Genomic DNA, 57,339 nt, shown 5'->3' on the forward strand with positions numbered 1-57,339 from the left:
CTGATGCTGCTCATCGTGGCGTTCGGAGCCTGGCTGATTGCACGGACGAGCTTGGCACCGCTTAGGCGATTCCAGCGCATGGCTGCCTTGATAGGCACGCAGTCGCTTGGGCAACGAATATCTTCTTCCGCCCTGCCTCCAGAGCTTTTCGAGCTGGCGGAAGAATTCAACAGCATGTTGAAACGCATCGACGACGGTTATCGAAGGCTCCAGGATTTTTCCGGCGAACTCGCGCATGAAATGCGTACCCCCGTGGCCACCTTGATGGGAAGAACGCAGGTGGCGCTTTCCCGCACGCGCAGCTCACCTGAGTTCCGGGAAGTCCTGGAAGGCAATGTAGAAGAACTCGAGCGCCTGTCCCGTCTGATTTCCGACATGCTTTTCATTGCCCGCGCCGACCACGATGAGGACCCTCTAAATCGGGAATCTGTAGAACTTTCCCAAGTGGCACAGCGGGTGGCCGACTACATGTCTGTGGTCGCTGAGGAACGCGGTTTGACCATAGATGTTACCGGTACTGCGGCTGTCATGGCTGATCCTCTGCTTGTGGAACGCGCCATCACAAACATCTTGACCAATGCGATACGTCATGCTGCGACCGACTCGACGATAAGTGTGGCAATTGAACAAGGGGACGGTGCCACGCTGGCGGTGACTAACTCCGGCGAGCCCATTGCACCTCAACACATTGAGCGGATCTTTGACCGCTTCTACCGTATTGATACTGGTCGCGCTCGCATGGACGGCGGTTCAGGGCTGGGACTGGCCATTGTGCGTTCCATCATGTTGGCCCACGGGGGACAGGTGAAAGCGCGCAGTTCAGCAGGCGGTGATACGACATTCACTCTGATGTTTTTGAGCCATCCACCTTAGTCCTTTCGAGCTGCAGTGGTACCCATGGCTATACCAATCCGGCCATGTCGATTTCCAAGATGTTGGGGTTTGACCTGTGTCCGCGCTTACGTGATCTGGCCGAGCGTAAACTATTCCTGCCGCGCATCCTGGAGGCACCGGAAGGGCTGGATCAGGTGCTTGTTCGCGACGTGTTTTAGGCGCAATCCGTAAAGGCTGGGATGAGTTGCTACGCTGGCAGCGTCTATTCGTAGCGGTCGTGTCAGTGCCAATTGCCCTGCAGCGCTTCGGCAGCGCAGCTCATTGCGACCCTGTTCACCGGGCTGCAGACCAGCTGGGACGGTTGTTGCGCACGCTCAAAATGGCATATGGCCAAAGCGTAGCTCCGGCGCGTGTTGTCGCGCTCGGCGGCCTCAATATACTGGGCAAGATGGCTCATATCCCTCGCAAGTATGTGGTTCAAACAGGTTGTTCATCCGCAAGAATCTGGGGACTTTACTTTTGACCCCGCACAATGATGACGGCGTCGCCGTCAGGCGCATTTGGTCAGCGTGGCAGATGTCGTCTATATATCAAATTTTTGCTTTATTACCCACCCGCTGATGCGTGCCGTGAATATGCCCAGCATGGCCCCCAGCGCCGCCGGGCCGCTTTTTTTCAGCTTGGGCCGCTATCTCTAGCCCACTGAGGATGCCGCAACTCGCGGCATCCTGCCCACTTGTGCATTCCTCGCGCAACGCCTTGAGCTCCTTCTCCAGAGCCTTAAGCTCGCGAATGCGTGTCGCTACATGCCCGATGTGTTCGTCTAGCAGCCCATTAACTTCGGTGCAGTTTTCAGTTGGCGCGTCCTTAAAATGCAGCAAAGCACGAATTTCACCCAGTGACATGTCGAGTGACCGGCAGTGACGAATAAAGGCCAATCGATTGATGTGCGTGCTGTCGTAAACCCGATAGTTCGCTTCACTGCGCGATGCTTCCGGCAAAAGTCCTTCGCGTTCGTAATATCGAATGGTCTCCGTCTGCGTGGAGGCAGCTTTGGCCAATTCTCCGATTTTCATTGACATCCTTTTGCTGACGACCTAGTTAGAACCGCGCGTAGCCGCAGATCCAACCTAGCCCTTGACTTTAATGCCGCTATAAGGTTTCTAATTAAGCCATGAAACCAGAAACCATGCCTCAATCAGCTGAAGATTCTTGCGGCTCCGCCGCATGCAGCGCTCCTTCTGCCATTGCAACTGGCGCAACGCTACCCGCTGGAGGCAAGCTGTTTCGCATTTCCACCATGGACTGCAGCGCGGAAGAATCCGAGATCCGCAGAGCATTGGAGCCTTTGCCGGGAATTCGCTCGCTGGGCTTTCAATTGGGCGCTCGCACACTCAAGATTGACGCTTCTGATGAGGCTCTGCCGTTAGCCCTTGAAGCCATCCGTAAGGCCGGCTTTGACCCAAAGCCGGTACAAGCGACCGAGGCAGAATTAGCTGATGGCAAAGGCGCTCCCGCTGACGGTCATACCCATGACGGCGGCTTCAGTGGCGGCATATCTCGTCTGGTTGCAGCCCTCGCATTGGCTATAAGTGCCGAAGCTATTTCCTATTTCGCTCCAGAGACGTTTACCTGGAAGGTAGCGGGGATGGCCGTGGCCGCCGTGGCCATCTGGTTGGCGGGCATTGATACCTATAAAAAAGGCATGGCGGCCTTGTTCAGGGGTAAGTTGAACATCAATGCACTGATGGCCGTGGCCGTAACCGGCGCTTTCCTGATCGGCCAGTGGCCAGAGGCAGCCATGGTCATGGCTTTGTATGCCATCGCCGAACTGATCGAGGCCAAAGCGGTCGACCGAGCCCGGAATTCGATCAAGGGTCTGCTGGACATGGCCCCAGAAGTGGCGCTTATGCTGACGGCGGATGGCGCCTGGACCACCACGCCCGTCGCCCAGGTTCCGCTTGAAGCGGTGGTCCGCATAAAACCCGGGGAACGGGTGCCACTTGATGGTGTAGTAACAAAGGGCAACGGTGCCATCAATCAGGCCCCCATTACAGGCGAAAGTATCCCAGTCGACAAAGCGCCTGGCGATCCAGTCTTTGCCGGCACCATCAATGAAACGGGTGAGCTGGAAATTCGAGTCACCGCAGCGGCAAACAACACAACGTTGGCTCGGATCATCCACGCCGTTGAGGAGGCGCAGGGCACCCGTGCACCGACACAGCGTTTTGTTGACAAATTTGCTGCCATTTACACGCCAGTCGTTTTCGCAATTGCAGTAGCTGTGGCTGTACTCACGCCGTTTCTATTGAGCCTCACTTGGCAAGAAGCCCTATACAAGGCGTTGGTGTTACTCGTGATTGCGTGCCCCTGTGCATTGGTGATTTCCACGCCCGTGACTGTCGTGAGCGGTTTATCCGCAGCCGCGCGCAGAGGCATCCTTATCAAGGGCGGTACCTACCTGGAAGAGGCGCGGCTGCTGAAAGCTATTGCATTGGATAAGACCGGAACCATCACTGAAGGTAGGCCAAAGCTTGTAGATTGGCGTGTATGGGGCCAGGCCGATGAGGCGTCATCCAGGCATGCCGCCGCAAGCCTGGCTGCCAGATCGGATCACCCGGTTTCAAAGGCTATTGCAGCCAGCCTCGAGCAGAAAGTTGCAGAAGTTCAGGAGTTCAAGGCAATTCCCGGCCGCGGCGTTCAGGGCGTCGTGGATGGCCAGACCTTACTGATGGGCAATCATCGCCTGATGGAAGAAAACAATCTGTCTTCTCCGGAGCTCAAGGCCGAGCTGGCTATCCACGAAAATCAGGGCCGAACCGTGACCTTGCTGGCCAACAGCAAGGTGGTTCTTGCACTGTTCGCGGTTGCCGACACGATCAAGGAAACATCGCGCAAGGCCATTGCAGATCTGAAGGTCTTGGGTGTCACGACCGTCATGCTGACGGGCGATAACAGTGCCACAGCCAAAGCCATCGCCAGCGAGGCAGGCATTGACGACGCACGCGGAGACTTGTTGCCAGAGGCCAAACTCGATGCCATCAAGGATATGCAAAAGCGCTATGGCCCGACAGGCATGACGGGGGACGGCATCAATGACGCGCCGGCGCTGGCTCAAGCAGATGTGGGCTTTGCCATGGGTGGGGCGGGCACAGACACAGCCATGGAAGCTGCCGATATTGTGATCATGAACGACAACCTCGAACGCGTTGCCGAAACCGTGCAGTTGTCCAAGCGGACACATGCGATTCTTTGGCAGAACATTACCTTGGCGTTGGGTATCAAGTCTGTCTTTCTGGTCTTGGCCGTGTTTGGAACCGCAACCATGTGGATGGCTGTTTTTGCAGATATGGGTGCCAGCCTGCTGGTTGTGGGCAATGGCCTTCGCTTGCTTCCCCGAGCGAAAAACACCACTCCCAGCGCCAAAGTTTAGAGCTGCCCAATGAACCACCCAACCCTACAGCCATGCGTGAAACTATTCTGAGCGCCCTCAAGGATGCGCAGAGTGCGCTTACCGCTCTTATCAGCGACGAATCTGCACTGGCTTCGACCGAAAACGCTGCGGCGTTACTGGTGAAGACATTCGAGGGCGGGGGAAGGGTTTATGCTTGTGGGAATGGCGGTTCCATGAGTGATGCCATGCACTTTGCAGAGGAGCTGACTGGACGCTTTCGTCACAACCGTAAAGGACTGCCAGCCCAGGCCATTAGCGACGTCGGTCATTTGACCTGTGTCGCCAATGACTTCGGGTATGAACAGGTGTTCTCAAGATACCTGGATGCACATGGCCGGGCTGGAGACTGTTTGCTGGCCATCAGCACAAGTGGCAAAAGTACCAACGTCGTTAATGCTGCCGTCGCAGCCAAAGAGCTCGGTATGAGCGTGATTGCATTGACCGGTCAGGAGATGTCTCAACTGGGCGTTCTGGCAGATATTTGCATCGCTACGCCCGCTGGAGACTTTGCCGACCGCGTTCAGGAACTGCACATCAAGGTTATTCATATCTTGCTGGAGTTGATCGAGCGGCGGTTTTTCCCGGAAAACTATGTCGTGACGGCCACGCCCGTGAGCTCCTGAAACACATACGTTGTACACTTTCGCCGTGCGCCGTTATCTGATCATTTTCTTTATTGTATTTCTGCCGCTCCAGTTCGCCTGGGGCGCTGCAGCGAGGTATTGCGTGCACGAGAAGGTCGACCAGGTAAGCCATTTTGGTCATCACGCGCATGTGCATACGGTTTCAGTGCCCGAAAGTGCTTTGACCGGTGATTTGGGCGGAACAGATGATCCAGATTGCAACTATTGCCACCTAAGTTGCGCTCAGCCGCTGCCGAGCAATGTCTTGGATTTTTCCGCGGTCTTTCCCGCAATTTTCGAACCACCGGATCCCTTGCCCACCCAGTATTGGCTTCCGGACACGATCGAACGACCCAATTGGACTCTCGCCGCTTAATCCGGCGAGAACGCTCCTTTTCTTTTTAGCTGCCCTTCGGTAGCTGGCTTCCCGCCGGATTCTCCCCCCTTGGTTTTTCGCAACTAGGAGAATTCGATGCGACCGAAAACGCTGGCGCTGGCCTGCACACTGTTTCTTATATCCGTACCTGCCTTTGCGCAGTCAACCAGTCCTGTAGCGGCCAGTACGCGGGAACTTGCTCCGCTCACACTGCAGGAAGCCCTGGTACGGGCCGCTCAGGCCAATCCTGCGTTGCGCTCCAAACAGGCGGAGCTCGCCGCAGCAGAAGGGTTAAGTAGCGACGCGAGGTCGCTGCTTTTCAACAACCCCCAACTGGCTTTTGACAAGACGCGGCGGCTGGTGCCCCAGGCGGGCATGATGACTGAACGTCGCAACGAGTGGACGGGAGGAATCTCCCAGACCTTTGAAACCGGCGGGCAGGGAGGCTTCAGGCGAGAAACAGCCTCGTCTGCCCTGGAAGCGTTGCGTTACGAGATTGTTGACGCACAGCGGCAAATTCGAAGTGAGATAGCAACACGGTTTTACCGGGTGCTAGCTCTGCAGCAACGTGTTGAACTGGAGAGCCAGGCGCTTAAATTGTTCGATGATGCTGCTGCAGCCGTACAAAAGCGGCGAGTAGCGGGCGAGGATACCAAGCTTGATGCCAACGTCGCGCTGGTGGAGGCCGAGCGCGCACGGAACCAACTAGCACTGGCGCGGGAACAGCTTAACGAAGAGCGTAACGATCTGGCGGCGCGCCTGCAGCTTGTGGGCCCAGCCCTTCCTCTGGCTCAGGGTGAACTGACACCTGCACCTATGGGGTTTGCTTTGAATGACCTGCTTGGCAGTCTCGATTCCCAGCCGCGTCTTCTGGCTCTTTCTGCCCGTGAAAAGAGCGCAAACGCAAGATATCGCCTGGAACGCGCAAGCGTCAGTCCAGACGTGACGGTGGGACTCAATGTAGGGCGTGAAGGATCAAGCGTTGCGCGCGAAAGGCTCACCACCATTTCTGTTTCGATCCCACTCCCCATTTTCAAGCGCAATGCGACCGGTATTGGTCAAGCGTCCACCGCTGCAACCCAGGCGCAAATTGACAGGGAAGCCGCGCAGCGCGACACCAAAGCCAATGTCGTGTCGCTTTGGACGAGGCTTGCAAGTCAGGAGCAACGCGTTCGCCGACTTCAGGACGTCGTCCTGCCAGCGCTGACCGACAACCTGAGCCTTTCGGTTAAGTCTCGCCAAGCGGGGCAGATCGGCTTACTTGAACTGATCGTGGTCAACCGTCAGGCACTCGATGCTCGCCGTGACCTGATCGAAGCACTTACCGAATACCACAGTACCCGCGCCACACTTGAGTTGGAAGCGGGCTGGTCCAAAGAATGAGAGTCATCATGAACACCACCATATTCAAAACTTCTGCGTCACGCCGTCTCCTCGGCATCTCCTCCGTTCTTGCTGTATTCCTAGCGTTGGGCGGCTGTGGTGACAAAGTGGCCAAAGGAGAAGAGCCTGTTAAACAGGAGGCAGCCGGCAAGGAAGAAAAAGGCCTGAAGCTCACCGCAGAAGAACAGGCTCTCGCAGGGATCAAATTTGAAGAAGTCTCCTCTCGCACTTTCGAGGACTCCGTAAGCGTGACCGCAACCATTCGACCCAATCAAGATCGAATTGCCAAAATTGCGCCGCGCGTTGAAGGCCGGATTGTGAGCGTGTCGGCAAATCTGGGGGACAACGTCCGCGCCGGCCAATCATTGGCCATCATGGACAGTCTGGCGATTGGCGAGGCGCAATCTGCTCTTTTGCGTGCGCAATCGTCGGAGCGTGTTGCTCAGGCGGACTTCAAGCGTGCAGAGTCGCTCAGTGCCGAAGAAATTATCCCGCAAAAGGAGTTGCTCAGATCGCGCGGCGAGCTTGAGCGCGCCAGTGCGGAATCGCGCGCGGCAAGTGACCGTTTGCGGCTGCTAGGAGGCTCTGCAAGTGCCAGCGGGAGGGCGCAGTCCACGTTTGCACTGACGGCACCATTTGCAGGCACGGTTATTCAGAAAAAAGCCACGATAGGTGAGCTTGGTTCGCCAGCCGAAGCAGTTTTCACCATTGCGGACCTGTCAAAGGTATGGATTGAGGCCAACCTTACGGATGAACTTCTCTCGAAAGTGAAAACCGGTGCAGCAGCGACTGTGACCGTAGGTGCTTATCCCGGCGAACGCTTTAGCGGCCGGGTGGCATACATAGCCAATGTCCTGGACAAGGACAGCCGCACGATCGCTGCGCGTATCGAAGTGCCTAACAAAGACGGGCGTCTCAAACCGGAAATGTTCGCCACCGCAAACATCGCGACTGGTGGGCAACTGGAAGCGATTTCAGTGCCTGACGGCGCCATCTTGCTGCTCCAGGGCCAGCCGACGGTCTTTGTGAGTGAAGGAGGTGGCTTCCAGCCACGCGCTGTTGAGACCGGAGAAAAAATATCCGGACGCACGGTCATCAAGTCGGGACTAAAACCGAAAGAACAGGTCGTTGCAGCAGGTGCATATGCATTGAAGGCACGAATGCTGAAGTCGCAAATCGGCGATGCCCATTGAGCCAAGGATAGAACACCATGCTTAATGCAATCGTTGACGCCTCACTGCGTTACAAAGTACTTGTTCTCGTCGCCTTCGCGGTTCTGGTCGGCTTGGGCGTCCAAGCTTATCGCAATGTACCTGTGGATGCCTTCCCGGACGTTACGCCTGTCCAGGTCAATATTTATACGGAGTCCCCTGGTTTGGCCGCCGAGGACGTTGAAAGACTACTCACGACTCCCATCGAAGGGGCGATGGCAGGCTTGCCCGATGTGGAAGAAGTTCGCTCGGTTTCCCTGTTTGGTCTTTCCTATGTGGGCATCTATTTCAAGGACAACGTAGACATTTACTTCGCACGTCGCCTCGTCGGTGAAAAGCTCCAGGATGTCAAAGGCCGATTGCCCGAAGGGTATGGGGAGCCTGTTCTAGGGCCCAACAGTTCCGGGTTAGGTCAGGTGTTCTGGTACACCATCGAATCCGCAGACAAAAAGCTCAGCGCCATGGATCTGCGTACGCTGCATGACTGGACCGTCCGGCTCATTCTGCGGACGGCGCCGGGCGTGGATGATGTGATTTCATGGGGTGGCGACCAGAAGCAGTACCAGGTGCAGATAGACCCCAACAAATTGATCAAGTATGGCTTGACGTTTAAGCAAGTGATGGAACGCCTGGCTGCAAACAACAAGCAAGTGGGCGGGCAATCCATCAATCTTGGCTCCGAGCAATACCTGGTTCGCGGACTGGGCCTGGTGACAGGTACCACCGACATTGCAAGCATTGTGGTGGCCGAGCGCAATGGTGCGCCGATCTTTGTCCGTGATGTCGCGGACGTGAAGGAAGCCGCAGCGCCCAGGTTTGGCGCGGTCACGCGGGATGGTCAGGAGGCCGTTCTTGGAATGGCGTTGTCCCGGGTGAATGAAAATGCGAAGAATGTTGTTGAGGCTGTGAAATCCAAGCTGGCCCTCGCACAAGCCGCCTTGCCGAAAGGCGTGTCGCTGATACCGGTGTACGACCGTACCGATCTGGTGGACAAAGCGCTTCGCACCGCTCAAAACTCCTTGATAGAGGGCGCGGTTCTGGTCGCGATCATCCTGTTTCTATTCTTGGGGGATTTCCGCTCCGCCATTGTCGTGATCGTGACTTTGCCGATGGCCATGTTGATTGCGTTCATTCTCATGCAGCAATTTGGGGTAACGGCCAACTTGATGTCACTTGCCGGATTGGCCATTGGCACCGGGATGATGGTTGACGGTGCCATCGTGATGATCGAAAACGCCTTTCGGCTGCTAGCTCATGCCAAGGAATCCGGTAAACCGATCAAGAAAACTCACCTGATCCTTGAAGCCGCGCGCGAGGTGATGAACCCTATCGCCTTCGCTATCCTGATCATCATCGTGGTATTTATGCCGTTGTTCTCCCTCACAGGGTTGGAAGGCAAGCTTTTCAAGCCAATGGCATTCACGATTTCGTTTGCGATGGCAGGCTCACTCCTGCTGTCTATGACGCTGGTACCGGTATTGGCTGCACTCATTCTGAAGCCCAAAGAAGAAAAGGACACCTTTATCGTGCGCTGGGCCAAGCAGGCCTATCTGCCGCTACTTGATTGGGCGCTGGAGCGCAAAAAGCTGGTTGTTAGTACGGCGCTAGGGCTGCTTCTAGTGTCGCTGGCTTTGTTTCCTTTCCTTGGGAAGGAGTTCATGCCGCAACTTCAAGAGGGAACCATACTGTTCCGGGTAACCGGTATTCCTTCCACGTCCCTGGACGAGTCCATTCGCGTGTCCAACGTCATCAGTACAGAGCTCAAGAAGCAATTCCCCAAGCAGGTCGAATCTGTCCTGGCAACCATAGGCCGGGCTGAGGGTGGTGAAACCACCGACGTCAACTACATGGAAATACTGATAGCGACCAAACCTCAGTCGGATTGGCCAGAAAAGGTGCCGTATCCCGCGCTTGCATCAGAAATGCAGGAGGCCATGGAAAAGGTCGTTCCCACTGCTGTTATTGGAGCCAGCCAGCCTATTCAGTCCCGTGTGGAAGAGTTGATTTCCGGTGTACGGGCCACTCTCGCGCTTAAACTTTACGGTGAAGACCTCGGTACTCTTGACCGGTTAACGGGGGAGCTACAGGGCGTGTTGGGCAAAGTCCCCGGCGTGGCAGACCTGTCTGCCGAGGCGAACAAGGGCAAGCCGCAACTGGTAATCAAGGTCAATCGTGAGGCCGCAGCTCGTTACGGCATCAATGTGAACGATGTCCTTGAAGTCGTCAAGGCCGGAATAGGTGGGGAAGCTGTTTCTACCCTGATCGACGGCACCAAACGGTTCGACATTACGGTGCGTTTGCCCGACGCCTTCAGAGCCAGCCCGGCAAGCATCGGCGCCATCCCCATACGCACCGGAGAAGGCGCGCTTGTGCCGTTCTCCCAGGTCGCCACCATTGAGTTGGATGAAGGCTATTCGTTTGTGCGCCGCGAAGCCTTGCAGCGTTACTCTGTGCTGCAGATGGACGTGAAAGGCCGTGACGTGGACAGCTTTGTGAAGGAAGCCAGTGCCAAGATCGCTGAGCAGGTCAAATTGCCGACGGGCTACTACTTCCAGTGGGGAGGTGCGTTTGAAAACCAGCAGCGTGCCATGGCCCGACTGGCGGTGATTGTGCCCCTGACCATTGGCCTGATCTTCATGCTGCTGTACACGGCATTTAATTCCGTACGTCACGCAACGCTGATCATCGCTAACGTGCCCTTTGCCATCATTGGCGGGATTGTGGGTCTGTTTATCACGGGTCAATATCTCTCAGTGCCCTCGGCTATCGGGTTTATTGCTGTGTTCGGAGTCGCCATGCTGAATGGCATTGTGATGGTCACATTCCTGAACGATCAGCGGGGCCAAGGTTTGTCGATCAGGGATGCGGTTCGCCGGGGCGCTGAGTTGCGTTTAAGACCTGTCTTGATGACTGCATCCGTGGCTATCCTGGGACTCGTCCCCATGCTTTTGTCCACCGGAGTTGGTGCTGAAACTCAGCGTCCGCTGGCCACTGTGGTGGTGGGCGGCTTGTTCACTTCAACCGCCTTGACCTTGCTGTTATTGCCGTTGTTTTATGAATGGTCTGAGCTTCGGGCTGAGCGCAAAGCGCAAAAACTTCTCACCAACGAAGGAGCATCGTCATGAAGGAAATTAAGGCTTACATACATCGCAACCGGGTTGCGGAAGTTATCAGCGCCCTCAAGAGCTCAGCTGCATGGACGGCAGTCGGCAACAATGAGCACAATCTGACGGCCTATATGGTCAAGGGTTCCCTGGTCCCATTGGATGAGAGCGAGCGGCGTTTCTCGGTCGAGCTTGGCGATGAAGTCATCAATGAATACAAGCTGGAGCTCCATTGTTCTGAAGAGCATGTCGATGAACTGGTAAAGATCATCGTTGCATTAGCACGCACGGGGCAAGCCAACTCGGGTTGGGTCTATGTCATGGATGTGGTCACTGCCGTCCCTGTTCTGTGATGACCAATCCGTCCTCTACGTTAAGCCGGTGTTCAACATAGAAATGGACCTGTATGGATGTCGACTGGCGGCAGCGTCACTTGGGCAACGGTGTCAATCGTTATGGCCAGCGCTTTGGGAATGCTCTTGACGGTAGTTCTGTCGGGCGCGCTGCTGCTGATGGCGATCTCGCTTCACTGTCCGCACGGACGGAAACAACTCGGCGGAAGCAAGGTTGTAGCGGAGGCCTCCCCTATAAGCCTGGTGCCGATGAGTTCGACAATGATTTCGGGCGAGCTTTTTTAACTTTTATGGAGAAAAGCATGAGTTTTTTTGACAAGCTTCTTTCGAGCATGGGTGGCGGACACCATGGCAACCGTGGCGGTCATGGCGGGAACAAACATGGCTACCAGGGTGAGCCCTATGGTTATCCTGCGCAGCCGACGCCGCCGGCTAACACGGGAATTTCGTGTCCCGCTTGTTCAGCCACCAATTTGCCGAACGCACGCTTTTGCGCCCAGTGCGGAAAATCAATGACACCGGCAAGCTGTGACGCCTGTAAATCCCCATTGGTGGCAGGTGCGAAGTTTTGTGCGAACTGCGGGAAGTCGCAGGTCTAAAAAACCACGTTGCGGAACGCGTATGGCCTGACTCAACCTTCCTTATTGCAGAGGCTGTACCTCACCGTTACCAGGGTTACAGGGTCACATCGGAGAGAGTTTTGGAGTCGTAAATGCCCTCAAACTTTCATAGCCCCGTCAATGCATCTCGTGAGTCACTCGGTGCACTACTACTTTCGGCCGGTGGAATTTCGGTTGTCCTTTTATTGATCATTCTGTACTTTTTGTGGAGAGACAAAAAGCTCAAAATACCAGATATATATCGAAAAAAGCTACCTCCTAAAACCAGAAGAAAAAGAAGGTGACGAAGGTGGCTTGTGGGAAAAATTTAGAGGAACTGACGCTTAGTGGGAAACCAGATGAAAACGCGGTTTCATGCCCCAATGCGAATCGAGGCGATGCAATGAAATTTTTCCATGCTTGGCGCCTCGATTCGGCGCCATTTTCACGCAAGTTTCCGTCTTCCGTCGACCATGCAGGTGAGGCTCCGAGGAATCACAATCCCATTTGGCTGGTAACCGGCGGCAGTCTTTGGCTGGCGACCGCGGCCAATTTTCCTCTGTGGCGCGAATTGTCCCATCTTGCGTTGACTAGCGACCCAGCAGGGCTTGCTTTTTCGTTGGCAATGATGTTAATCATTGCTGCAACACTGATGGCCATGCTCAGCCTGTTTGCATGGCGCTGGACATTGAAACCCGTTCTCACGCTGATGCTATTCGCCTCGGCTTTTGGGGCCTACTTCATGTGGAGTTATCGCGTTGTGATTGATGCGACCATGATGATCAATGTGCTTCAAACCGACGTGAGGGAGGCAGCAGACCTGTTCAGTCCGCGATTAGTCGTTACGGTGCTTGTATTGGCTGTATTGCCATCCTGGACAATCTGGCGCCTACCTATTGGCTACGGCCCTTGGTCACGACGGCTGCTTCAGAATTTTCTGATGGCGATAGCTGCCGTGATCCTGCTTGCAGTGTCGGTTGTACTCAGCTATCAACCGCTTGCGTCCACGATGCGTAACCACAAGCAGGTGCGGTATTTGATGAACCCGCTGAATTCGATGTATGCCTTGGGCTATTTAGCTGCAGGGCCGCTACAACGTGATCGATCAGTCCTGGAGCCCATAGGTCTGGATGCGCGCTCCCCTGAGGTTGCTTCCAATGATCTTCCGCCGCTGATAATTTTGGTGGTTGGAGAGACGGCGCGGAGTGGCAATTTCAGCATAAATGGCTATCCTCGTCCGACGACTCCCAAGCTGGGACACGAAGAAGTCGCCAGCTTCCGGAACGTCTCAGCATGTGGGACCAGTACGGCGGTGGCCCTTCCCTGCATGTTTTCAAACCTTGGGCGAACCCAATTCGACGCGAGAAGCAAGAATTTTGAGGGTCTTCTGGACGTGATCCAACGCGCGGGGATGGCAGTGCTTTGGTTGGACAATCAGTCAGGTTGCAAAGCGGCATGTGATCGCGTTGGCTATGCCAATACATCCAAACTAAGGAACCCTCAATTGTGTCCGGAGGGTGCGTGTTACGACGCCATCATGCTTGAGGATTTGGATGCACGGATTGCAGCGCTGCCTGCAAAGGCGCGTGCGCGCGGGGTGGTTTTGGTACTGCACGCGATGGGTAGCCATGGCCCGGCCTACTACCTTCGCTCTCCCCAAGCGTTTAAACAATTTGGGCCTGAATGTTCGAGCAACGATTTGCAAAACTGCAGCCAAGCCGAACTGCTAAATGCGTACGACAACTCGATCATCTACACCGACCATTTCCTCGACTCAACTATTCATTGGCTCAGAACGCAGCAAGCCACCTATGCTCCCGCCATGGTGTATGTCGGTGATCATGGAGAGTCCCTCGGCGAGAACAATCTTTACCTCCACGGCCTGCCGTATGCTATCGCGCCTGATGTGCAGACGAGGGTGCCTTGGTTTACCTGGCTATCCCCCCGCTTTGCAAGCAAGAAAACTCTCACTCCGCAGTGTTTGCACAAGAAACAAGAGGAGAAGATTACGCACGACAATTACTTTCACTCGGTACTAGGGCTGCTCAGTATTAAGACCGTTGTCTACCAGCCTCAACTAGATGTGTATGCATCTTGCACAGGTACAAGATGATGATCTCTTGCCCCTGAGAGGTACCGCAGTCGCCTTTCGGACCTTGAACTCGACCGACATTCATGCTTCTTTGTTGGCGCTTGACGTGAAGTTGTAGGCAAGCAAACGCAATGCATTCGCGACAACCATCACAGTGGATCCTTCATGGAAAAGCACAGCAGTTCCAATGTTGAGACCAAATATCGTGGCCGGAATCAACACCGCAACCACGCCCAAGCTGACAAACAGGTTCTGGCGAATGATGCGACTCGTGCTGCGGGACAATCCAACCGCAAACGGAAGTTGAGCCAGGTCGTCAGCCATGAGGGCCACATCGGCGGTTTCAAGCGCAACATCGGACCCTGCAGCACCCATTGCAATGCCGACGGTAGCGTTGGCCATGGCAGGGGCATCATTGACGCCATCTCCTACCATCGCCACCTTGCCGTGCTTCTCGCGGAGCGCCTTGATTTCTTGGACTTTTTGCTCGGGCATGAGGTCGCCCCTGGCTTCTGTGAGTCCAACGCTTTTTGCAACGGCTTCGGCCACCTTTTGATTGTCCCCGGAGATCATGATCAAACGCTCGATGCCCAGGGAGCGTAGTTCCGCCATCACCTGCGCTGCAGCCGGCCGAGGGGTATCCATGACGGCAATGACTCCCAGAAATCTCGTGCCCTTGCGCACCACCATCGTGGTCCGACCTGCGGCAACCAGTTTGTCGTTGACCGCCACCAACTCCGCTGGCAATGCCGAATCCTTCAGTTCATCAAAGAGCGATGGTTTGCCAATATGCACCTGTTGCCCATCAACAAGTGCCTGGACGCCCCGACCGGTGATGCTTTTCACATCGGTGACCGCTGGCGGATTCACACGGCCGCCCAGTCGCTCCCGCGCCCCGTTGACGATAGCGCCCGCCAAGGGATGGTCGCTTTGCTGCTCTACAGCCAGCGCAACCGAAAGCAATTCATCGTCACTTACCCCATCCATTGCCACTGCGTCGGTCAGTTTTGGTTTGCCCTCTGTAAGCGTGCCTGTCTTGTCGAAAGCAATCGACGTCAACGTGCCAAGGTTCTCCAGCGGTCCGCCGCCCTTGACCAGAACGCCACCCCGTCCAGCCCTTGCCACACCGCTCAAAACCGCACTGGGCACCGAGATGGCCAATGCGCAAGGGCTGGCCGCAACGAGAACGGCCATGGCGCGATAAAAAGTCGCAGAAAATGGCTCGTCAATGACGAGACCGGCGAACATCAGCAAAACCACAAGCGCCAAAACCGCCGGCACAAAGATCCGCTCAAATTTTTCGGTGAACTGCTGGGTCGGCGAGCGTTGCGCCTCGGCTTCCGTGACCATCTTGACAACGCGTGCCATGGTCGATTGCTCGGAGCGCCTGGCAACCATCACCTCGATAGCGCCAGAGCCGTTGATCGTGCCGGCAAAAACGCGGTGCTCAGCGCCCACCCGATCAAAAGCGCTGAGCGCTGCCCTTGCGTCAGTTATCGGACTTTTATCGACGGGTACGCTTTCTCCGGTCACCGGTGCCTGGTTAACGCTTGAAGTTCCCACGACCACGACCCCATCGGCCGGAAGGCGCTCGTTTGGCCGCACGATGACCACATCGCCAACCTGGAGCTTGCCGACGCCGATTTCTTCCGTTCCATTTTCCCGGCGAACCGTTGCCACCTCCGGCGCCAGCTTGGCCAGTGCCTCGATAGCCTTACGAGCTCGGCCCATGGCGTAGTGCTCCAAAGAGTGGCCCAGGCTGAAGAGGAACAGCAGGAGAGCACCTTCTGCCCATTTCCCCAGGGCCGCAGCACCAACTGCGGCAACCAGCATCAGGGTGTCAATTTCAAAGCGGCGGGCGCGAAGATTTTCGACGGCCTCTTTGACGGTATAAAAGCCGCCAAACAAATAAGCCAAGACATAAAAAGCCGTCGGTAACCAGCTGGGTGAGGCGCCGCTGCGTTCTACCAACCAGCCACCGAGTAAAAGAAGGCCTGCCAACGCAGCAAAGATCAGCTCGGTTTGCTCCCCAAACATGCCACCGTGCGCGTGATCATGTTCCGCATGGTCACTTGTGTCGCCGTGTTTGTGATCGTGTCCAGAATGATCCTCTGCACCGAGAGGCGGCTCACCTCCGGGAGAAGGCAGTTGCTCATCTGCCGCTGTGATCGGTGGCGATGTAGGAGTCGTTTCAGGCGCGGCGGCCCGATGTTCGTGACTGTGGTTCTGTTCGCTGGTGGAATGCCCAGGATGTGAATGCGGTTTTGGCTTATCCTCAGCCGCCGCAGCAATCAAATCCCGATCTCTTTTGTCATTGCCTATACCCAGCGCGGCGGCCTTTGCCCGCAGGTCACTGGCAGACACCTGTCGCCTGTCATATTCAATGCGTACGGTGCCAGAGGCCGAGACATCAGCTTCAAATACGCCGGTTGTGTCGCGCAGAGCCTCTGCGATGCGGCGTGCGGCGCGCGCATGTAGAGGCGGCGCACTGATGACGACATGGGCGTACTGCTCGTTTAGCGCAGCACCTGCCGCGCTTACCAGTTCTCGAACTCTCGTCAGTGAAATTACAGACGGAATGTAGTGGATGCAAAGTTGCGGAGGATGATCCTGACCTTGTGCAACATGCGCCTGCGAGATGCCAGGTCGGCCGGAAAGGGAGGCGATCAGTCGGGCTACGCAACGATCCTCAACATTGTCAATATGAGGAAGGACCAGCGGCAGGTCCAGACGCAATTTGATGGGTTCGCTCATGATGAGGACTCGCTTTCATTTCTGACAAAATATCAAAGAACGGCACGGGAAGGCGTCGGCCTGTTTCATGTTCCGCCGTCTCAATACTGAAGCGAGGCGCGTTCGTTTAACAGGCCGTCCAGGCGGCGACGGGCCTTTTGCACAGCGTTGGCAAGTGCTTGTCGCCGCTGAAAGTATGAGGGTGTAAGTCGACGACCTTGCCGCTCTCCTTCCTGAACTTCCTGACCTTGCTGCAGGTCTGACTCCGCACTCTTAAGTTCACTGTAGGCATCGTCGACCTGCTTGTCGAGTTGCTTGAGACGAGCAGACCGAGCCGCGGCATTTTCAAGTAGCTGCGCGCGCGACATGGAAAGGGCTTTCTGAGCTGCCTCCGCGTCTTGCGCATTTGGCGGATGCCGTTCAATGCTTATTTTTTCTTTTCGGCTTGCCTTGGGCACCGGTTCATCGGAATAGATGATTCGGCCGTCTGACAGAGTTGACTTGTAAATAATGCGTTCGTCGGCGATGCTCAGCGTAGCGATACCGGACAGAGCTGCGCATGCGGCCAGTCTGAAAACTTGTTCGACTTTCATGGCTTCGGTGCAGCATCTGCTGGGCCAGATCCGGCTGCTGCTGCAGCGGGAAGCCTTTGCTTGTCAATGGCGGACTGGAGTTGCCATGCCGCCCGCCAAGCGCTCGGTGCCCCAAAGATCAATAGCGCAACGCCCATAACCAGGTACAACCAACCGAGCACTGTCAACGAGTTGATGGCTCTGACGGCATCATCCCTGTAAAGAAATGCTATACCCAGTTGGACGCTGAACAGCGCCGCAAGTACTATGGCCGACCACAAGCTCAGACGCAGCCGTAGCAGGAGAGCAACTCCGAATATGGATTGCGCTGCAGTCAGGAAAAACTCTTCATGTTGGCGTGCATCCAGCGGAAGGGCCGTCCAGGTCCCAGCGCCGAAGCTCATTGCCAGGGGCAGCATCCCCACAAGCAATGTCCACTGGTTGATCTTGTCGCTGATCATGGTGGTCAGACCGCCTTCGGCACGGCCGGAAAGTACGAATAGAACGGCGATAACGACTGCCGGGGCCTCACTGGCCAGTGGCGCCAGCCACTGGATAAGCAAAAACTCATCAATACCCCAGATTCTTCCAGACTGGATCATGGCTTCCGCAAATGGTTCGGCGGACGCCAGTATGACGGTTGCTGCAATGACGGTCAGACCGCCCATCCATGCCCATTGCCAGGCAGGGGACAGCGTTGAAAGCGCCGCCGCAGGCCCGGGCTCATCATCCGCTTCAAGACCTGACTTGACCTTGGGCATGCGCCCAGCCTGCCAGAGATAGGCGCCAAAGATGGCGACGAGGACAACTGTATCCAGCAAGCCGATGCTGTTTTTCAGGACAATGACGAATGCGTACAGGCTGGCCAGCAGCAAAAAACCAATCTCCACCATGTTGACAGTGGCCAGGGCAATACCCCGCTGACGGGTACGCCACCAGTGTAAAAAAACCATCAGCGGCCAAGCCAGCCCAACCAGCAATCGGTTAGCGCCGGTCATATTGGCGGCCGCGTATTGGACATAGTTGGACTCTGGCGCCTTGCCGGCCTGATAGGCGTAGTACATGTCTACAGCGTATTCAGGCAGCACCGTGACCAGCGCAACTAACGCGAGTATGAGACCTTGAGATATCCGTTTTTCGGCGGCCTCGGCACCCCACGAAAGCATGAAACCTGCAGCCAGCACTGCAACCCCGAAAACTGCCATGTCCAGCACGGGATTGGGACGCCAGCCACTTAAGCGAAAGACAATGGCAGGTGCGATACCGATCAGGGCAATAGCAAGAAGAGTCAAGAAGCGCTTCACTTCGAATCCTTATGGAAGTTAATTTTGGATTTCAAGCATCACCATCGGATAGCTGTGATAGACGGAAAGTGACTGAAGTAATAGACATTCATGCGACCGCGAAAGGCCCACTAGCAGGGAAATTAGTCCGGCCCATCACCTGCCTCTTTCCCTTCGGTTTTGAGCCTTCCGAGTCCGAAAAGCACCAAAAAATTTGCCAGGGCAAGCACAAAGCCAATGTCGTAATATCCGAAGCCGACGGCAGCGCCCACTACACCTGTGTTGAGGATACTGGCTGCGGTGGCTGTACCGTGCGTGGTTGTGCCGGCCTTGAGAATGGCACCACCACCGATAAAACCTATACCCGTGATGACGCCCTCCAGAATCCGGGCTTGCCCGACCGAGCGCTCGCCGAGCACCTCAATTGCGAGTAGCACGAAGCCGCAGCTGGCCATGGCAACGATAGGGAAAGTTCGGAGGCCCGCGCTTCTCGAGCCATTTTCCCGGTTCCACGCAATCGGCATGGTGAATAGGAAAGCCAGGGACATCCGGAAAAGATGGTTAGTCACGTCTCCCCATATACCCCACAAAGAACTGGTCATACCGGTGGCCTGAAGTGATTGATTGATTCTTATACCCGAGCTGGCTTTAAGTTCATGCAGGACAGACGCCCTTATTTGCCGTTTTTGCAACGCAGCATGCTCATCAGGAGAATTTCAGACTGAAATGTGACCACGCTGTTCGGTCCGTGCCCATAGGGCTGAAGAGCGGCGTGTTGCTGGATCAAACTGCTCAACCGCCGTTCCGCCTGAGTCTGTGCCCCCCGAAAAAGCTGCTGGCGGCTGAAGTACTCTGCCGTCAGCCGTAGCCCCTGGCGATCACCCTCCTGTACAGCTGCCGCTCGCCGGCAGCTATTCCTACGCTTGAAGTAAGGAGACAAACGGCGCGGGCGACCTACCTGTCAGGATTTGAACCATTCCACGAGTTCGGGCCCGAGCAGCGCCGCATTCAGCTCCTCGTCGGACTGCGCGACAAAGGCCTCCAGGTCGCGGATGACCACCAGGCCGGTATTCTTAAAGCGGCTGGCGATTCGCTGGACAAACTCAAACTTCACGTTCCTGTCCTCGCATGCTCCGATGAAGAGAAAGTAGACCTGGTCCCCACGTCGCTGCGATTCCTCGAGCACGCGCGTGGTGCGGGCTTCGTCGCTCTTTTCGTTCTCACCGTCTGTAATGAAGAGGACAAGGGAGCGCTTTTTCTCGTGAGTGTGCGGTGTACCGTGCTCATGTTGCTGCTGAGGCAAATTGAAAAGGCGCCACAGGAAGCCTTTGCCTTGCGACGCTCGGTGAGCCTCCTCGCACTCTTTCCACCCGAAATGCTCAAGCGCTCGTTCGATCACGAAGCTGTAGGTCGTGCCGCCATTCCAACCGGGGACCCGCTCGACGATGTTCCGCGTGACGTAGCCCTCGGCGTTCTCCGGCGTCACGCTTCCGACATAGTGCGCACTGCGCTCGCCCGAGCTGAAGGTGAAAACATCCATCTTCCGGTCTGGGTCGAGTACCACGCAATACGGCACAAGGCGCTCAATCAGGAGGCTTGTCGTGCCCTCCTCGTGCTCGTGCTCGAAAGAGCCGGAAACGTCAATGATCGCGGCGGTTTCCGCCTTCACGGCCGCGACGACGCCGGCCTTGTCGAGCGCTAGTCGCAAGATGCCAGCCGATTTTTCGAGATTGAGTGTCAGTTTGCCGTTCATGATGCTCTCCATTCAAGGTGTGCCGTATTGGTCTTCGATAGTGCGAGGAGGCTCGGGCGCGTATAGGTCATAGTAAAGCCGCCGACCGCAGGATACTCCAGATTCGCGCTTACAGCGCCCGCCATCACAGCCTTCCAGTAACTGGTTACCAGCGCCGGGGATGCATCGACGAGCGGCAGGGATACACTTCAGCAGCTTCGACTCCGCCCGAGTCAACGCTTTTGTTAATTCGATGCGCTTACAAGGAGTGCTTTAGGGGTTTTCTTGAGAATCTGCTGCGTGGAATGGCTGGAGGTCATCATCGCGGGGGGCACGGCGGTGGCGGTCATGGTGGCTATGGCAAACACGGCGGTCCGCCTCCGGGGGAATGCCGCCAAGCAATTACGGCGGCCAGCCACCCGCCCCTTCAGGGACAGCACGCGCCAAGTGCGGCGCCGACGCGCCGGCTGGCGCTAAGTTTTGCCCGGGGTGCGGCAAGTCCGTCCCATCCTAAGAACTAAAGGGTCAGGCCGGATTCACAAGCCGGTCGTACATTTCTCTTGTCTGTTCGTTGGCCCTCTTTTCAAAATCTCGTGCTGATGCCTGCCGACACAAATGCCCTTGGCGATGTATTGCCTCGTACACCCTTGCCAACGCTGAAGTCCAGTTGTACGTTGGGTGCGAGCAGGTAGCCAAGGCCAGCGTCAAGGATGACAGAGGCGCGCCCACCTCTTTCTCGGGTGATTGCATCCCAGCATCCACGAACAGGCTGAGCGAGGCTGTGGGGTTGTAGCTCAGAGTGGCGGCGAAAGTCCGGGCGAAAAATGTTCGCCCCTCATCGTCTTCGACGAGGCAGACACCAATGTTCGGATTAAGAGGCCATTTTTGTGCAAAATCCCAATCGGCCGCCAAACGCAGATCACCACTGGTGCGCTGGCTACGAAAGCTGCCGGATCCCGACTGCGGCACAAGCCTGGCAATCATTCCAAGGGAGGGCGTAGTGCCATCCTTCACGTCCGTGATCTGCTACTTGGCACCAAGCGCCACGGGCGCGCGTCCTTCTTCGCGGACGAGTGAACCGGATGCGTCGCGTGATGTCTGGAATACGTAGGAATTGGTTTCTAGCCGAAACTCCCAGTTTTGCCCCATGCCGGCGCGTAGCAGCAGCGGGGCCATGGCACGGTGATTGGAAGTGCCCGCAGCGCGGCGGAACTCTTTTTGAAATCCCGCCTCGATTTGCAAGCGACCGTGGCCGATCACCTTGCTGCCATCGGCAATGCCGGGGCGGTCCGCATTAATGGGTTCGTTGACCTGGGCCCAGGCGATGGCTGCGCCCTGCAACGCGATCGCCGCGACCATCGCCTTTTTCTTGATGCGTCCGGTCATGAATCCGCTCGCTGCCTAGCTGGTTGAAGATTTCAATTGCTCGACGATGTCCCGAAGCCGGTACGCCATCTCGCCGGCCTCGGTCTGCGTGATCGCTGTCTTTGTGGCATAAAGGGCGGTAATCGAGGCTATGTTTCCAATGAACCCCGGCAGCATGACGAGCACCACGTTCTGAATGGCGCTGACCAAAGAGATCGGCTGCTCGAGCTGCAAGCTCCTGGTCGCTCCACCCTCGCGGATGAGGGCCAGTGTCTGAGTCAGGCTCATGGCGCGTTCGGCAAAGCGCTGCGCCACTGCGTCCTTTTTATTCGACAGGTGTTGCGACAGGAACGACGCAGCAATCGCTGCGGCTTCAAGCTGCGCGCCAGCGGCTTCGGTGCGTTCAACCACGCCGAGGAGTTGGTCCTTAAAGTCTAGCAATTCCTCCAGTGCCGCCGCCATCAGCGCAACGAGCTTCTCAAGTTCCGCTTGGGCGCTCGCCAGTTCGCCCGGCGTGTCAATCCGTGTGTTAACCCGCTGCAGCATCCGGTCCATAACTCCGCCAGCGCCGTGCCCGCATGCGGCGAGCAGGTCAATCGACGCGAGGATGTCCATCGTGCGGGTGAGATAGCTTTGAACTTTGTACAGCACGGGACTGCGGGAGAGGGTGAGCGCTTGACCTACGAGGTCGCTGTACGCCTTCTGCTGATCATGGCCCCAAAGGATGGCCTTACGCTCCGTGGCCTTGTCCACCACGAAAACGGCGATGAGCGCACCTGCCTGCATGTAGACCTCGGACGCTGCTCCCGGCGATAGCCTCTCGAGCTCATCCGGTTGAACTGCGATGCGCTGGCGTTCGAAACCTGGGATGGCCGTTGGTTGCCGCACGACCGGCGCCGCTACAACAGGAGACGCAGCGGGAACCGGCGGCTCAACTCGGCGCGACAGGGCATCCGCGGCCTTGCGCGTGGAAGCGACAGGTGACTCGACCACTGTCGGGCGCAGCTTCTTGTTCCGAGCGTCAGGAGAAGTGGCTGAGGACATCGTTGATAGTGCCAGTGAAGCCGCGGCCCACCGGGGCGTACTCCCAGCCACTGTCGCCGTGCATGACGCTCCCCAGTTGCACCACGTTGAAGTCACCGAACTCCTTTGAGAGCTGGTAAGCACCGAGTTCCTGACCGCCCTCGTCTGCGATCGTGACGGTGCAGACCTCAATGTCAGCAAAAGCCGCTTCTTCCTCGGATTCAGTGCCGCCTTCGTGCTCCCGTCCGTGTTCGGCCTTGTGGACGGTGGCAAACAGTGGGATCTCGTTGACGCCGGCGGGAAGCCTGGACCCGTCGATCACAATAGTTTCGCTGTTTCCCTGTACACGGATGTCTCCTGAATGCCGGAGCGCACCCGAAGAGGTAGCGAAGGAGCCATCTACAGCGCTCGCCAGCACGCCGGTCCGGGGACTCATCCTCGTGGTGTTGTAGGTGGACAGAATCTGCTCAAGGGCTGTCACTTTCGCGCCCCCGCCGTCGTTGCGAGCCTCTAGCGCGTGGATGTCGACGTCGTCCTCGTGCCGAGCGTTGCATTTCCAGGCGACCGTCACAGTAAAGCTGGCTCCCTTGTTGAGGGACAGTTGCAATTTCTGGGCTGGCTTCGCGCCCGGTTTGTCGAGGGAAAGAGTGAGCATCAGGTGGCTCCCGCTATCGTTGGTTGTGGAGTGCCGCGAGGTCGGCTCGAGACTGTTCGAACATGCGCCTTGCTTGCTCGAACTTATCTTCGGTTTCCTTTTTTGCCGCTTCCACCAGTTCGTGGATCTCGCGGGTCTGGGTGATGATAGCTGCGATCTGCTGGGCCTGAGCCACGCGATTATCGCCGGGTGCCTTGGCTGCCGTGACAGCAACGTCCTTAGTGGCCTGGCCGCGCAGCTGCGTAAGCTGCTGGTCCAGGCGCGCCTGGCGTTCAGCGATCTGCTGCACAGACTTTACCGCGAAGGCGCCATGGATGGACAGCAGCGTCATCTTGATCGAAGCGAAGCGCGAAGAAACAGTGGTGGCCGTCTCCTGTAGCGTCGCCACCCCTGCGGCCTCGATCTGCTGAATCACCATCTGGTCGGCCGGCAATCTGGTATATGTGCCCTCCAGCGCCAGCGCCCGGCTTTCCAGCAGCCGTAACTTGTCCTGCAACTCGCGTACGCGCGCCTGCGTGGCCACATCGGCGGGATCCGCGCTGGCCTGCTCCTGCGCTACGTACTGCCTGGCTTTTTCGAGGAAGGCGCGAGCCACTGCGGCGTCGAGAGTGAAGCTTGCGAAATGCTCTCCGTAGGATCGCTTGAGCGTTTCGAGGGCCTGCAATTCGCCAAACAGCGTCTTCATCTCCTTGGACAGTTCGCCTTCGAGGCGTTGCATCTCGTCAGCCAAAGTGCGCGTGCGGCCCGCCACCAAGTCGCCGACTTCCTGCATGAAATCACGAATGGCATCCTCCGGCTTGCGTCCGGCGACCTTGGCGATGAGGCCGGCGAAGAATCCGCGCTGCTCGCCCCTTTGAATCTTCTCCAGAATCTCGGGCAGCTTGGCATCTTCGACGCCCTTTTCCAATCGCTCAAAGAGCGCGAACACCTTGGCAGCCGTCTTCTTGTCGAGGCGAGCCAGGAAGCCGTCCAGCGTCTGCTGCAGTGCCAGTTCGGAGCCCAAGCCAATTTTGATGATGTCGCCGGGGGGTACCGCGCCAAAATCCAGGACCCCCAACGCCTGCTCGGCCTGCGGCACCTGCTCCGCACGTAGCACGATGGCCCCGGTTTCCAGAGGCGTTGCCTGGAGGAGCGGGAGCCCGAGCGTGCCAGGCGAGTGCAAGGCAGCGGGGAGTTCAGTTGGTTTCATCAGCGTCTCCTTTGATAGATCCGGGGGCTCTCGCCTCGCCAAGCGGTATTATCATGTATGGGGTAAATTCCCCCTGCCGAAGCTGAAGAAAATTACTATCGGCAATTAGCCAGGCAGGCCGTCACAACGGCCTGACTTAACCCAACGGGCCTCCACGAAACCCGGGAGTCCGCGCCCAGTGACTTGCCCAATGCGGGCGCTGACCAATTGAATCGCTACCATCAGCGGACAGGTGAAAACGATGGTCCACAGCATCCCAAAACCAAACTTGGCACCGGCTTGGGAGTAGGTGGCTATACCGCTTGGGTCGTCGTCGGCTGCGCCCGTCACAGACCAGGCCCTAATTTCTTCAACCAGGATTGATCTGCTAGCGGCGGCGAGTCGCTTGCATCGCTCCGCGTTTCCGTCTGGCCGGCCATTTGAGTTCTCCCTTGCGTGTCAAGCATGCGCACCCCTCTTGCAGTGTTATCCAAAGCGTGCGATTGCCCATAAGGTTTGTTGCCATACCGGGCAAGTACGCGCTCCTCACGCTTCCGGCAATGACCGTAAATGCGTAGACCTTCGTCACTTCGCCTCGGTTTTCCCTCGGCGGGGCAACGGCCGGGATTGCACAAAGCTTATTTTTGAAAAAGGTATTTGGGCCAGCACAGCGCTTGCCAAATTGCGTTCCAGGCACCCTGAACATCAGGTTGATCGGCTTTGGACATTCGCAATGGCATTTTGCGGTGAAGGAGCAACCAAAAACCAAAGCATATCCAAATAGCCACGATCAATTGCAACGGGGTGCCAAGAAATCTGTCGACCATACCGATTGCCAGCAGCACAATGGCCCATACAAGCAACAGCGAACCAATTCTGAAAATCATATGCTTCGTACTCAAAAACTTGGGCACTACCTTTACGTAAAGATTGCGTGACCAGCAACTGAAATACCCATTTGGTCTATCGCAGCGTGTTATTGCTGCGTTAATTTTTTGAGCAATTCGGAATGATCTGAGCTTGGATCAGAAAGCATACGCGAAGCGTAGTAAATGGCGCTGGACAGACTCACTCGTCTTCTCGATTTCGAGTAAAAGAACGAATCGACTTCTCCGGCAAGCTGTGCTGCGGTCACATGCCCTAATGAAGCAAACTCTAAAGGTATGGCCGTGGATGCTAGTGTCGCTCTTTCAATGACAGCGACGCTATCCATGTACCCAAGCACATAAGTAAGTTGCTGTGAGGGTGTCAGCGATCTCCACCAAACACCATCACGGAACGCTCTAGACGGAACGTCTATTTGTCTACGTAACCTTCGTATGGCCATGCCGACAAAATCGCCCGCCGACATGGCACTATTTTTTCGGCTGTGCGGTTTTATCACGGTGGCCTTGAGGGTCCAGATCCCCGGGAACATGCCCTTCATGAGGATGATGGGCACCTGGCTGTTCCTGCACAGAGGTGTCGCGGTGGCCATGCTGATCCAGGTCACCCGGGGTATGCCCTTTGTGGTCATGGTGTGTGCCTGGCTTTACTTCGGGTTGGTTCGGGGTAGCTGACATATCTATCTCCTAGTAAGTTAGATATATATAGTGCCTTTGGTCTTGAGAAGGCACGTAGGTAAATACCGCTTTCTGGTGGTCGCTTGGGATTACGAGCCGACCTCATACCGCTAGATGGTTCAAGCGCATGACGGTGTTGGCGCCTTTGCTCAGGCCTGATGCGATGGCGATATTCAGACTCCCATCCTGCATAGAGCGGGCTGATCCACAAACTTGGTCCAGATGCAGGATCCCGGTGCTACTTTTGCAACTGACGGTACGTTCTGCGAGCCGTCACCTCCCTCGGTGGCTTCAAGCCACCTTTTAAAGCCCGGCACGCCGCATGGGATTCTGATTGGAGTCGCGGTCAGCCTGACTGAATGCCATTGATGGGGAACACGGCTGGGTTAAACTACTCCGGCCTGCTGGAACGGCCCGACAACTTTTCCCAGTAGGCCTCCGCAATGCACCGTCTCATCTTTTTGCTATTTTTCGCCATGATAGTTTTTCAGCCTGCCCTTTCTGGCGTGCTGGTGCTTGCCGTCCCATCGGAGCCAATGCTGTCTTCGGAAATGAGCGTGAGTTCGAGCGCCTTCCAGGACAGCGCCGATCATGCGGCGGCCTGTTTCTCCCACGTCGAAGCAGCCAGCCCGGGCGCGCCGTCGGGTTGCAGTTCAGGCCAGCCCTGCGGCCTGTGCAATCTCTGCCAGGCATGCCACCAGGCGGTCATGGCCCAAGGCCAAATGGCCGCGCCAGGTCACATCGCAATACGCCCTTCTTTTCCCTCAGTAGTATCCGGCTACTTCAGCGCAGAACGCGCGCAAAGCTTCAAGCCTCCCATTTTGTAATTCCGTGCCCGGTACGCCTGATTTCAGGCGTGGCCTACATTGGCCCTGCACCCCGCTGCGGGGTCGGAATTCATGAATTTTCGAGCTTGAACAATGTCCTATCTCAACCCGCCTCTTACTGTCGGCCCCCGCCGCAGCACTGCCGGTCCAAATCCCGCGGGGTATTGGATCGCACTGGTACTGCTTTTGGCGGACCAGGCCGCCAAGTACTGGGTGCATGAATACACGCCGTACGCGTGGAGTCAGTCCGTCACCGGATACTTCAACCTGGTGCACGTCTGGAACTACGGCGCCGCTTTCAGTTTCCTGGCGGACGCGGGCGGCTGGCAGCGCTTCTTCTTTGGCGGTATCGCACTGGTCGTGTCGGCCTGGTTGATTTTCATGTTGCGAAAGCCGCTCCCCAGGCTTGAACTGTTGGGGTATGCGGTGATTCTCGGAGGCGCGCTGAGCAACGGTCTGGACCGCGCCTTGCGTGGTTATGTTGTGGACTTTCTCGATTTCCATGCATGGGGTTGGCACTGGCCGGCATTCAACTTCGCGGACATAGGTATCGTCTGCGGCGCGGCGCTCCTGCTCTTCGCATCATGGAGATACAAGCCGGCGGAGAAACCTGCATGACGGCTTCATCCCTTACCTCAGAGCGGCAATGGACATTGCTGACCGTGAGCTGGCTGGTGGCCCTTGTCTCCACGCTAGGCGCACTGTTTTTCAGCGACGTCATGGACTTGGAGCCCTGCGTGCTTTGTTGGTACCAGCGCATCGCCATGTTTCCGCTGGTTCTGATTCTTGGTGCAGGCGCCTACACGCAGGATGCCAGCAGCGTGAAGTACGCCCTGCCGTTGGCAATCGCCGGCTGGCTTGTCGCCTTCTACCACTGCCTACTCTATGGCGGGTTCATCCCGGCGACCCTGCAGCCCTGCGGCAAAGGTGAATCTTGCTCGGCACAAAAGCTGGAGTTGGTCGGCTTCATCACCATCCCGCTTTTGTCGCTTATCGCCTTTTCCATCATCGTGCTGCTCCTGCTGGCAGCGAAGAAAGACTCCAAACAATGACCAACAAACAACTCACCATCATTCTCTGCGGGATCGTAGTCCTGCTCGGATTCTCGTTTGGCATATACGGCCACTTCAACAAAAAGTCCGAGGCCGTGGCCCGCCTTGCGCAAGAGAATGGTTCCGTTTTCAATCGCTCGCACGCGCCTACCTACGGCCCCCCAGAGGCCAAGGTCCGCATCGTCGAGTTTTTTGATCCAGCCTGCGAAACCTGCAGAGCCTTCTATCCCCTCGTCAAGCGCATCGTCGACAGCCACCAAGGAAAAGTGCAGCTCGTGGTACGCCTCGTTCCTTTCCACAAAGGCTCTGATGTCGCCGCAAAAATCCTCATCGCCGCGCATAAGCAGAAGCTGTTTTTTCCGGTGACGGAAGTGGTACTGAATTCCCAGGACGCCTGGGCCGCGCATGACAATCCTAATCCGGAGCGGATATGGACCTTTTTGAAGGGAACCACCCTGGATGCCGCGAAGGCTAAGCAAGACGCCGGTTCACCGGAAGCCCAAGCTGTGCTTGACCAGGATATGGCGGACGCCAGCACTCTGCAAGTCACAAAGACGCCTGGGTTCTTTGTCAATGGGCGACCGTTGATGGATTTCGGCCATGAGCAACTCAAGGCCCTCGTGGAGGAAGAAGTCAAACGGGTGTATGCCGAATGAAGCTGCTACTTACACATCTCCTGCTGGCCCCTATTTTAGTTGTCATAAGCGGTTGTGAGACCATTTATGAAGGCAAGTATGACTGGGATGCAGGTTGGCGCCCAGGCACGGTATTAGAAATTGGTTCAGCCGATAGCTTGATAAAGGAGCCTTTTCGCGATTGCCGTAAAGACCCACGCGTTGCGGAACTTAAGGCATCTACGTTTGCAGTTGTCTCCTACCCCTTTCTCAATCGTCCGAGGAAAGCCGTTGTACCTGTTCCCTCTGCAACGAGGTGGACCACCGGGAGCCCTGTGTATATCAACGTCACTGATTGCACAAGACCAATGGAGCCGCGAGTAATGCCCGCAGACCGCAGCCGCTAGGGAACGATCCGGTCCGTCAGCTTTGCATCCAATGAACGCGGATTGACCAACTTTTTTGCTTGAAGGCCTCGAAATGTTTAGTAGATTCCACGATTTGTCTGGTGTACCTCAGGGGGAGCTGACCACATACTTTTTGTTGGGAGGCGCAACTGTTTTATCGCTTTACGCATTTCTTGGCTATTTGCGCTGGCGTGACAGAAAAAAAAATAAACAGAAGAAAGAAAGTGCGACGCGCAAACGAGGTCCATCCAAGCGCTCGCGGTAACATTTTTTGGCCTAACACTTGTACGATACGGCACTTAGCCGTGTTTTATCGGCGAAGCCCCGCAATCCTTTTCGATCAGAGGGCATTGACGCAGCGCATGTCTTCGTGGGCAAGGAGCTGATGAGCGGCCCATGCATGCCATACCGGGCCGCTTGAGCTACTTTCCGGCATGACTGTCATCCGTTGACCTCCTGAACTCAGGCTTACTGGAAATCTGTTTTTTGGCGCTTTCGTGCGGATGCTTTGCCAAATATTTGTCGAATTGGGCGATTTCTTCGAAGTCCCGAGCTCATCCTTGCCCTGCGCGGGGGCTTTCGCGGGTGTTAGCATACGGTCCGTGAAACGCTTTGTCTGTCACTTACTGATTGTCTGGTTGGCGCTACTGTCAGGTGGCGCCTATGCACACTCGGCAGCCGATGCTGCGCAGGACCGGGGTCATATAGCGGCCCAACTTGTCGTTGCGGATGACACCGGGGCAAGCTTCGACACGGAACGTGACCGCAGTCACTCGGAAACCTGTAGCCACTGCGGCCATGCCTCTGACATGCTGGCTACGCTTGGCCTGCGTTTCAATGACGCAGTCGTTGGCGCCGCGCTGCCAGCGCCGACCTTCTGGGTCAGCCACGAACATCCCAACAGCATCGAACGCCCTAAATGGTTCACCACCACCTCATTGGTGGTGAACCTTTGACCTGACGGGCGCTTCAAAAGTCTTTCTTTTTCCAGTGCCTGAGTGCAAAGGTTCGCCGAAGTCTTGATTTGCTTCGGAGAACGCTCTTGCTTGATTTTTCCTCTTTCCGGTTGTCGCGGCTTGCCTGCGCATGGCTGTTGGTGCCGGCCGCGATTACGCTCGCCAGTGCCCAGACAGCGCCGCCGCGCCCCATACCCTCCTTAGCCGGAGCCGCAGCGCCCACCGGCGGCACCACCCTGCGGGAGGCGGTGGACGCGGCCTGGGCCCTGAGCCCGGCGGCCCGCAGCGCAGACAGCCGCCGCGCCCAATTGCAGGCCAGGGAGCGCGCGGCATCGTCGTGGATTAACGGCTCGCCCAGCGCCTTGCTGGCCCAGCGCAGCGACCGCTTCAACAACAACGGCGGCTTACGGGAATACGAAGCCGAGCTCGACCTGCCGATCTGGAGCCCGGGCGTGCGTGGCGCCGCGCAGCGTGAGCTGGCAGCTCTACGCTTAGGCTTCGATCCTCAGCAACAGGTAGCGCGGCTGAAACTGGCTGCGGAGGTGCGCGAAGCAGCCGCCAGCGTGGCCGTAGCCCGTACTGAACGCGACCTGGCCGAACGCAAACACAGCGAGGCGCTGACGTTGGCGCAGGATGTGGAGCGCCGCGTGAAAGCCGGCGACAGCGCTCGCGTAGACGGCTTGCAGGCGCAGTCATTGGCCCAGCAGGCCGCTAGCGGACGGGAGCAGGCGCAGCAGGCACTGGCCCGCCTGCAAAACCAGTGGCTAGCCCTGACCGGTCTGGCAGGTGTGCCGCTGCTGGATGAAACGCAGCCGTCCGCCAACCCCGTCTTGAGTCCTGAACACCCCGCATTACAGGCCGCGCAGACGCGGGTCCAGGCGGCGCAAGCAACGCTGGAACTGAGCGAAACCGACAAGCGCGACCCCATGTCAATCGGCGTCGGAATCACGCGGGAACGCTCGGCCTTTGGCGCCGCGAGCGAGAACAGCGTGCGTCTGGCGATAAAAATTCCCTTCGGCACGGACAACCGCAATGCGCCGCGCATCGCTGCGGCGCGCGCAGAACTCGACGCCGCGCAGGCCGAACTGGATGCCACCCAGCGGCAGGTACAGACCGAACTCGCATCGGCACTGGCTGAGCTCGACGCCGCCCGCCGCACGCAGGCCAGCATGGCCGAGCGCGCTCGCCTGAGCACCGAGGTGCAAGCCCTGGTGGCCAAGGCCTACCGCCTTGGTGAGTCCGACCTGCCGACGCGGCTGCGCGCCGACGGTGAGAAATTTGAAGCCGACCTGTCCCTGGCGCGCGCCCGTGTGGGCCTTCAGCGTGCCATTTCCCAATTGAACCAAGCCCTTGGACTGCTCCCATGAACCCCATTTACAAGCCAAAAAAGCCTTTAGCCCATGTCCAGCAAGCGCTGGCAGCTATTTTTTTAATAGCGTCTGGTTTGTTCGCCCCGGTCTGGGCGGCGGGAGACCACGGCGCCGAGGCGCCAGCGGCAGCCGGCGCAGTTACCTCACCGCGTATTACCAGCCACTCCGACCTGTTCGAGCTGGTCGGCATCGTCGAGAACAGCGAGATGAAAATTTACCTGGACCGCTACACCAGCAACGAGCCGGTCACCGATGCAAAGATCGAGGTTGAGGCCGGTGCAGCCAAAGGGACCGCCGCGCCCCAGCCGGACGGCAGCTACAGCTTTAAACATGAGGTGCTGGGCCAACCGGGAACGCTGGCAGTCAATTTTGTCGTCGCCGCAGGCAAAGACACCGACCTGCTGGCCGGCGACCTGGTCATTACCGACCCACATGCGGAAGACGATCACGCCGGCGCGACGAAACCCTGGCTGCGCTGGGCAGCGTCGGCGGGCGTTGCTCTGGTGCTGGCGGCGGTGGTCGCGATGGCATGGCGAAACCGCCGGCGTAAAAGCCTGGCCGGTATTTTGATGGCCGCCTGCGTCCTGGGTCTGGGCGCAACAGCCACGCTGGACGCGCAGGCGGGACCGGGCCACGATCACGGTGAGGAGTCGGCGCCCGCGGCGGGCGGCAACGCGCCACGGCGCTTGGCAGATGGCGGCGTGTTTTTGCCAAAGGCCAGCCAGCGTCAACTCGGCGTGCGAACCATCAGCGTTGAAGAGGCTTCTCTGCCGACCACGGTCGAGCTGACAGGCCGGGTAGTACTGGACAGCAATGCCGGCGGCAAGGTGCAGCCGACTCAGGCCGGGCGCATCGAAGCCGGGCCGCGCGGCCTGCCGCAACTCGGACAGGCGGTACGCAAGGGAGAAGTCCTTGCGGTGGTCCGTGCCTCCAGCAGTGCGATTGACCGCGCCAACCAGCAGGCGCAAAGCGCTGAACTCAATGCCAGCCTGAACCTAGCCCGCAGGCGCGTGGAGCGTCTGCAGCAACTCGAAGGCACAGTACCGCAAAAGGACATTGAAGCCGCTCAATCTGACGTGGCCAGCCTGCAGCAACGTGCTGCAGCGGTCGCCGGCAGCGTATCAGCCACCGAAGCCCTGGTCGCACCTGTGTCGGGGGTGATTGCCGCTGCGAACGTGGTGGCCGGCCAGGTGGTTGAAGGGCGCGAAGTACTGTTCGAAATTGTCGATCCGTCGCGCATGAGTGTGGAAGCCAGTGCCTTTGATGCCGCGCTGGCCGCCAACATCGCTTCGGCCAGCGCTAGCGCGGCGCCTGGCACCAGCGTGCCCTTGCAGTTTGTCGGTGCCGGCAGCAGCCTGCGCGAAGGTGCGATTCCCCTGGTGTTCCGCACCGTGCCGGGAAAAAATACTCCTCCACTGTCCATCAACCAGCCGGTCAAAGTGACGGTGCAGACGAAAAGCCAGGTCAAGGGCTTTGCAGTGCCCATCGGTGCCGTGGTCAAGAACACCAGCAACCAGGACATGGTTTGGCTGCATACCGGCGCCGAGGTGTTCCAGCCGCGGACCGTGCGACAGGTGCCGCTTGACGGCAGCACCGCGGCGATTGTCGATGGCCTCAAAGCCGGTGACCGGGTAGTGACGCAAGGCGCGCCCCTGGTCAACCAGGTTCGCTGAAGCAAGGCCGCACAACATGTTTGAAAAACTTATACACGCCTCGCTCGCCAACCGCCTGATGGTGGTGGTGCTGTCGGTGGTGCTGCTGCTGGTGGGTGCACTCACGCTGGTCAAGATGCCGGTGGACGTGTTCCCCGATCTGAACAAACCCACGGTGACACTACAGGCCGAAGCCGGTGGCATGGCGCCCGAAGAAGTCGAGCAGCTCATCACCGCGCCGCTGGAAATCGCCATGGGCGGCATACCGGGCGTGGAAAGCATCCGCTCGATCTCCAGCGTCGGCTTGTCCTTTGTTTATGTCACCTTCGACTGGAAGACCGACATCTACCGCGCGCGCCAGATGGTGGGCGAACGCCTGCAACTCGTGCGCGAACAGCTGCCGCAAGGCGTGGAGCATGTCGGCATGGGGCCCATCAGCTCGGTCATGGGCGAAATCATGCTGCTGGCGCTGCCTATCGACACCAGCAAGATCAGCCCGATGGCGGTGCGTGAATACGCTGACTTTGTCATGCGCCCCCGTCTGCTTACCTTGCCGGGTGTGGCCCAGGTGGTGCCGATTGGCGGCGAGGTGCGCCAATATCAGGTGCAGCCCGACACCGCTCGCATGGCGGCGCTGAAGATTGACCTCGAAAGCATCGAAGCTGCGCTTAAAGGTTTTTCGGGTAACACCAGCGGTGGTTTTCTTGAACTCAACTCGCGCGAGTACCTGATTCGCAACATCGGCCGCACGACCCGGCTGCAGGACCTGGAGCGCTTGCCGGTGGCCTTTCAAAACGGCAAACCGATCCAGCTCAACCAGGTGGCCACGGTTACGTTCGCGCCAGCCATCAAGCGCGGCGATGCCGGCCTGAACGGGCAGCCCGCGGTGATCTTGGGCATCCAGAAGCAACCCGATGCCGATACCGTGGCCCTGACGGAAAAAGTCGAGGCCGCTATCGAGGAGCTGAAAAAGGGCATGCCACCCGGCATGGGGGAACCCAAAGTCACGATGCGCCAGGCGAATTTCATCGAAACCTCGGTGGACACCTTGCGCGGCAAGCTGCTCGCGGCGGCCGCGGTGGTGGCGGTGGTGCTGTATTTCTTTTTGCTCAACATCCGCACCACGCTGATTTCGCTGACGGCGATTCCGGTGTCGGTGATGATCACGGTGCTGGTGTTCCGTTACTTCGACTTGTCGATCAACACCATGACCCTGGGTGGCCTCACGATTGCCATCGGTGGACTGGTGGACGACGCGGTGGTCGGTGTGGAAAACGTACTGCGCCGCCTAAAAATGGACCGCGCCGCCCACCCGGAGCGACGCCTGGGGCCGCTGGAGCTGATTGCCAAAGCCACGCTGGAAGTTCGTTCCGGCATTTTGATCGCCACCGTCATCATCGTGCTGGTACTATTGCCGCTGTTTTTCCTGCCCGGCATTGAGGGCAGGCTGATGCAGCCGCTGGCGATTGCCTATATCGTGTCATTGCTCGCATCCATGGTGGTGTCGGTCACGCTCACGCCGGTGATGTCCTACTACCTGCTGCCCAAGATCAAGGGTCTGGAGCACGGAGATACCAAAGTTCAAACCTGGGTCAAGACACGGTATTCCGGTGCGTTGAACCGTGTGCTGCAGGCGCCGCGAGCTTGGGTTCTGGCCGGCGCTGCAGCGGCCGTACTGGCCATGGCGGCAGTGCCGTTTTTCCCCACCACGTTTTTGCCGCCTTTCAACGAAGGCGTGGCGCTGGTCGGCCTGCGCCTCAACCCGGGCACCACACTGACCGAGTCAGCCCGCATCGGCAGCATCGCCGAAAAAGCCCTGGTCGATGTGCCCGAGGTGGAGCATGTGGGCCGTCGCTCGGGCCGGGCCGAGCTTGATGAGCATGCCGAGGGAGTGCATGTGTCGGAGCTTGACCTCAAGCTCAAACGCAGCGACCGCAGCGTGGAAGAGGTCTATGCTGACATCCGCAGCCGTATCTCTACCTTGCCAGCGGCTATCGGAATCGGCCAGCCTATCAGCCACCGCATCGACCACATGTTGTCGGGCGTGCGTTCGCAGATCGCGATCAAGATTTTTGGCGATGATCTGGACACCCTGCGCACGCAGGCCGAAGCGCTGCGGCAAAAACTCGCGGGCATCCAGGGCGTGGTGGACCTCGAGGTCGAAAAACAGGTATTGACGCCGCAGATCAAGATCCAGGTGGACTATGACCGCGCGTTGGGCCTGGGACTGCCGCCGGCCAAACTGCTGCAGGAGCTTCAGGTGCTGATTGACGGCGAGAAAGTCACGCAAATCGTGGAAGGCAGCCGACGATTTAACCTGGTGCTGCGCCTGCCGGAAGCTTCCCGCGGCATCGAAGGTCTGCGCAACCTGATGATTGACACACCGGGCGGACGTGTGCCGCTAAGCCAGCTTGCCAGCGTCGAGGAAGGCGACGGCCCGAACCAGGTTAGCCGCGACGACGGACGCAGGCGCATCGTGCTGTCGGCCAATACCCAAGGCCGCGCGCTCAGTGACGTGGTGGCTGACATGCGTGCTGCGATTGCCGCCACGACTCTGCCCGAGGGCTACTTCATCACGATAGGCGGGCAGTTCCAGGCGCAGGAAGACGCGTCGCGACTGATCGGCCTGCTGTCGCTGGGCTCAGTGGCGATGATCTTCTTGATTCTTTACTCGCGCTACAGATCCGGGGTACTGGCCGCCATCATCATGGCCAACATACCGCTGGCACTGGTCGGCGCGGTGGTGGGTTTGTGGCTGTCGGGCCAGCCGCTGTCGGTGGCGGCGCTGGTGGGTTTCATCACGCTGGCCGGCATCGCGATCCGCAACGGGATTTTGAAGGTGTCGCACTACATCAACCTGTGTGCCTTTGAAGGGGAAAACTTCGGCACGGCAATGCTGTTGCGTGGCTCTCAGGAGCGACTCACGCCGGTGCTGATGACCGCGCTGGTGGCGGCGCTGGCGCTGGCGCCTCTCCTCTTCGAGGCCGACATGCCGGGCACCGAAATTTTGCACCCGGTGGCAGTGGTGATTTTCTCGGGGCTTATCACCTCGACCCTGCTCGACTCGTTTTTGACACCGGCCATGGTTGCGCTGTTTGGCCGCAAGCCGATTGAAGCGCTGGTCGCCGACTCCGGAACCGAATCGTTTTGATTTTCCTTCGCTCTTTAACTTTACTGAAAGGTTTTCCATGAAACTCAACCAACTCTTCCTTGCAGCCTCCCTCGCGCTCTCCGGCGCAGCCGCCCTAGCCGCAGGGGCCCACGGCCACGATCCGAAATTCGGCGGTGTGGTGGTGGAGACCAAAGCCGGTGATTTCGAGATCGTCGCAAAGTCCGACACATTGCAGATCCATATCAGTGACCACGGCAAAGCGGTGAAGCTGGACGGCGCCAAGGCCAAGGTGACTTTGCTAAATGGCTCGGAAAAATCAGAAGTGGAACTGACCCCCGCCGGCGACAAGCTTGAAGCCAAAGGCGCGTTCAAGGTCGCCAAAGGCACCAAAGGCATTGCAGTAGTGACACTAGCCGGCAAACCGCCGGCGACGGCACGGTTTGAAGTGAAATAACCGTCAATCTACGCAGGGTGCCGCCAGCTGGCGGCACTTTGCCGTTCAGACGGTTTTTCGTCCAAGCGGGACCGGTCGTACCAAGGCTCACTCGAATAAGGAATCCAAAAAATGAGTGCTGGACATTCACACGCTATTCCCGAGAACAAAAAGGAAACCACTCTTTGGGTAGCGCTGATTCTGACTTCCACCTTCCTGGTGGCAGAGGCGGCAGCAGGCTTCTTACTCAATAGTCTGGCTCTTCTAGCTGACGCGGCGCACATGTTTACCGATGCCGCAGCGTTGGCCATTGCACTGGCCGCCGTGCGCATTGCAAGACGGCCCGCTGATGCCCGACGCACTTACGGCTATCACCGTTTCGAAATCCTGGCTGCGGCATTCAACGCGCTGCTGCTGTTTGGCGTGGCGATCTACATTCTGTATGAAGCCTATCAGCGCTTTCAAAATCCGGGTGAAGTACAAACCACCGGCATGTTGGTGGTAGCCACCATAGGCCTCGTCATCAATCTCATCAGCATGCGCCTGCTCAGCGCCGGCAAAGACACCAGTCTGAACATCAAAGGAGCGTACCTGGAGGTATGGAGCGACATGCTCGGCTCATTGGGCGTGATTGTTGCTGCGGTAGTGATTCGATATACCGGCTGGACTTGGGTAGATACCTTGGTTGCGGCTGGTATTGGGTTGTGGGTCCTCCCTCGGACATGGATTTTGTTGAAAGAAAGCCTGAATATTCTTCTGGAAGGAACGCCCGAAGGGCTCTCGCTGGATGATGTGACGGCCGCCATGCTGGGGGTTGCGGGCGTCACTGAAGTTCACGACCTGCACGTATGGGTCCTGACCAGCGGCAAGAATAGCCTGACCGCCCACGTTGTACACAGATCGGATGTTGCTCCCGCGCAGATCATTGAAAACATCCAGGCTCTTGTGGCGAAACGTTTTGAGGTCTTTCACACCACGATTCAGTGTGAGCTGGTGGCGTGCGAACACAGCGCTGATGGCTGTAACTTTATTGAGCGGCGTCCAAGCACCACTGAAATACCAGAAAGTCACTCAACCCACGTTCATTAGGATCGGGCTTGTAGGTCATAGCAACGCAAATAGGCAACCAACGTGAAATCCAGCTGGAGTCCAGTTTTCTGTCTTGCGGCTTTCGCCCTGGCTGGCTGCACTACCGTGTACGAAGGCAAGTACGATTTCCGCGACGGCTGGCGCGAAGCCAAGGTCATTCAAATAGAACGCTCTAGCGAAATTGCGAAGCCCCAGTTCTCAGATTGCCGTGTGAGCGCGTCGCCACATTATCTTGCGGCAGATATGTTTATCGTGCTGTCGTACAAGCACTTGAGCCGACCGCGAAAGCGAGTAGTTCCATTCGGCCCGAGTGATGGTGCGCGGGTGGAAGACCTTGTGTACGTGAAGGTGACCGATTGCGATAGTCCACTCATTCCCCGAAGCGAGCCACAAAAATTTCAGCCGCTCTTGAAGAAGTAAGCATCGGTCAGCGCTAGGACGGTATTGGGCTGCTCTTTGCGATCATGGCAAAGAGCTAAATGTGCTCAGCCAATTCATTGCGGATGCTTGAGCGCATCGTCCAGATAAATTGTTTCAGTCGCATGAAGCTTGACCCACCTCCAGGTCATCGGCTGGCGCATGAGTCAGGCTAACGCCCACAGGAGTCAACCAGAGCTCTGCTGCATCTGCTGGCGGCAATGCGCGAAGGTTGGTGTCCCGTCAAAGCTCGATGGCTGCTTCCTCCAATTGTTCAGACTCAAGTGGTGGCACGTAGCGCTACCTCAGCAAGTCAACTTCACTCAACCTTTCTGCCCGTGTACTTCGAATGAGCAGTTCGAAATTTATCAATTTTGGCGTTAATCCGTTTTGACGCGAGCTTGTACATGTCCTGGATATTCGATACGCTGCCAGTGTCATCTTTTGGGTTATAGATTCGCGCCCCGGCGGCAACCGCATCGACAACCTTACGTTTATCTACATTGCGTAGATCCCAAACCTTAAGGCCAATGAGCGACGGAACGATTTGCTTGTGGTTGGTAATAGGGTACTCATAGTTCGCCCCTTTGTAATCCCACTCTAGAAAGCTTTGAATTAACTTTCTTGTGACAGATCCTCTTTCGCTTTGGCCTAAAGCCGCCTCACGCAACACAGCGTAACGATATTGGAAATTCTTAAACGCGCGCTCCCAATCGGCCTCGTCAAGGTCCCCATCCAGCTCTACCGAAATAGACACAGATGGACGGCCGTTTCGTAAGGTTCCAGATTGATGGAATGCAGGATGAACGGTTACAGGTGCCCTGAACGTGATCCCTGAGTACTGGTCGAGGGAAGTGACACTTTTCTTCTCAAGCTTTCTTACCGCGCCAAGCTTGTCGACAACCGTCTTGATCATCGAATCGATATCTGCACCCGCCATCAAATCTGCGATCCGGAAGAAGCGTGCGGCCGGGATATTTAGCAGGTGACGCTGTTCGATGTACGCGCCTGGCAACTCATAAAGCGCCTTTGCACGAAGAGCTGCAATTTCGGGGTGGAGCCACTTGCCGTGCGTCTCACCAAGTGGGTAGCCAAACTGAATCAGATCCCACGCGTACTCCAAGAGGTTGGAATCCAATATCTCATCCTCCGAAGCTCCCGCAGCCTGCCAATACTCGCGCAGCAGCACTTCCCATTCTTTCAACTCGTTCATCTCCTGCTCATTAATCTGATTGGACGCACGTATGCCGTACTCCAAGGAAAGAGCTTTACTGACGCTGTTGTGCAGATATGAGTAAAGGGAATCTGGATATTTAGCCTCGGTCAAACTTACGTCTCCCTCAAAAAAGTAATACTAAAGTATAGGTGCCGAGAACCCCCTCCCGTTGGCCCCTTTTTCCAGCAGGGCAGAAAACCTCTAATTGTGCTCAGTCGCGAACATCAACTCAACCGAATTTCTCGTAATGGATTTCGCGGCCTTTAGGAGCATGCCATGGACACCAAAACTAACCCGAAGGGAGACCACCCTCTCAGCACAGAGGAATTCGCCAACCTGAATTTCGTCGAACCGCAGACCGTCATTAAGCGCCGTTGCCAGACGGGAACGTATCACGGCGTCGCCGCGCGAAAACTTGCGAACGGCCGCCTCGCTTGGCCCAACTGCCAAGTTTTGGCGAATCGCGAAGGCTAGAGGCACCATCGGCTCCGATTTACCAGGAAATCGGCCGCCGACTTCAGCTCAATTGTCACAGCGCCGCAGGACTTGCCATAACGGCAATGAGGGGCCCCTCATCTACCTGCCTTGATTCTAATTGCACTACCTGAGCCTGATAGCTTCAACAGCGATAGAACGCGCTGGCAAAACCTTAATGATTACGAAAGTTAGAGATATATATGGAAAGTTCTTTGTTGAACCCGTTTTTTGAAGGGGACAACTTCCTGGCGGAAGCTGACCGAAATGCAGTCGGGATCGGACTCAATCCCTACATCGTAAGTACGATGAGCGATACGGTGTGTGATATTTCCCAGTTCCAGGTGGACGTCGAATCGCCGCACGGTGACGTCGGACCCACTGGAAACATTATCGTGCACGAGGGGGAGCCATGCACAGGAAAGTCCACGGTCGCCGGTGCCTATCTGCACGTAGTACGAGACACCATCGATGCTGCGGCGCAAGAAAATCCAGCGGCTGCCGAGGCAATTCGCCAGCACGACAACGTCTCACGCGAGGCTTTAGTTAAAGAGCTCTCAGAGTTCCCTAACCACTCGATGCTGAGCCCGGATGGTGGCCCCATGCTGCAGCAACTTTTCGGTCCATCGGCAAATATCGGCGTAAAGATTAACAGTGCGGAGGAGATGAACAATGTCAGGGTTGGTGCTGGTCGCGCGCGCATCAAGAGGCACACGCGTAATTGGGTGTCGCTGCTTGTGCAAAGGCATTACTCTGGCCCGATCCTTACCCGAATCGGATCAGGTGCTCTGATGCATGGCCTAGCAGATCGTTGCGAATGGCGCCTAGACCCGAGTGGAGTGCTCACGGCAACCCTTGAAGCGAACATCACTGAAATTCCGGGCATGAAAAAAGTCCACCAACGCCTGATCGAGGTAGTAGAAAACACTATCGAACGCTATCTCGGCGGAATAGTCTGCCGCCCTGTACTGAAGCTCGACCCATCAGCTAAAGCGTTCTACTTTGAAATTGTTCGCCAGTCGCGAGTGATGGCGTCAAGCGCTGGCAGTCAGCATCTACAAGCTTATGCCTTACGCCATCCATGGCGCAGCCTGCGGAGGGCAGCGTCCCGTCACTATTTTCTGTACGGGAGCGATAGTTGCATTACCTTCGAAATGCTCGAGAACGCGGTGCGCCGCGACCTTGTCAATATGCGCAGCTTTGAGGCCATGACCTATGTGGCGCCAAAGCTGACACGCCAAGAGGAGGATGCCGCAGACCTGGAGCATTGGCTTTTGTTCAATTCGCGGCAATGGGGCACCAATCTCCGGATATCACAACTCACTCGCGTTGTGGCAAATGCCGGATTGACTGTCGCGAGATTTAAGTCCGCGCTTCCAACACTATGCCGACAGAACAAGGCCATGGTCGACGGCGATTGCCTTTTTCTTCACACGATCAATATGAGATTTAAGTGGCCCAAATCTTGACAGCACAGCGACACCTCAGTCGGAAAACTGTGCGTGGCGAACAGACCAAAAAATCAGCGGCATAGACGGCATTGCCGATCCTTGTGAGCCGTCACATAGCGGTGCAAGACGCTAGGAAGTTCTGGTTATTAGAGTGATAGAAATATCTACAGAAACATCACTGCCTGTAAAGGCTAATTAGCCGAACCGTGTGATCAGTGGTGTGGGACGCAATCGGGCGACACCCCCGTCACCGCATATTGCGCGAAGGAAATGAAAATGAGCAAACTTACCCAACTTGATAATACCCACACGTTTCACTGTGCCGACGGACGTCAGATCCTGATCAGAGCCAGCGAAACCCATCCCTATGTGGCCCATGAGACAGTCAAAACCATCTTGAGAAGCGACGAGGAGCCCTTCATCCGCACAAGGACGGGTGGGCTGCGTACGACGAAGGTCGGCGAGATGATGAAGCGTCTTCCCATGTGTGCATTGATCTGGCGCCCTGATCGGCAGTTCGAGCCATTCCTCGAACTGTTTTTAGACGTCTACAAAAGCCATCCGATTCGGAGCTGCGCCGGCATGGCACCCTTCGAGATCTGTCCGATCACGGGCAAACATGTCCATCAGGAGTCGCTTGACTTCGTCCTAACGATTCGCAGGACGGCGACCGACACTAAAGTCTATAAGCGCCAGGCCGACTGGGAGAGCAAGTACGTGAAGGCCAGTGAGAGCTTTATGCGGCTGGAAGCAGCTTGCTTCGAAGCACGCGCCCGCTGCATGGTTGTGTTTTGCAGTTTCTACCTCAGAAAACAGATGCTCACGTCGGAGGAGATCGACGCGCACCTAATTGAACAATCCAAATTGGCGCTAACGAACGCGCTCACCTTTGAAGAAGGCGGGGACCTGCAGGCCGACATGATGTCCGATGGTCTTGTTTCTTTCGATGAACTTCAGCATTACCGCATGGCCTTCTTCGGAAAAAAAAAGACGGCTCCCGAATTGTTTGAGCACATGATTGGCTATGCCTGGTGCATCGAGTATGCCCCGTATACCGGGTATCACCTGCACGCAGTATTCTTCTTTGATGGCGCCGAGGAGCAAAAGCACGCGCACAAGGGCCAGTTGCTTGGAGAGCGCTGGAAAATGGTTACTAACGGGCTTGGCTGGGCGCACAACAGTAATTTGTCGTGGAAGGAGAACCACGTGCGCTGCGGGATCGGCAACATCGAACATTATCAGACGGCCAAACGCAACAACCTTCGTCAGCTCCTGCGCTACCTGGCCAAAACGGAGCAAATGGTGCCCATGTTGCCGAAGGCAATGACCAACATCTTTGGCAAGATGCAGCCCCCTCAGCGCGACCCGAAGAAGGGCGGCGCGCCACGTTTGAAGGTGGCTCAGCTTGTTTCGATCACCACCACTAGTCAAGGCGCAAAATGGTGAAAACGATTTTCGACCAAACTTTTTCCCCGGCTACTGGTGGTGGCCGCCCCATCTGGATAGCCCTTGGCTCGCGCGGGGCCGGGATGATGAGAGCCGCCATAACGCTTGCTATGGCGCTGAGCATTACAGCTCTGTCTGTCGTTTTAGCCGTCCATGCGGGTCAAGCGTTCGGAAGCTCTGGCGAATCGCGGATTTTGTTCTCGGCACTGTTCGCAGCGGTTGTTGTTGGGGGACACTTGCTCATTGGATTGATGCCTTGCGGGATCTACCGTTTGGTCGCCACGCCGCTGGCGCTGTCTTGCTTGTTACTATCGATCCTGATACATGGCCTCTACATTGCGGATCAGCAGGCGGCTCGCGGTTACCAACGATCACCTGTTGTCAAAAACAGCAGCGGGAGCGTTCCCGTTTCCCAACTAATGGCCGAGAGGGCTGAGCTTGAGCGTAAGCTAATACGCACTGAGCGTATGCCCTGCTCGACTTCTTGTCACTGGAGAGACCGGAGCACTGAGGTGGTGCGCCGTGACATTGGCGCAGCTGATCAGAAGATCGAGGAAGCCAAATCGCGCGAAGCTGCGTTCAAGGCGGCGCAGGAGGCTAGCGAGAAAAGTCGCAGCCAGGTCGGCATTAGTACCGCAGCAAAAATGGTGGGTGTTCCGCCAGCCGCCTTGGAGTTGCTGCTCGCAATCGCGATGGCTATCTTGCTGGAAGGCTTGGGGTGTGTTCTATGGACCGTTCTTCTTAACGCGAAGGACTTGCGGAAACCACCTGGGACCGAACGTGGCGTGCATGAGGTAATAAATGAGATACAGAGTCCGGCCATAGAGGTGGCAGTTGCCGGGCAAGCAGAGGGTCGAGTGGCTGAGCGAGCTGCTTGTGCCTTGGAGGCGTTGGAAGCTGGGTTTCTTAAAGGCACTCGCGTCGCAGATGTTCGAGGTTACTTCAAGTGCGCACAAGCGGAAGCGAAAGAGGTGAGCAAAGCTCTAAAACTTTTGATCGCCGCAAAAATTGCCGGGGCGCCAAAAGAATCCTGCTAGAAGCACTTTGTTGGTTTCCTGGTCGTAAGCGCTGACTGAGCCAGGCTCGGATTTCGCATCTTTAATATGTCGGTTCATTCGTTACTGTGTGGGCTCACTGGGATTCCCCTGAAATAACGGACACTTTCTTAAACGCTGAAAGAGCGAGGAGAGTGAGAAATGGGAAATACCCGAAGAAAGTTTGGAGCCGAATTCAAGCGCGAAGCGGTCAGGCAAGCCTTGCAGCCGGGCAACGCAGTTGCCACTATTGCGCAGGATTTAGGCGTCCACGAAAGTGTGCTGCGTCGCTGGCTCAAGGAATACGGCTCAGGGCCGGCAGACAAAGCCACTGAACGACCTTTGAAGAACGCACAGACCCAGGAGATCGATCGGCTCAAACGCGAGCTGGTCCGGGTCAAGATGGAGCGCGACATCATAAAAAAAGCGCTCGGCTACTTCGCGAAAGACCCGTCGTGAAGTACGGCTTCATTGCCCGGCACCGTACGGTGTGGCCGGTCAGGGTGATGTGCCGGGTGATAAGCGTCTCAGCCAGTGGGTATTACGACTGGGCGGCGCGTTCGCCCAGCCAGCGCAGCCAAGCCAACGCACATCTGACGACACGCATCCGCGAGAGCTTTGCGGCCAGTGACCGTACGTACGGCTCACCCCGCGTCTGGCGCGATCTTCAGGACTGGGGCGAGGCCTGCTCAGAGAACCGGGTGGCCCGCCTGATGCAGGCTGCCCAGCTAAAGGCACGCAGCAAACGCAGACGGCTGCCCGGGGATACCGGTCAACGTCCTGGGCACAGCATTGCGGCCAATATCCTGGACCGGCAGTTTGAGGCAGCCGAGCCCAATCAACGCTGGGTAGCTGACTTCACCTACGTCTGGACGGCTGAGGGCTGGCTGTATGTGGCGGTGGTGCTGGACTTGTACTCTCGCCGTGCAGTGGGCTGGTCCATGAGTTCGAGCATGACGGCCCAGTTGGTGATTGATGCCTTGATGATGGCGCTGTGGAGAAGGGGCAAGCCCACATCGTTGATGCATCACTCCGATCAGGGCAGCCAATACACCAGCGAAGACTTCCAGCGCCTGCTGGCCGATCAGGGCATCACCTGCAGCATGAGTCGCCGGGGCGAGTGCTGGGACAATGCGGCGATGGAGAGCTTCTTCTCGACGCTGAAGATTGAAAGAGTGTTTCGCTCCAGGTACAAGACCCGGGACGACGCCCGTGCAGATATCTTTGACTACATTGAGCGGTTCTACAACCCCCGGCGTCGGCATTCGACGCTCAATGGATTGAGCCCGGTAGAGTTTGAAAAACGCTACGCAAGCTTAACTGTGTGTCCGTGATATTGGGGGAATCCCACACGTACCTATTTCCATGGAGGCAAAGCGATTTATCTGCCGTTGCCACGGCTTGTTTGGCTGCACAGAGTCATGGAGGAGTCACGGCACGTAAGACGAAGTCATGGGCAGTACTCTCGTTTAATTACGGAAGTCGCCCCCATCTGTCTCAGAGCGCGCCGTACTCGCTGACGAAACCGAACCTGCGCAGGTCTGACACCTGCGCCGCCACCATGACCTGGGCCGCACGTCCTTAATGCACCCCCTTGACGCTGCGGATGGGCAGCTCGGGTTGTGGATTTTGTGCCGCCGCGGCCTGGAAGCACGGCGGCAGTTCGGTGCCGGCCACCGGTGCTTCGTTGAGTTAGTAGCTGCCCTGGCCGTCCACGGTGAAGTGAACGGTTTTCGGCTTACTGTCCTGCCCCTCGCTGGTGGCGCGCGGCAGGTCGATGTTGACCGCGTGTTCCATCAACGGCACGGTGGTGATGAAGATGATCGGCAGACAATCATAGCGTCCACCAGGGGCGTCATGTTGATCTCGTTCATGACATCGTCGGTGTGGGCTTGGTTTCCAAAACCCATGGTGCGTCTCGGTGTTGGGTTAATCAGGTCCGGCCGGGCTCAGGTTTTTTTATCGGTAAAGCCTTGGCCGGGCTTGCCGTTGCCCGACGCGCGTGGCGGTCACGAAGTAAGCGTGGAGGTCGTGCGCAAAGCGGTTGAGTTCTTGCGGTACACCATTGTTGCGGCGTACCAGCGCGTTGTGGCCGAGCACTGCGGGACTCGCCACGGCCAGGCCCAGCGCCGTCATGATCAACGACTCGCCGATCAGGCCGGCCATCTTGTCGGCGGTTGCCTGGCCGGCTGTGCGGATGGCCAGCAGCGCGGTAGATGCCCCAGACCTGCCGAACACGCCGATGAAAGGCGCGGTCGAATCGACCGAGACGAGGATGGCCAAGCCGGACGTACTTTAGACGAGCGCATTATCTCCAGCGTGGAAACATTCTTCTGCCCAGGATGGGCACTGTCAAACTAGCTGACGATTTCAGGCCGCCATTTGACGCCCGCTTCATTGAGCATCCACTCCTCTATTTGATCGTGCCATTTGCGGAGCAAATCGAGCGGACGTCGGCGGTAGTGTTTTTCTGCAATCGCAGAGGGCTTGTGGCCCTGTATTTGCGCGACGACGCCAACCGGTACCTCGCACCATTCGGCCAAAGTTCCGAATGATCGACGGAGTCCGTGGAGTGTGATGTGAGGAAGCTCTTCCGCCTGCAAAGCTTTCAAATGCGCCGCGCGAGGCTCGGCAATCTTTCCGTCTGCTGCGGTCAGGCTAGGGAAAACCCACGGAGAGGGTGTCCAAGTTAGCCCCCGCTCTTTTAAAAGTTTGAGCCTCCGAGGAGACGGGGGCATTTCATTTAGACGCCGCAGTTCATTGAAGAGTGTGGCCAAGTAGGGCGGCATAGGGATGATACGACCCCCAGTGCCTTCGACTTTGTCATTCAAAGTCATGCTTCGCCACTTGAGATCAACATCTGTATCCCAGCGCAGTGCTGCGAGCTCCTCGCGTCGGGCGCCTGTGATCAGTAGCCCCTGTAGGTATACGGAAGTTACGCGGTTTGGCAGTGCCTGGACGGCCTTAAACCACAAAGCTAGCTGCTCCCGCTGCAAAGAGTCTCCGTCTTTGGCTCTTACTCGTGGCAGCACATCACGCACGGCGCGAGCCTGATAGGCGTCCTCCGGAATGAGGCCCCTGTATGTCGGAGTGTCGCCACACCATCTTATAAATGCGCGAAGTAGCCGGTACGAAAGTGCGGCAGATGTAGGCCTCAGCGCAGCGTCTCGCGCAAGCCATTCGCTGATGAGTTCTCCGTGAAGTTCGGAAAGCTTCCGGGGCCGTAACGCCGACAGCGAACCTGGTTGTGTCAAGCCAACGCCTCGCCCTTTAGGGTGGCCACCTTCAGCTGCGTGTCGGACATGGTCTCGATAGTGCAGCTTGCTCCACGTAGCTTTACGACTTTCGACATATAAGTCCCAAACCTCGCCGAAGGTGAAGCTTCTACGCTGGGCTTCAGTTTGGCGTTGTTCATGAGCAACTTGTTGCTCGATTCGATGCTCGCGTGGATCAATGCCCCCATCTATCAGAGCCTTTAGCCGGCTCGCCTCAATCCTGGCCTTGCCTAGCTCCCAAGTCCGTACGTCTCCAAGAGTAAGGCGAATCGTCTTACCGTAGAGGCGACCTTCAAATATGAAGGATTTAGCACGGGCAGCCGTAACACGAACGCCCAAACCCGGCGTTTTCGCGTCCCAGAAGAGTTTTTGTTGTTTTCTGGGCGGGCACGTAAATCCATCTACGCGGGATATGGTGAAGGCTGCTTTGATATTTTCAGACATCTACAGATGCTAGCCCATGTAGGCAGCGTGTAGGCGTCATGTAGGCAAATTATTGTTTTCTGGATCAATTCATATCAACCTACTGAGAAACAAAAAACATAAAATATTAAATTAAAACAATAACTTAAATAAGATTCGGATGGAAAATCAATCGTGATCTATCTTAATGAATTGTGCTTTTGTTAGGATTGAAAATCCTTGTGTCGGTGGTTCGATTCCGCCCCAGGCCACCACTTCTTTTTCTCACACGATCCCAAGACAGCTCACAAGTCCTTGTAAATCAAGGACTTAGCCTGAAAAGGCGGCTCAAGCGGTATCGTTGAATCCCAGAACGTCCCGTTCTTGCGTGTACCCCTAGGTGTACCCCAGACTGATTTTCAACTTCAGTCTCTCCGGGGGTACACCATGGGACAGCTCAATGAGCTTCAGATCAAAGCGGCGCAGCCGCGCGATAAGGAATACATGCTTTCTGACGGAGAGGGCTTGTACCTTCGCGTCAGATCAAACGGCAAGGTTTGGATCTACCGCTACAAGCAGGCGGGCAAGCAGGCCAAGCTGAGCTTTGGCTCATATCCAGCCGTGTCCTTGGCCATGGCGCGCAGGAAGGCCCGCGATGAGGCCGGGAAGCGGGCCGACGGCATTGACCCCAGGAATTCCCGCAGGGAGCAGGTAGAGCGCGATAGGGTGGCTCGGCTCAATACGTTCGAGATGATGGCGCGAGCCTGGCATGCGCAGGCGCAAAAGGACCGTCAATGGTCCGCTGGCTACGCCGAAAAGGTAATTCGGCACCTGGAGCTGCACATCTTCCCGTGGATCGGTTCGCTGACCATGGAGACCATCAAGCCTACCGAGCTGGTGCGCTGCCTCCATCGCATCAAGGAGCGCGGCAACCTGGAAACGGCTCAACGCGTCCGGGAGGCTGTGCAGCACGCCTTCCAATACGCTGTTGACGTGGGTGCGCTGGAGCCGGCCAAGAATTTCGTGAACAGCCGTACCGGAGGCCTGCCGTCGCCACGTGCTCGCCACTATGCGGCGATCACCGATCCGCAGAAGCTCGGCGAGTTGCTGCGCGACATTCGAGCCTACAAGGGAAACGTCATTACACGCGCCGCCTTGCAACTTTCGCCACTGTTGTTCCAGCGCCCCGGGCAGCTGCGGCTTGCGCATTGGGAGGATATCGACTTCGAACGAACCCTCTGGCGGTGCCCTCCCGAAAAGATGAAGCTTCGCGAATGGAAGAAGCGGGACATTCGCACGCCGGCACACCTCGTACCACTTCCTACGCAAGCCATTGACATCCTGCGCGACATCCTTCCGTTGACCGGTCCTAGTGGACCGATCTTCCGCAGCATGGCGAAGCGATCAGAAAAAACGCGCTACATGAGCGACAACACGATCAACAGCGCGCTACGCACGCTTGGCTATGACACAAGGGAAGAAATAACAGGGCACGGCTTTCGAGCCACAGCCCGGACGCTGATTCGAGAACTGCTGGGGTGGGATCGCGAGATTATCGAGCGGCACCTGGCCCACGTTTCCGACGAAGAATTGGGGGGGAGCTACGACCGAGCGACTTTCCTGGACCAGCGTCGGCGGATGATTCAGCTGTGGGCGAACCTACTGGATGATCTGGCCGCAAGGAAGGCCGTGGCGCCACTTCGCGACCAGTCCCAGCAAACTGCAACCGGGACGTTGCAAGATGGTCATGTTGGGTTAGTACCCGCTCTATAGCCTTCTGGGTCATCAATCCAATGTTGCAACGCTGAACTGGGCCAGCCCGAGGCCCGGCCGCTCAAATGGATTGGCGACGGAAAACGACCTTCCGCCACGCGCCGGTAGATCGTGGATCGGCTAAGTGATGTGATGCGGATGACGTCGCGCAACCGATAGAACGCAGGCGGTGCTTTTGACGTCGGCATCTTCGGCAAAGTCTGATGGAACAACATGGACGAGCCTTTCTCGGAGGATTCCGAGAGGATGCGTCTCAATGATGCCCACAGCAACTCAAGCGAGCGCAGTCCGTCGCGTAGCATCGTAGAGGGGCAATTGATTGGCTTAAAACCAGTCCGGCACTGACTTTCTCCAAGAAATCCTCGCCAGTAATGGCCGTCGAATGATGGGCTTCTGAAAGGATCGCTAGGGGGACAATTTTTTATGACCGCCGGCGCACCAATTCCTTCCGACAGAATGCGCAACCGCGAATTGGACCATGCCCTTGATCGTCGCCCAAGGGCTGATTGCAACCTTAGCTTGGTTTAACGGAACAGGTACTATCGGCATGAGTCGTCGCCCGGGAAGACGGCTTTCTGGGAGCATTAGGTATTCAGAAGAATGCCGAATGTCGGGTCATACACGTGGCTGTGTGGCGCTGGACAAACGAGCAGATGCTGATGTCCTTACGGTGAGATGATGAAGGATAGCGGCATGTCTAGGTATAAATTTTCCGCGGCGCAACGGTATGCGATATTCTTGGCACATGGCACGAAGTGCTATCTTTGTGGGGCTCCACTCGATTTCACCTCAATGGCAGTCGACCATGTTCTGCCAGAACACCTGCTCGCGACCCCCTCGTTATTTGACGCTGCTAAGGCGGAGCTTGGCCTCCCCGCTTCGTTCAGCCTAAACTCATTCGAAAATTGGTTGCCTGCATGCAGCTCATGCAATGGGAAAAAGTCGGCGCTCCAGTTTGAGCCATCCCTTCTTGTCCAAGTAGAACTGCAAAAGCTCGCAAAGAAAGCCGACAAGGCTCGCCGGCTTTGCGATGAGGTCATTGGAAGCAGACGAGTGTCTATGGCACTCAACGTGTTGGAGAGAGCACTGGCGAGCGGCTGGAGTTTCGAGGGAGCAACACAGGCGCAATTTTCGGCCCTTCTGCGATTTGCCTCGGAGCGCGGGCTTGTGCCCAGGGGTCAACCACTTCGTTTGACACAGTCATTTCAACTAGTGACGACTACGGTAGAGGATGCAACGGGTTGGGGTGCCTCACACTGGTCTATGCCCCCTCGTGACCCAGGAGAGCCGGCACTGGTTGTGCTGTTTCGGGCTGAGCGAGGCGAGTGCGTTGAGTGCGGATTGATTCAGCAGGTCTTTCAGCCGATCAATCAGGAAGGTGGTGGTGATCCGATCTGCGGCGTATGCCTGTCAGAGCTGGATTGGATGGCCCCTGTGATCTTGGGAGACTTGCCCACTCACGTCACCCAAGCATGAGACGTTGTGTTTGCTACCTGATGTCAATTTCAGTGCAAGCAGTTCGGATTCCAATGCAAAGTAGGCCTCCGGCGCCTTAGGGTGGAGTCGTTTACTCTCGGGTCTCTGGTATGCAGCGCCATTTGAGATCCAACCTACACTGCGGTATGCAAAAAGACGAGCTACTTGAATACTGGCGCTTTCGCATGCACCGCGTCCAACTCGCCCACTATGAATGTGCCCGTCACTTTGAACGGCTGCATTTGTGGCTCGGCCTGCCGGCCGTCGCACTGAGCACGCTAGTTGGAACCACCGTGTTTGCGTCCCTGTCAAAGGTGACCGACATCTCGCTCCAAATTACTGTAGGTTTGTTGAGTGTTGTCGCGGCCGTGCTGACGGGATTGCAAACATTCTTAAGGTATTCCGAGTTGGCGGAAAAGCATCGTTTGGCCGGTGCGCGATTTGCCAATCTTAAGCATCGAATTGAACTTCTTACGGCCTTTCCTCCTGCAACTGAAACCGAGTACAACAGCTCGCTGCACGGTGTTGAGGAGGTGTGGTCAAAACTGCGAGAAGAAAGTCCGATGCTTCCTGGGCGCATTTGGCGGCGCATCGAAAAGTCGGTCGTTCTCGGCGCGCCACTTTATCCCGACGCTGCCCTGTCGACCAGCGGACGGACGGCCGTTGAGTCAAGGGTATGAGGGTCTAGCCCTCTCAGTGGCCGATGTCGAGGTCGAGCGATGACGCATTTTGAGCGACTCTCAAGTAATTTGGTGCTCGCAGTTTGCACGCTAGACGACGGGCAAGCGCCGCTGTTGGGTGGGGAAGCTGCCTTACTTCACGGTTCCACTCGATCAAGGATCAAAGAATTTACAGCTGGCAGGTGTATGGCCCGTGCCGCTATGAACCTCCTTGGCATACGGCCTCAGGAAATTCTCCAGGGCCCTGGCGGCGAGCCGCTGTTTCCCGCCGATGTGTGCGGAAGCATTTCGCACTCCGCCTCGGTCGCAGCGGCACTGGTTGGTAGTCAGTCCACTTTGATCGCAGTTGGGGTTGATGTGAATGATGGGCGGCCAATTGGCGCACTGGCAGCTCTGGACGTGACGTGGGCGCGTGAGACCCGCCTTCTCATGCATCTGGGGATTTGCGCAGATGAGGCGGCCGCGCACAATTTCGCCTTCTCGGCGAAAGAGGCGATCTACAAATGCCAGTATCACGTCACCAACTACGACAGCTTGCATTTCCACCAAGTCAGGTTGGTAGCACCTACAAGCGGATCGGCGGACATGCTCTCGGTCGCTGGGTGGCGCGTACCGCAAAAAATCGCGGCCACATTGGCTCGTGTGCAGGTGAACCTAAAGGTCATTTGCGGCGTCGAAATTGCCGTAGCCACTTATTCCACAATAGAGTAATGGTTATTCTTGTTGGATTTTCGAACATAACGTGCTATCGTTAGTTCGAATTCCAGACAAGGAGTACCCGGTGAGCAAAGTCAAACTTTCCCCTCAGCAGTTCGCGGATTTGTCGGCGTCGTTGAAAAAACGTCTTGCCGATGAGTTGACCAAACAAGCGGCGGAGTGCGCGTTGCCGGAGCTAGGAGCCAACCCTAACTCGGATCTTTGGTCGCCGCCGACCGTTGACTCGAAGACGGTGGTGAAGCTTTCGCCCATCGTGAAAGAAATGACCAGTTTCCGGTTGGACCCGAAATGGATTCGAAAAGGCGGCTACTCCTCCATTCCGGAGGCGGTGGCCGATGTAATGGCACGCATCGCTGAGCACTGCGTTGGCGTGCCTCTCCCTGCCAAGTCTGCTCCGGCCAAGCAGCCTGAGCCGGCACATGCCTAAGTGAAAGATGGATGAGATGAGTACTGAACGCGCACTGACTGCAGCAAGACTTAAAGAGGCTCGGGAATATCTCGGCCTGTCGCAGCAGGAAGTTGCTGATGCCACCGATCTTTCGAGATCGGCGATCTCCATGATCGAAACCGGACAGCGGCGAGTCGACGCTGTGGAGTTGTCCGCCCTAGCCAAGATTCTTCAGCGCTCTGTGGCGCATTTCATGGGTGAAGACGAGAAACCGGTTCCGGACGCCGTCAGCATGCTGGCTCGCCAAGCGGCGCAGCTTTCGGACAAGGACAGGTCTGAGCTGTTGAGGTTTTCAGAATTCCTAATGCAGCGGTCGCAATCTGGGACGGATGATGGCGACAAAACGTGACGCGATCCTGAACGGGATCGGTCGTGCAGCGGAGCTGCACGCCGAGCTTGGCCTTAAGGCCAAGCTCGGTACGGGTGATCGCGCGATCAATGTCCTAGGAGCGTTGAAATTCTTCAATATCGCCACGCTTTTCAGGCCACTTGAAGGATTGCTTGGCGCTTACGTGCCCACTCCGCGAAGCGCGGGGGTTCTCATCACAACGCTGCGTGACCATCACGTTCAGCGGTTTACGGCCGCACATGAATTAGGCCACCACGTGCTCGAACATCGAACGGTCAGTTTGGATACCAAAGTAGGTTTTGTTGCGCGAGGAGAGAAGGAGGGGTACGACTACCAGGAACAGGAGGCGGATGCCTTCGCGGCAGAATTCCTGCTCCCAAAGTGGCTTCTCGCAGCGCACGCACGAAGGCAGGGGTGGACGCGTGAACACCTGAAGCGAGCCGATGTCGTTTACCAACTTTCGCTGCGGATCGGTGCGAGTTTCTCCTCGACTTGTTGGGCCCTGGCCGGCGCAGATTTCTTGAGCAGAAGTGAAGCGTCGGCCTTGGCAGATTTGCCACCGAAGGCGTCCAAGCAACGGGCTTTGAATGACGTAACGCCGGAATCATGGCGGCCGGACGTATGGTTGCTCTCAGAGCGCGACCGGGGCGCGCAACTCCTGGGAAGCCCAGAAGACTATTTAGTGTTCGATCTCGAAGAACATGATGCCGGAGGATATGAATGGGATGTCGAGCCGATGCCTTCTGCGGGGTTGTCGATACGCAAGGATGAAAGAAGAGAGGCGTCTGGTAACCCGTCCGCCTTCGGCGCGAATGTACGTCGTCACGTCGTCGCGCAGGGGCAGCGGCTCGCCGTTCAGCGCCTCACGCTTGAGGAGAGAAGGCCGTGGGAAACGGCTACACAGGCGCTGAACACGTTCGAGGTGGACCTGGCCCTCTTGGGCAAGGAGCCAGTCGGTCTTCCTCGGCGCGAGAGGATGCTGGCCGCATGAGCGCACAAATCGGTGGAATCACTGTTTCAGTTGACATGCGAGGCTCGTATCCGCTGATCCGGGATCAGGGAGCCCGACCGTCGTGTGTCGCCTGCGCAGTATCGGACGCCCATGGCGCTGGCCATCAACTCGATCACGGACTGTCAGCGGAATACCTTCTGTATCACGCTGCCCAATACATGAGCGGGGGGCATGCGGGCAACGGTCTTTCGTTTGATGCTGCAGACCTTGCATTGCAGCAGGCTGGCCAACCTCATGAGCACGAGTGGCCGTACCAAATGGTCCAACCCGATCCGTGGGAGCCACCCAAAGTCGGACGGACATGGCACGGTACTGTCCAGGGGGCCGGCGCGGAACTCACGAAGATTTTTGACGCGCTAGGAGCCCGAAGTCCAGTGGTCATGGGGCTTCGACTGGTTAACGGATTCAGGCGGGTGCAACACCCGCCCCACATCGTTGATGAAGCTGGCCCTGCCGGCGGCCGACATGCTGTCGTCGCAGTTGGAAAAGGTCGTCGCCCTTCATCTCCAGCAGATGACTTGGTTCTGATTCGCAATAGTTGGGGGCCTGCGTGGGGAAGTGATGGGCACGCCTGGCTCACTCGTGAATATTTGATGCAGCACTTAGTCGAATGCAGAGTCGCTGTCCCGGCAAAAACGAACTAGTGGAGAAGCAAATGAAAACACGCACTCACCAGACCCGCGCAGGCGCCTGGCTCGAAGCAGCAGAACTGCTATTTGACGCGAAGTCGCCAATCTACAACCTGATTCTGGAAGTAGAGCAGCCCGGCCTGGCGACAGCAGAGTCAAGGGCTATAGAGGCGCGAGTCGACGGCTTCTTGAAGGAATGGGATTGCCAGCCCATTCAGACAGTGGCAGACACGATCTTCCCGGCCACGGAGTACATCGCCGGTGGGCTCAAGCAACTGTATGAGTATCCCGAGACAATCTATCCTCACATCAAATCCATTACCGCCAACAGCAAAGGAACCTACGCACTGCGCTTGGTACGTCGGAACTGTTCCGACAAATCCACGATGAATCCACTCGATACCCTCATTGACAAGCTTAAAGCGGAACTGAAAAGGAAGACTTCAGGTCCAATGAAAGCTATTTATGAGCTGGACATGGGGATGGAACCCCTTGAGCTGAAGTTCTACGAAGCGGAGATTGATCACGGCAACCATCGCAGCGGTCAATGCCTCAGCCACGTCAGCCTCAAACTCGGTCCCAACCGCGAGCTGTACCTGACCGCGCTCTATCGCTACCAATACTTTGTCCAAAAAACCATTGGAAATCTCAAGGGTCTCGCCCGGCTCCAAGAATGCATAGCGCGTGAGGTGGGCATTCCAACCGGTCCACTGGTGTGCCACGCAACGCTTGCCGCGCTCGAGTCCGGAAAGGGCGCCAAAGAGCCGGCATGGGGTAGACAGGGCCTCGCGGTGCTTATCGACGACTGCAGAAAGATCCGTGAGCAATACCGCCTGAAGGCGGTTGCATGAACCTGGACGAATACCAGGCCAAAGCCTTTGCCACAGCGCGTATTGAGTGGGACGACCCAGAGGCGCAACACATACCAGCCTTAGGGGTCATCGGCGAGCTTGGCTCGGTCGCCAGCGAGCTGAAGAAAATCATCCGCGACGGCGACGCATACACCGAGGGAAGGAAGAACCTTGGTGAAGAGTTTGGCGATCTGCTCTGGTACCTTGCGGCGGTTGCGACACGACACCGGCTTAAGCTCGGCGCGATTGCGCAAAGCTTTACTGAAGCAGCCATGCCTCGCGTCCATTCCTTCGATCACATCTATGCGCTCGTTGCCGCCGTCGCGAACCTGGTTAGCACTGCGAGACAGCATGATTTACACCCGCAGGCATCGACTAAAAAGAAACTGGTCGAGTGCATCGCTGACGCACTGAAATGCTTGCTGTTCTCTTTGCGCCGCGAAAAATTGAAGTTGGCCAGTGTGCTCAAGGCAAACCTCGCGAAGGGAGATAGCAAGTTTGGGTTGAGCCCCGAGCAAGCGGCTGCTCCGTGCTACGACAGAAAGTTTCGCGGCTACGAGCGTCTGCCCAGACTTCTTCACGTGAACTTTCTGGAGAGAGGCCGAGGCAAAGGCCGGGTAGAAGTTCTTTTGCGATGCAGGGGCATGAACATTGGCGATCGCCTTACGGACAACGCTCGAAAGGACGACGGCTATAGATACCATGACGTGTTCCACCTGGCCAATGCCGCCGTACTGGGATGGTCACCCGTACTTCGGTCCATCCTCCGGTGCAAACGGAAGTCGAATTCGAAGGTGGACGAAACCCAAGACGGCGCGCGTGCCGCGATTGTGGAGGAGGCAATCGCTCACACTGTTTTTCAGTATGCTGAAAGTCACTCGCTCCTCAAGGATCTAAAGCACATCGATCATGGTGTGCTGCTCCTCATTCAGCGGATGGTGAAAAATCTTGAGATCGAAAAGCTCGCAATGCATGAATGGGAGCGAGCAATTTTTGTCGGATTCGAGGCGTTCAGATTGCTCAAGAAGAACAAGGGTGGCTGGCTTACGCTGGATGCAGAAACGAGATCTCTGACGTTCTCTCGTGGCGAGCCAGCTTCGTCGTCTCCGAAATCCGCTCGTTAATTCCCCACTTCGGGGGAAACCACGGAGTCGGCATTTGAGCAACGCTCGCCGAAAACTTTTGCTTGATTCTCGTTCTGCCTGTGAGCCCCATTGCCTCGGGGTGCACAACGCGAGAGTATTTGTCGACCTCGCAGAACAGATTCTGACAGTCGATTAGCTGCAGATCGCGCCCCCATAGCGAATTGAATGGCAGGCCGCGCTTGCGGAACTCAGTGGTTTGGCGTTCTGTCACCCACTGGATAACTTCCGCTTCACTGTAGCCACCAAAGTCCTCGAAGCACTTGCGCAGTCCATCGCGCGCCCCAGGTCCTGGCATCACAAACTCCAATTCGGTGAACGAAAAGTGCGGGCTGTAGTTCAGGTCAGTGACGAACTGGTAGGCCAAGAAAGGGCCCACGCCTGGGACCGTTCTGAACAACTCGTACGCAGCACGCATGCTTCCGCATCGAGCAAGCTTCGCCGGAAACCCCTCGAGGAGCAATGTTCGCAGGAGTTCGAGATGCATCTCATGCTTTCGCGCGCGGCGGATGTCTGCAGGTCCACTGGGCATGATGTATGCCGCTGAGTAGATTGAAGCGCCCGACGCCATCGCCCGCTCCAAGACCGCGCCAAATGTAGCAGGTTCAAAAGTTCGAACTGATATTTCGCCGAATGCGTGCTCTAGCAGTTTCCAAGTCTCAATCTTATTGAAAATCTTGAACAACAATGTTCGCAGCACACTCGACTCTAGTCCATGGGTGCCGCTGTAAATCACGTTTTTGATGAGGTACTGGCTGACGCGATCTGAAGCTCGGTATGCATTCGTGAATTTATACGTCTGCAGCACAGGGTCGTCGCTCCAGGGGCCCGCCTCGTCTCGAACACGTCGGTGATAGATAGCCTGTCGCTTCTCTGCGAATCTCCAGTACGTGTCATACACGAATGACGGGCG

53 protein-coding genes and 4 pseudogenes (2 of these 57 running past the window's edge) are annotated in these 57,339 nt (G+C 57.0%); 38 read left to right on the plus strand and 19 right to left on the minus strand.

Features of this window, described 5'->3' with window-relative positions; genetic code table 11:
- Both PSV26_RS07010 and PSV26_RS22645 read left to right on the plus strand, forming a co-directional pair.
- On the plus strand, positions 1–873 hold the 3' portion of the coding sequence (locus tag PSV26_RS07010; protein WP_300569174.1) for a heavy metal sensor histidine kinase. Its footprint begins 501 nt before the window's first position; the window shows 873 of its 1,374 coding nt (coding positions 502–1,374); the start codon falls outside the window, past its left edge; the stop codon is at positions 871–873.
- Between the two features lie 20 nt (positions 874–893).
- Positions 894–1,210, plus strand: a pseudogene (locus PSV26_RS22645) (Tn3 family transposase); the annotation flags it as partial.
- 214 nt (positions 1,211–1,424) lie between these two features.
- Here the strand turns inward: PSV26_RS22645 and cadR are convergent.
- A complete protein-coding gene (gene cadR / locus PSV26_RS07020; protein ID WP_300569180.1) occupies positions 1,425–1,910 on the minus strand; it encodes a Cd(II)/Pb(II)-responsive transcriptional regulator in 486 nt (161 codons plus the stop codon).
- 98 nt (positions 1,911–2,008) lie between these two features.
- Between cadR and PSV26_RS07025 the strand changes: the two genes are divergently transcribed.
- The 9 genes from PSV26_RS07025 (at position 2,009) to PSV26_RS07065 (ending at position 14,050) form a co-directional block, all read left to right on the plus strand.
- Positions 2,009–4,267, plus strand: a complete 2,259-nt coding sequence (locus PSV26_RS07025; protein WP_300569183.1) for a cation-translocating P-type ATPase — start codon at positions 2,009–2,011, stop codon at positions 4,265–4,267.
- Positions 4,268–4,299: 32 nt separating this feature from the next.
- A complete protein-coding gene (locus PSV26_RS07030) occupies positions 4,300–4,911 on the plus strand; it encodes an SIS domain-containing protein (protein ID WP_300569186.1) in 612 nt (203 codons plus the stop codon).
- Between the two features lie 25 nt (positions 4,912–4,936).
- Positions 4,937–5,287, plus strand: coding sequence for a hypothetical protein (locus PSV26_RS07035; RefSeq protein WP_300569189.1), 351 nt, complete (start codon positions 4,937–4,939; stop codon positions 5,285–5,287).
- Positions 5,288–5,383: 96 nt separating this feature from the next.
- On the plus strand, positions 5,384–6,670 hold the full coding sequence (locus tag PSV26_RS07040; protein WP_300569192.1) for a TolC family protein: 1,287 nt from the start codon (positions 5,384–5,386) through the stop codon (positions 6,668–6,670).
- Between the two features lie 8 nt (positions 6,671–6,678).
- On the plus strand, positions 6,679–7,863 hold the full coding sequence (locus PSV26_RS07045; protein WP_300569195.1) for an efflux RND transporter periplasmic adaptor subunit: 1,185 nt from the start codon (positions 6,679–6,681) through the stop codon (positions 7,861–7,863).
- Between the two features lie 17 nt (positions 7,864–7,880).
- Complete coding sequence (locus PSV26_RS07050) at positions 7,881–11,006, plus strand: CusA/CzcA family heavy metal efflux RND transporter (RefSeq protein ID WP_300569197.1); 3,126 nt, start codon at positions 7,881–7,883, stop codon at positions 11,004–11,006.
- Positions 11,003–11,338 (plus strand): P-II family nitrogen regulator, encoded by a 336-nt coding sequence (locus tag PSV26_RS07055; RefSeq protein WP_293595764.1) that lies wholly within the window; start codon positions 11,003–11,005, stop codon positions 11,336–11,338. Before PSV26_RS07050 ends, PSV26_RS07055 begins: the two co-directional genes overlap by 4 nt.
- Before the next feature lie 53 nt (positions 11,339–11,391).
- Positions 11,392–11,937 carry a zinc ribbon domain-containing protein gene (locus tag PSV26_RS07060; protein ID WP_238385724.1) on the plus strand — a complete coding sequence of 182 codons (546 nt, stop codon included), beginning with the start codon at positions 11,392–11,394 and terminating at the stop codon, positions 11,935–11,937.
- Positions 11,938–12,340: 403 nt separating this feature from the next.
- Positions 12,341–14,050 carry a phosphoethanolamine transferase gene (locus PSV26_RS07065; RefSeq protein WP_300569206.1) on the plus strand — a complete coding sequence of 570 codons (1,710 nt, stop codon included), beginning with the start codon at positions 12,341–12,343 and terminating at the stop codon, positions 14,048–14,050.
- 60 nt (positions 14,051–14,110) lie between these two features.
- Here PSV26_RS07065 and PSV26_RS07070 read toward each other — a convergent pair whose 3' ends face one another.
- The 5 genes from PSV26_RS07070 to PSV26_RS07090 all read right to left on the minus strand — a co-directional run bounded on the left by PSV26_RS07070 (position 14,111) and on the right by PSV26_RS07090 (position 20,370).
- The gene (locus PSV26_RS07070) at positions 14,111–16,783 is read right to left on the minus strand and encodes a heavy metal translocating P-type ATPase (protein ID WP_300569209.1); all 2,673 of its coding nucleotides are present in this window, start codon (positions 16,781–16,783) and stop codon (positions 14,111–14,113) included.
- An 80-nt stretch (positions 16,784–16,863) separates the two neighbouring features.
- A complete protein-coding gene (locus PSV26_RS07075) occupies positions 16,864–17,355 on the minus strand; it encodes a DUF4124 domain-containing protein (RefSeq protein ID WP_300569212.1) in 492 nt (163 codons plus the stop codon).
- Positions 17,352–18,638 carry a sodium:proton exchanger gene (locus PSV26_RS07080; RefSeq protein WP_300569215.1) on the minus strand — a complete coding sequence of 429 codons (1,287 nt, stop codon included), beginning with the start codon at positions 18,636–18,638 and terminating at the stop codon, positions 17,352–17,354. The genes PSV26_RS07075 and PSV26_RS07080 overlap by 4 nt, the downstream gene beginning before the upstream one ends.
- A 122-nt stretch (positions 18,639–18,760) precedes the next feature.
- Positions 18,761–19,165 (minus strand): MgtC/SapB family protein, encoded by a 405-nt coding sequence (locus PSV26_RS07085; protein WP_252635940.1) that lies wholly within the window; start codon positions 19,163–19,165, stop codon positions 18,761–18,763.
- A gap of 413 nt (positions 19,166–19,578) precedes the next feature.
- Complete coding sequence (locus PSV26_RS07090) at positions 19,579–20,370, minus strand: VWA domain-containing protein (RefSeq protein ID WP_300569220.1); 792 nt, start codon at positions 20,368–20,370, stop codon at positions 19,579–19,581.
- A 367-nt stretch (positions 20,371–20,737) separates the two neighbouring features.
- On the opposite strand from PSV26_RS07090, the gene PSV26_RS22650 reads away from it, so the two are divergent.
- On the plus strand, positions 20,738–20,863 hold the full coding sequence (locus PSV26_RS22650) for a zinc-ribbon domain-containing protein (protein WP_366945973.1): 126 nt from the start codon (positions 20,738–20,740) through the stop codon (positions 20,861–20,863).
- A gap of 69 nt (positions 20,864–20,932) precedes the next feature.
- Here PSV26_RS22650 and PSV26_RS22655 read toward each other — a convergent pair whose 3' ends face one another.
- The 6 genes and pseudogenes from PSV26_RS22655 to PSV26_RS07120 all read right to left on the minus strand — a co-directional run.
- Positions 20,933–21,175, minus strand: a complete 243-nt coding sequence (locus tag PSV26_RS22655) for a transporter (protein WP_366945977.1) — start codon at positions 21,173–21,175, stop codon at positions 20,933–20,935.
- 200 nt (positions 21,176–21,375) lie between these two features.
- Entirely contained in the window at positions 21,376–21,735 is a 360-nt protein-coding gene (locus PSV26_RS07100; RefSeq protein WP_300569226.1) for a hypothetical protein, read from the minus strand.
- 15 nt (positions 21,736–21,750) lie between these two features.
- Entirely contained in the window at positions 21,751–22,758 is a 1,008-nt protein-coding gene (locus tag PSV26_RS07105; protein WP_300569229.1) for a hypothetical protein, read from the minus strand.
- Positions 22,736–23,392, minus strand: coding sequence for a TerD family protein (locus tag PSV26_RS07110; protein ID WP_300569231.1), 657 nt, complete (start codon positions 23,390–23,392; stop codon positions 22,736–22,738). The genes PSV26_RS07105 and PSV26_RS07110 overlap by 23 nt, the downstream gene beginning before the upstream one ends.
- Before the next feature lie 13 nt (positions 23,393–23,405).
- On the minus strand, positions 23,406–24,581 hold the full coding sequence (locus PSV26_RS07115) for a hypothetical protein (RefSeq protein WP_300569234.1): 1,176 nt from the start codon (positions 24,579–24,581) through the stop codon (positions 23,406–23,408).
- A gap of 165 nt (positions 24,582–24,746) precedes the next feature.
- Positions 24,747–25,000, minus strand: a pseudogene (locus PSV26_RS07120) (divalent metal cation transporter); the annotation flags it as partial.
- 204 nt (positions 25,001–25,204) lie between these two features.
- On the opposite strand from PSV26_RS07120, the gene PSV26_RS07125 reads away from it, so the two are divergent.
- Complete coding sequence (locus PSV26_RS07125; protein WP_300569236.1) at positions 25,205–25,498, plus strand: hypothetical protein; 294 nt, start codon at positions 25,205–25,207, stop codon at positions 25,496–25,498.
- A 38-nt stretch (positions 25,499–25,536) separates the two neighbouring features.
- Here PSV26_RS07125 and PSV26_RS07130 read toward each other — a convergent pair whose 3' ends face one another.
- Positions 25,537–26,076 carry a hypothetical protein gene (locus tag PSV26_RS07130; protein WP_300569239.1) on the minus strand — a complete coding sequence of 180 codons (540 nt, stop codon included), beginning with the start codon at positions 26,074–26,076 and terminating at the stop codon, positions 25,537–25,539.
- A gap of 489 nt (positions 26,077–26,565) precedes the next feature.
- Here PSV26_RS07130 and PSV26_RS07135 point away from each other — a divergent pair, with 489 nt between their 5' ends.
- The 11 genes from PSV26_RS07135 (at position 26,566) to PSV26_RS07185 (ending at position 38,054) form a co-directional block, all read left to right on the plus strand.
- Entirely contained in the window at positions 26,566–26,949 is a 384-nt protein-coding gene (locus PSV26_RS07135) for a hypothetical protein (RefSeq protein ID WP_300569242.1), read from the plus strand.
- 93 nt (positions 26,950–27,042) lie between these two features.
- Positions 27,043–27,567, plus strand: a complete 525-nt coding sequence (gene lspA / locus PSV26_RS07140; RefSeq protein ID WP_300569245.1) for a signal peptidase II — start codon at positions 27,043–27,045, stop codon at positions 27,565–27,567.
- Positions 27,564–28,001 carry a disulfide bond formation protein B gene (locus PSV26_RS07145; RefSeq protein ID WP_300569248.1) on the plus strand — a complete coding sequence of 146 codons (438 nt, stop codon included), beginning with the start codon at positions 27,564–27,566 and terminating at the stop codon, positions 27,999–28,001. Before lspA ends, PSV26_RS07145 begins: the two co-directional genes overlap by 4 nt.
- The gene (locus PSV26_RS07150; RefSeq protein ID WP_300569251.1) at positions 27,998–28,657 is read left to right on the plus strand and encodes a thioredoxin domain-containing protein; all 660 of its coding nucleotides are present in this window, start codon (positions 27,998–28,000) and stop codon (positions 28,655–28,657) included. Before PSV26_RS07145 ends, PSV26_RS07150 begins: the two co-directional genes overlap by 4 nt.
- A gap of 967 nt (positions 28,658–29,624) precedes the next feature.
- Complete coding sequence (locus tag PSV26_RS07155) at positions 29,625–29,978, plus strand: hypothetical protein (protein WP_300569254.1); 354 nt, start codon at positions 29,625–29,627, stop codon at positions 29,976–29,978.
- Positions 29,979–30,064: 86 nt separating this feature from the next.
- On the plus strand, positions 30,065–31,345 hold the full coding sequence (locus PSV26_RS07160; protein ID WP_300569257.1) for a TolC family protein: 1,281 nt from the start codon (positions 30,065–30,067) through the stop codon (positions 31,343–31,345).
- Entirely contained in the window at positions 31,342–33,021 is a 1,680-nt protein-coding gene (locus PSV26_RS07165; RefSeq protein ID WP_300569260.1) for an HlyD family efflux transporter periplasmic adaptor subunit, read from the plus strand. The genes PSV26_RS07160 and PSV26_RS07165 overlap by 4 nt, the downstream gene beginning before the upstream one ends.
- 16 nt (positions 33,022–33,037) lie before the next feature.
- Complete coding sequence (locus tag PSV26_RS07170; protein ID WP_300569263.1) at positions 33,038–36,151, plus strand: efflux RND transporter permease subunit; 3,114 nt, start codon at positions 33,038–33,040, stop codon at positions 36,149–36,151.
- A 37-nt stretch (positions 36,152–36,188) separates the two neighbouring features.
- Positions 36,189–36,566 (plus strand): hypothetical protein, encoded by a 378-nt coding sequence (locus PSV26_RS07175; RefSeq protein ID WP_300569266.1) that lies wholly within the window; start codon positions 36,189–36,191, stop codon positions 36,564–36,566.
- A gap of 111 nt (positions 36,567–36,677) precedes the next feature.
- Positions 36,678–37,634 (plus strand): cation diffusion facilitator family transporter, encoded by a 957-nt coding sequence (locus tag PSV26_RS07180; protein WP_300569268.1) that lies wholly within the window; start codon positions 36,678–36,680, stop codon positions 37,632–37,634.
- 42 nt (positions 37,635–37,676) lie between these two features.
- Positions 37,677–38,054 carry a hypothetical protein gene (locus tag PSV26_RS07185; protein WP_300569271.1) on the plus strand — a complete coding sequence of 126 codons (378 nt, stop codon included), beginning with the start codon at positions 37,677–37,679 and terminating at the stop codon, positions 38,052–38,054.
- A gap of 316 nt (positions 38,055–38,370) precedes the next feature.
- Here PSV26_RS07185 and PSV26_RS07190 read toward each other — a convergent pair whose 3' ends face one another.
- Positions 38,371–39,378 carry a hypothetical protein gene (locus PSV26_RS07190; protein ID WP_300569274.1) on the minus strand — a complete coding sequence of 336 codons (1,008 nt, stop codon included), beginning with the start codon at positions 39,376–39,378 and terminating at the stop codon, positions 38,371–38,373.
- A gap of 165 nt (positions 39,379–39,543) precedes the next feature.
- On the opposite strand from PSV26_RS07190, the gene PSV26_RS07195 reads away from it, so the two are divergent.
- The 5 genes from PSV26_RS07195 to PSV26_RS07215 all read left to right on the plus strand — a co-directional run bounded on the left by PSV26_RS07195 (position 39,544) and on the right by PSV26_RS07215 (position 45,006).
- Positions 39,544–39,741, plus strand: coding sequence for a DNA-binding protein (locus PSV26_RS07195; RefSeq protein ID WP_300569277.1), 198 nt, complete (start codon positions 39,544–39,546; stop codon positions 39,739–39,741).
- Between the two features lie 203 nt (positions 39,742–39,944).
- Positions 39,945–41,210: a DUF3987 domain-containing protein gene (locus PSV26_RS07200; RefSeq protein WP_300569279.1), complete on the plus strand. Its 1,266-nt coding sequence runs from the start codon at positions 39,945–39,947 to the stop codon at positions 41,208–41,210.
- A gap of 258 nt (positions 41,211–41,468) precedes the next feature.
- Entirely contained in the window at positions 41,469–42,638 is a 1,170-nt protein-coding gene (locus PSV26_RS07205; RefSeq protein ID WP_300569282.1) for an inovirus-type Gp2 protein, read from the plus strand.
- A complete protein-coding gene (locus PSV26_RS07210) occupies positions 42,635–43,675 on the plus strand; it encodes a hypothetical protein (protein ID WP_300569285.1) in 1,041 nt (346 codons plus the stop codon). Before PSV26_RS07205 ends, PSV26_RS07210 begins: the two co-directional genes overlap by 4 nt.
- 159 nt (positions 43,676–43,834) lie before the next feature.
- A protein-coding gene (locus PSV26_RS07215) for an IS3 family transposase (protein ID WP_123787470.1) occupies positions 43,835–45,006 on the plus strand; the annotation gives its coding sequence in 2 pieces (ribosomal slippage) (positions 43,835–44,102 and positions 44,102–45,006; 1,173 coding nt in all).
- Between the two features lie 163 nt (positions 45,007–45,169).
- Here PSV26_RS07215 and PSV26_RS07220 read toward each other — a convergent pair.
- The 3 genes and pseudogenes from PSV26_RS07220 to PSV26_RS07230 all read right to left on the minus strand — a co-directional run bounded on the left by PSV26_RS07220 (position 45,170) and on the right by PSV26_RS07230 (position 47,391).
- Positions 45,170–45,582 (minus strand): annotated as a pseudogene (locus tag PSV26_RS07220) (biopolymer transporter ExbD).
- A 23-nt stretch (positions 45,583–45,605) separates the two neighbouring features.
- Positions 45,606–45,961: pseudogene (locus tag PSV26_RS07225) on the minus strand (MotA/TolQ/ExbB proton channel family protein); the annotation flags it as partial.
- 68 nt (positions 45,962–46,029) lie between these two features.
- Positions 46,030–47,391, minus strand: coding sequence for an integrase family protein (locus PSV26_RS07230; protein ID WP_300569291.1), 1,362 nt, complete (start codon positions 47,389–47,391; stop codon positions 46,030–46,032).
- Positions 47,392–47,796: 405 nt separating this feature from the next.
- On the opposite strand from PSV26_RS07230, the gene PSV26_RS07235 reads away from it, so the two are divergent.
- Positions 47,797–49,122: an integrase arm-type DNA-binding domain-containing protein gene (locus PSV26_RS07235; protein ID WP_300569294.1), complete on the plus strand. Its 1,326-nt coding sequence runs from the start codon at positions 47,797–47,799 to the stop codon at positions 49,120–49,122.
- On the opposite strand, the gene PSV26_RS07240 is transcribed toward PSV26_RS07235, so the two are convergent.
- Positions 49,095–49,424, minus strand: a complete 330-nt coding sequence (locus PSV26_RS07240; RefSeq protein WP_366945978.1) for an AlpA family phage regulatory protein — start codon at positions 49,422–49,424, stop codon at positions 49,095–49,097. The genes PSV26_RS07235 and PSV26_RS07240 overlap by 28 nt on opposite strands.
- Positions 49,425–50,744: 1,320 nt before the next feature.
- Here PSV26_RS07240 and PSV26_RS07245 point away from each other — a divergent pair.
- From PSV26_RS07245 to PSV26_RS07275, 8 genes are all read left to right on the plus strand, one after another.
- A complete protein-coding gene (locus tag PSV26_RS07245; protein ID WP_300569297.1) occupies positions 50,745–51,278 on the plus strand; it encodes an SLATT domain-containing protein in 534 nt (177 codons plus the stop codon).
- Between the two features lie 39 nt (positions 51,279–51,317).
- Positions 51,318–51,989, plus strand: coding sequence for a hypothetical protein (locus PSV26_RS07250; protein ID WP_300569300.1), 672 nt, complete (start codon positions 51,318–51,320; stop codon positions 51,987–51,989).
- 70 nt (positions 51,990–52,059) lie between these two features.
- Positions 52,060–52,422, plus strand: coding sequence for a hypothetical protein (locus PSV26_RS07255; RefSeq protein WP_300569303.1), 363 nt, complete (start codon positions 52,060–52,062; stop codon positions 52,420–52,422).
- Positions 52,423–52,438: 16 nt separating this feature from the next.
- Positions 52,439–52,792, plus strand: a complete 354-nt coding sequence (locus tag PSV26_RS07260) for a helix-turn-helix domain-containing protein (RefSeq protein WP_300569306.1) — start codon at positions 52,439–52,441, stop codon at positions 52,790–52,792.
- The gene (locus PSV26_RS07265; RefSeq protein ID WP_300569309.1) at positions 52,776–53,783 is read left to right on the plus strand and encodes an ImmA/IrrE family metallo-endopeptidase; all 1,008 of its coding nucleotides are present in this window, start codon (positions 52,776–52,778) and stop codon (positions 53,781–53,783) included. The genes PSV26_RS07260 and PSV26_RS07265 overlap by 17 nt, the downstream gene beginning before the upstream one ends.
- Positions 53,784–53,818: 35 nt before the next feature.
- Positions 53,819–54,448 (plus strand): C1 family peptidase, encoded by a 630-nt coding sequence (locus tag PSV26_RS22660; RefSeq protein ID WP_366945979.1) that lies wholly within the window; start codon positions 53,819–53,821, stop codon positions 54,446–54,448.
- A gap of 11 nt (positions 54,449–54,459) precedes the next feature.
- A complete protein-coding gene (locus PSV26_RS07270) occupies positions 54,460–55,284 on the plus strand; it encodes a hypothetical protein (protein WP_300569312.1) in 825 nt (274 codons plus the stop codon).
- A complete protein-coding gene (locus PSV26_RS07275) occupies positions 55,281–56,408 on the plus strand; it encodes a nucleoside triphosphate pyrophosphohydrolase family protein (protein ID WP_300569315.1) in 1,128 nt (375 codons plus the stop codon). The genes PSV26_RS07270 and PSV26_RS07275 overlap by 4 nt, the downstream gene beginning before the upstream one ends.
- Here PSV26_RS07275 and PSV26_RS07280 read toward each other — a convergent pair.
- Positions 56,329–57,339, minus strand: partial view of a nucleotide kinase domain-containing protein gene (locus PSV26_RS07280; RefSeq protein ID WP_300569318.1) — the 3' portion only. It continues 135 nt past the right edge of the window; 1,011 of the gene's 1,146 nt are visible here — the last part of the coding sequence; its start codon lies beyond the right edge, outside the window — the gene reads right to left on this strand; its stop codon occupies positions 56,329–56,331. The genes PSV26_RS07275 and PSV26_RS07280 overlap by 80 nt on opposite strands.

Source organism: Polaromonas sp., assembly GCF_029945685.1.
GTDB lineage: Bacteria > Pseudomonadota > Gammaproteobacteria > Burkholderiales > Burkholderiaceae_C > Polaromonas.

Coding starts and splice junctions, on each gene's coding strand:
- PSV26_RS07075 (WP_300569212.1), bottom strand. CDS start 17,355: ATGAAAGTCGAACAAGTTTTCAGACTGGCCGCATGCGCAGCTCTGTCC.
- PSV26_RS07070 (WP_300569209.1), bottom strand. CDS start 16,783: ATGAGCGAACCCATCAAATTGCGTCTGGACCTGCCGCTGGTCCTTCCT.
- PSV26_RS07025 (WP_300569183.1), top strand. CDS start 2,009: ATGAAACCAGAAACCATGCCTCAATCAGCTGAAGATTCTTGCGGCTCC.
- PSV26_RS07065 (WP_300569206.1), top strand. CDS start 12,341: ATGAAATTTTTCCATGCTTGGCGCCTCGATTCGGCGCCATTTTCACGC.
- PSV26_RS07150 (WP_300569251.1), top strand. CDS start 27,998: ATGACCAACAAACAACTCACCATCATTCTCTGCGGGATCGTAGTCCTG.
- PSV26_RS07205 (WP_300569282.1), top strand. CDS start 41,469: ATGAGCAAACTTACCCAACTTGATAATACCCACACGTTTCACTGTGCC.
- PSV26_RS07230 (WP_300569291.1), bottom strand. CDS start 47,391: ATGTCTGAAAATATCAAAGCAGCCTTCACCATATCCCGCGTAGATGGA.
- PSV26_RS07250 (WP_300569300.1), top strand. CDS start 51,318: ATGACGCATTTTGAGCGACTCTCAAGTAATTTGGTGCTCGCAGTTTGC.
- PSV26_RS07135 (WP_300569242.1), top strand. CDS start 26,566: ATGCACCGTCTCATCTTTTTGCTATTTTTCGCCATGATAGTTTTTCAG.
- PSV26_RS07050 (WP_300569197.1), top strand. CDS start 7,881: ATGCTTAATGCAATCGTTGACGCCTCACTGCGTTACAAAGTACTTGTT.
- PSV26_RS07235 (WP_300569294.1), top strand. CDS start 47,797: ATGGGACAGCTCAATGAGCTTCAGATCAAAGCGGCGCAGCCGCGCGAT.
- PSV26_RS07270 (WP_300569312.1), top strand. CDS start 54,460: ATGAAAACACGCACTCACCAGACCCGCGCAGGCGCCTGGCTCGAAGCA.
- PSV26_RS07045 (WP_300569195.1), top strand. CDS start 6,679: ATGAACACCACCATATTCAAAACTTCTGCGTCACGCCGTCTCCTCGGC.
- PSV26_RS07145 (WP_300569248.1), top strand. CDS start 27,564: ATGACGGCTTCATCCCTTACCTCAGAGCGGCAATGGACATTGCTGACC.
- PSV26_RS07265 (WP_300569309.1), top strand. CDS start 52,776: ATGGCGACAAAACGTGACGCGATCCTGAACGGGATCGGTCGTGCAGCG.
- PSV26_RS07195 (WP_300569277.1), top strand. CDS start 39,544: ATGGACACCAAAACTAACCCGAAGGGAGACCACCCTCTCAGCACAGAG.
- PSV26_RS07085 (WP_252635940.1), bottom strand. CDS start 19,165: ATGTCCCTGGCTTTCCTATTCACCATGCCGATTGCGTGGAACCGGGAA.
- PSV26_RS07040 (WP_300569192.1), top strand. CDS start 5,384: ATGCGACCGAAAACGCTGGCGCTGGCCTGCACACTGTTTCTTATATCC.
- PSV26_RS07170 (WP_300569263.1), top strand. CDS start 33,038: ATGTTTGAAAAACTTATACACGCCTCGCTCGCCAACCGCCTGATGGTG.
- PSV26_RS22660 (WP_366945979.1), top strand. CDS start 53,819: ATGCGAGGCTCGTATCCGCTGATCCGGGATCAGGGAGCCCGACCGTCG.
- PSV26_RS07115 (WP_300569234.1), bottom strand. CDS start 24,581: ATGAAACCAACTGAACTCCCCGCTGCCTTGCACTCGCCTGGCACGCTC.
- PSV26_RS07105 (WP_300569229.1), bottom strand. CDS start 22,758: ATGTCCTCAGCCACTTCTCCTGACGCTCGGAACAAGAAGCTGCGCCCG.
- PSV26_RS22650 (WP_366945973.1), top strand. CDS start 20,738: ATGCCGCCAAGCAATTACGGCGGCCAGCCACCCGCCCCTTCAGGGACA.
- cadR (WP_300569180.1), bottom strand. CDS start 1,910: ATGAAAATCGGAGAATTGGCCAAAGCTGCCTCCACGCAGACGGAGACC.
- PSV26_RS07030 (WP_300569186.1), top strand. CDS start 4,300: ATGCGTGAAACTATTCTGAGCGCCCTCAAGGATGCGCAGAGTGCGCTT.
- PSV26_RS07165 (WP_300569260.1), top strand. CDS start 31,342: ATGAACCCCATTTACAAGCCAAAAAAGCCTTTAGCCCATGTCCAGCAA.
- PSV26_RS07110 (WP_300569231.1), bottom strand. CDS start 23,392: ATGCTCACTCTTTCCCTCGACAAACCGGGCGCGAAGCCAGCCCAGAAA.
- PSV26_RS07260 (WP_300569306.1), top strand. CDS start 52,439: ATGAGTACTGAACGCGCACTGACTGCAGCAAGACTTAAAGAGGCTCGG.
- PSV26_RS07240 (WP_366945978.1), bottom strand. CDS start 49,424: ATGCTACGCGACGGACTGCGCTCGCTTGAGTTGCTGTGGGCATCATTG.
- PSV26_RS07245 (WP_300569297.1), top strand. CDS start 50,745: ATGCAAAAAGACGAGCTACTTGAATACTGGCGCTTTCGCATGCACCGC.
- PSV26_RS07060 (WP_238385724.1), top strand. CDS start 11,392: ATGGATGTCGACTGGCGGCAGCGTCACTTGGGCAACGGTGTCAATCGT.
- PSV26_RS07200 (WP_300569279.1), top strand. CDS start 39,945: ATGGAAAGTTCTTTGTTGAACCCGTTTTTTGAAGGGGACAACTTCCTG.
- PSV26_RS07100 (WP_300569226.1), bottom strand. CDS start 21,735: ATGACCGGACGCATCAAGAAAAAGGCGATGGTCGCGGCGATCGCGTTG.
- PSV26_RS07180 (WP_300569268.1), top strand. CDS start 36,678: ATGAGTGCTGGACATTCACACGCTATTCCCGAGAACAAAAAGGAAACC.
- lspA (WP_300569245.1), top strand. CDS start 27,043: ATGTCCTATCTCAACCCGCCTCTTACTGTCGGCCCCCGCCGCAGCACT.
- PSV26_RS07175 (WP_300569266.1), top strand. CDS start 36,189: ATGAAACTCAACCAACTCTTCCTTGCAGCCTCCCTCGCGCTCTCCGGC.
- PSV26_RS07090 (WP_300569220.1), bottom strand. CDS start 20,370: ATGAACGGCAAACTGACACTCAATCTCGAAAAATCGGCTGGCATCTTG.
- PSV26_RS07055 (WP_293595764.1), top strand. CDS start 11,003: ATGAAGGAAATTAAGGCTTACATACATCGCAACCGGGTTGCGGAAGTT.
- PSV26_RS07130 (WP_300569239.1), bottom strand. CDS start 26,076: ATGACCACAAAGGGCATACCCCGGGTGACCTGGATCAGCATGGCCACC.
- PSV26_RS07275 (WP_300569315.1), top strand. CDS start 55,281: ATGAACCTGGACGAATACCAGGCCAAAGCCTTTGCCACAGCGCGTATT.